At 44.8% G+C, this 57,671-nt stretch carries 56 protein-coding genes (2 of these 56 running past the window's edge); 14 read left to right on the top strand and 42 right to left on the bottom strand.

Going from position 1 to position 57,671, the window contains the following annotated elements; translation table 11 throughout:
- The 14 genes from EGI32_RS05690 to gmk form a co-directional block, all read right to left on the bottom strand.
- Positions 1-50, bottom strand: the 5' end (the start) of a protein-coding gene (locus tag EGI32_RS05690) for a DUF5763 domain-containing protein (RefSeq protein ID WP_255154412.1). Its footprint begins 304 nt before the window's first position; only the first 50 of its 354 coding nucleotides appear in the window; its start codon is at positions 48-50; its stop codon lies off the left edge, out of view.
- A gap of 180 nt (positions 51-230) precedes the next feature.
- On the bottom strand, positions 231-935 hold the full coding sequence (locus tag EGI32_RS05695) for a response regulator transcription factor (RefSeq protein WP_255154413.1): 705 nt from the start codon (positions 933-935) through the stop codon (positions 231-233).
- A 10-nt stretch (positions 936-945) separates the two neighbouring features.
- The gene (locus EGI32_RS05700; RefSeq protein ID WP_255154414.1) at positions 946-1,923 is read right to left on the bottom strand and encodes a sensor histidine kinase KdpD; all 978 of its coding nucleotides are present in this window, start codon (positions 1,921-1,923) and stop codon (positions 946-948) included.
- Positions 1,924-2,045: 122 nt separating this feature from the next.
- Positions 2,046-2,924: an NAD kinase gene (locus EGI32_RS05705; RefSeq protein WP_255154415.1), complete on the bottom strand. Its 879-nt coding sequence runs from the start codon at positions 2,922-2,924 to the stop codon at positions 2,046-2,048.
- 148 nt (positions 2,925-3,072) lie between these two features.
- Positions 3,073-4,509: a POTRA domain-containing protein gene (locus tag EGI32_RS05710; RefSeq protein ID WP_255154416.1), complete on the bottom strand. Its 1,437-nt coding sequence runs from the start codon at positions 4,507-4,509 to the stop codon at positions 3,073-3,075.
- Positions 4,506-5,168, bottom strand: coding sequence for a CBS domain-containing protein (locus EGI32_RS05715; RefSeq protein ID WP_255154417.1), 663 nt, complete (start codon positions 5,166-5,168; stop codon positions 4,506-4,508). Before EGI32_RS05715 ends, EGI32_RS05710 begins: the two co-directional genes overlap by 4 nt.
- Positions 5,169-5,248: 80 nt before the next feature.
- On the bottom strand, positions 5,249-6,025 hold the full coding sequence (locus EGI32_RS05720) for an alpha/beta fold hydrolase (protein ID WP_255154418.1): 777 nt from the start codon (positions 6,023-6,025) through the stop codon (positions 5,249-5,251).
- A gap of 271 nt (positions 6,026-6,296) precedes the next feature.
- Complete coding sequence (locus EGI32_RS05725; protein WP_255154419.1) at positions 6,297-7,517, bottom strand: sterol desaturase family protein; 1,221 nt, start codon at positions 7,515-7,517, stop codon at positions 6,297-6,299.
- 161 nt (positions 7,518-7,678) lie between these two features.
- Entirely contained in the window at positions 7,679-8,215 is a 537-nt protein-coding gene (locus EGI32_RS05730) for a CvpA family protein (protein WP_255154420.1), read from the bottom strand.
- A gap of 85 nt (positions 8,216-8,300) precedes the next feature.
- On the bottom strand, positions 8,301-8,750 hold the full coding sequence (locus EGI32_RS05735; protein WP_255154421.1) for a GatB/YqeY domain-containing protein: 450 nt from the start codon (positions 8,748-8,750) through the stop codon (positions 8,301-8,303).
- Positions 8,751-8,905: 155 nt separating this feature from the next.
- Complete coding sequence (gene gldC / locus EGI32_RS05740) at positions 8,906-9,253, bottom strand: gliding motility protein GldC (RefSeq protein ID WP_255154422.1); 348 nt, start codon at positions 9,251-9,253, stop codon at positions 8,906-8,908.
- Positions 9,254-9,720: 467 nt separating this feature from the next.
- On the bottom strand, positions 9,721-10,815 hold the full coding sequence (locus EGI32_RS05745; RefSeq protein WP_255154423.1) for a hypothetical protein: 1,095 nt from the start codon (positions 10,813-10,815) through the stop codon (positions 9,721-9,723).
- A 117-nt stretch (positions 10,816-10,932) separates the two neighbouring features.
- Positions 10,933-12,225, bottom strand: a complete 1,293-nt coding sequence (locus EGI32_RS05750) for a hemolysin family protein (RefSeq protein ID WP_255154424.1) — start codon at positions 12,223-12,225, stop codon at positions 10,933-10,935.
- Positions 12,226-12,326: 101 nt separating this feature from the next.
- On the bottom strand, positions 12,327-12,929 hold the full coding sequence (gene gmk / locus EGI32_RS05755; protein ID WP_255154425.1) for a guanylate kinase: 603 nt from the start codon (positions 12,927-12,929) through the stop codon (positions 12,327-12,329).
- A gap of 165 nt (positions 12,930-13,094) precedes the next feature.
- On the opposite strand from gmk, the gene EGI32_RS05760 reads away from it, so the two are divergent.
- Entirely contained in the window at positions 13,095-13,850 is a 756-nt protein-coding gene (locus EGI32_RS05760; RefSeq protein ID WP_255154426.1) for an OmpA family protein, read from the top strand.
- A gap of 156 nt (positions 13,851-14,006) precedes the next feature.
- Here the strand turns inward: EGI32_RS05760 and murA are convergent, their stop codons facing one another.
- The 4 genes from murA to gcvH all read right to left on the bottom strand — a co-directional run bounded on the left by murA (position 14,007) and on the right by gcvH (position 17,259).
- Positions 14,007-15,314, bottom strand: coding sequence for a UDP-N-acetylglucosamine 1-carboxyvinyltransferase (murA, locus tag EGI32_RS05765; protein ID WP_255154427.1), 1,308 nt, complete (start codon positions 15,312-15,314; stop codon positions 14,007-14,009).
- Between the two features lie 145 nt (positions 15,315-15,459).
- Positions 15,460-16,239, bottom strand: coding sequence for a DUF4290 domain-containing protein (locus tag EGI32_RS05770; RefSeq protein ID WP_255154428.1), 780 nt, complete (start codon positions 16,237-16,239; stop codon positions 15,460-15,462).
- Positions 16,240-16,443: 204 nt separating this feature from the next.
- A complete protein-coding gene (locus EGI32_RS05775) occupies positions 16,444-16,872 on the bottom strand; it encodes a VanZ family protein (protein ID WP_255154429.1) in 429 nt (142 codons plus the stop codon).
- A 9-nt stretch (positions 16,873-16,881) separates the two neighbouring features.
- Positions 16,882-17,259 (bottom strand): glycine cleavage system protein GcvH, encoded by a 378-nt coding sequence (gcvH, locus tag EGI32_RS05780; protein ID WP_255154430.1) that lies wholly within the window; start codon positions 17,257-17,259, stop codon positions 16,882-16,884.
- 106 nt (positions 17,260-17,365) lie between these two features.
- Here gcvH and EGI32_RS05785 point away from each other — a divergent pair, with 106 nt between their 5' ends.
- Positions 17,366-17,872: a hypothetical protein gene (locus EGI32_RS05785; RefSeq protein WP_255154431.1), complete on the top strand. Its 507-nt coding sequence runs from the start codon at positions 17,366-17,368 to the stop codon at positions 17,870-17,872.
- A gap of 39 nt (positions 17,873-17,911) precedes the next feature.
- Here the strand turns inward: EGI32_RS05785 and EGI32_RS05790 are convergent, their stop codons facing one another.
- Both EGI32_RS05790 and EGI32_RS05795 read right to left on the bottom strand, forming a co-directional pair.
- Positions 17,912-18,652 carry a peptidylprolyl isomerase gene (locus EGI32_RS05790; RefSeq protein ID WP_255154432.1) on the bottom strand — a complete coding sequence of 247 codons (741 nt, stop codon included), beginning with the start codon at positions 18,650-18,652 and terminating at the stop codon, positions 17,912-17,914.
- The gene (locus EGI32_RS05795; RefSeq protein WP_255154433.1) at positions 18,653-19,003 is read right to left on the bottom strand and encodes a hypothetical protein; all 351 of its coding nucleotides are present in this window, start codon (positions 19,001-19,003) and stop codon (positions 18,653-18,655) included.
- 73 nt (positions 19,004-19,076) lie between these two features.
- On the opposite strand from EGI32_RS05795, the gene serS reads away from it, so the two are divergent.
- The gene (gene serS, locus EGI32_RS05800; protein WP_255154434.1) at positions 19,077-20,357 is read left to right on the top strand and encodes a serine--tRNA ligase; all 1,281 of its coding nucleotides are present in this window, start codon (positions 19,077-19,079) and stop codon (positions 20,355-20,357) included.
- 146 nt (positions 20,358-20,503) lie between these two features.
- Here serS and EGI32_RS05805 read toward each other — a convergent pair whose 3' ends face one another.
- Positions 20,504-22,324: a right-handed parallel beta-helix repeat-containing protein gene (locus EGI32_RS05805; RefSeq protein WP_255154435.1), complete on the bottom strand. Its 1,821-nt coding sequence runs from the start codon at positions 22,322-22,324 to the stop codon at positions 20,504-20,506.
- Between the two features lie 295 nt (positions 22,325-22,619).
- Positions 22,620-24,227 carry a Na+/H+ antiporter gene (locus tag EGI32_RS05810; protein ID WP_255154436.1) on the bottom strand — a complete coding sequence of 536 codons (1,608 nt, stop codon included), beginning with the start codon at positions 24,225-24,227 and terminating at the stop codon, positions 22,620-22,622.
- Positions 24,228-24,355: 128 nt separating this feature from the next.
- Here EGI32_RS05810 and EGI32_RS05815 point away from each other — a divergent pair, with 128 nt between their 5' ends.
- The 3 genes from EGI32_RS05815 (at position 24,356) to EGI32_RS05825 (ending at position 27,785) form a co-directional block, all read left to right on the top strand.
- Positions 24,356-24,739 carry a hypothetical protein gene (locus EGI32_RS05815; RefSeq protein ID WP_255154437.1) on the top strand — a complete coding sequence of 128 codons (384 nt, stop codon included), beginning with the start codon at positions 24,356-24,358 and terminating at the stop codon, positions 24,737-24,739.
- Positions 24,740-24,964: 225 nt separating this feature from the next.
- A complete protein-coding gene (locus tag EGI32_RS05820) occupies positions 24,965-26,443 on the top strand; it encodes a DUF1800 family protein (RefSeq protein WP_255154438.1) in 1,479 nt (492 codons plus the stop codon).
- 148 nt (positions 26,444-26,591) lie between these two features.
- Entirely contained in the window at positions 26,592-27,785 is a 1,194-nt protein-coding gene (locus EGI32_RS05825) for a DUF1501 domain-containing protein (RefSeq protein ID WP_255154439.1), read from the top strand.
- Positions 27,786-27,963: 178 nt separating this feature from the next.
- Here EGI32_RS05825 and EGI32_RS05830 read toward each other — a convergent pair whose 3' ends face one another.
- The 13 genes from EGI32_RS05830 to EGI32_RS05890 all read right to left on the bottom strand — a co-directional run bounded on the left by EGI32_RS05830 (position 27,964) and on the right by EGI32_RS05890 (position 42,675).
- A complete protein-coding gene (locus EGI32_RS05830) occupies positions 27,964-29,601 on the bottom strand; it encodes a peptide MFS transporter (RefSeq protein WP_255154440.1) in 1,638 nt (545 codons plus the stop codon).
- A 202-nt stretch (positions 29,602-29,803) separates the two neighbouring features.
- Entirely contained in the window at positions 29,804-30,715 is a 912-nt protein-coding gene (gene moaCB / locus EGI32_RS05835) for a bifunctional molybdenum cofactor biosynthesis protein MoaC/MoaB (protein ID WP_255154441.1), read from the bottom strand.
- A gap of 129 nt (positions 30,716-30,844) precedes the next feature.
- Positions 30,845-31,288, bottom strand: a complete 444-nt coding sequence (locus tag EGI32_RS05840) for a molybdenum cofactor biosynthesis protein MoaE (protein ID WP_255154442.1) — start codon at positions 31,286-31,288, stop codon at positions 30,845-30,847.
- A gap of 9 nt (positions 31,289-31,297) precedes the next feature.
- Complete coding sequence (gene moeB / locus EGI32_RS05845; protein ID WP_255154443.1) at positions 31,298-32,407, bottom strand: HesA/MoeB/ThiF family protein; 1,110 nt, start codon at positions 32,405-32,407, stop codon at positions 31,298-31,300.
- Between the two features lie 2 nt (positions 32,408-32,409).
- A complete protein-coding gene (locus tag EGI32_RS05850) occupies positions 32,410-32,643 on the bottom strand; it encodes a MoaD/ThiS family protein (protein ID WP_255154444.1) in 234 nt (77 codons plus the stop codon).
- A 155-nt stretch (positions 32,644-32,798) separates the two neighbouring features.
- Positions 32,799-33,533, bottom strand: a complete 735-nt coding sequence (locus EGI32_RS05855; RefSeq protein ID WP_255154445.1) for a sulfite exporter TauE/SafE family protein — start codon at positions 33,531-33,533, stop codon at positions 32,799-32,801.
- 15 nt (positions 33,534-33,548) lie between these two features.
- Entirely contained in the window at positions 33,549-34,073 is a 525-nt protein-coding gene (locus EGI32_RS05860; RefSeq protein WP_255154446.1) for a helix-turn-helix transcriptional regulator, read from the bottom strand.
- A gap of 545 nt (positions 34,074-34,618) precedes the next feature.
- Positions 34,619-35,797 carry a gephyrin-like molybdotransferase Glp gene (gene glp, locus EGI32_RS05865; RefSeq protein WP_255154447.1) on the bottom strand — a complete coding sequence of 393 codons (1,179 nt, stop codon included), beginning with the start codon at positions 35,795-35,797 and terminating at the stop codon, positions 34,619-34,621.
- A gap of 10 nt (positions 35,798-35,807) precedes the next feature.
- The gene (moaA, locus tag EGI32_RS05870) at positions 35,808-36,788 is read right to left on the bottom strand and encodes a GTP 3',8-cyclase MoaA (RefSeq protein ID WP_255154448.1); all 981 of its coding nucleotides are present in this window, start codon (positions 36,786-36,788) and stop codon (positions 35,808-35,810) included.
- 22 nt (positions 36,789-36,810) lie between these two features.
- Positions 36,811-37,404, bottom strand: coding sequence for an NTP transferase domain-containing protein (locus tag EGI32_RS05875; protein WP_255154449.1), 594 nt, complete (start codon positions 37,402-37,404; stop codon positions 36,811-36,813).
- Positions 37,401-38,558 (bottom strand): XdhC family protein, encoded by a 1,158-nt coding sequence (locus tag EGI32_RS05880; protein WP_255154450.1) that lies wholly within the window; start codon positions 38,556-38,558, stop codon positions 37,401-37,403. The genes EGI32_RS05875 and EGI32_RS05880 overlap by 4 nt, the downstream gene beginning before the upstream one ends.
- Positions 38,559-38,735: 177 nt before the next feature.
- Positions 38,736-40,778 carry an OPT family oligopeptide transporter gene (locus EGI32_RS05885; RefSeq protein ID WP_255154451.1) on the bottom strand — a complete coding sequence of 681 codons (2,043 nt, stop codon included), beginning with the start codon at positions 40,776-40,778 and terminating at the stop codon, positions 38,736-38,738.
- A 205-nt stretch (positions 40,779-40,983) separates the two neighbouring features.
- The gene (locus tag EGI32_RS05890; RefSeq protein WP_255154452.1) at positions 40,984-42,675 is read right to left on the bottom strand and encodes a peptide MFS transporter; all 1,692 of its coding nucleotides are present in this window, start codon (positions 42,673-42,675) and stop codon (positions 40,984-40,986) included.
- A 259-nt stretch (positions 42,676-42,934) separates the two neighbouring features.
- Here EGI32_RS05890 and purD point away from each other — a divergent pair, with 259 nt between their 5' ends.
- The 7 genes from purD to EGI32_RS05925 all read left to right on the top strand — a co-directional run bounded on the left by purD (position 42,935) and on the right by EGI32_RS05925 (position 51,483).
- Entirely contained in the window at positions 42,935-44,224 is a 1,290-nt protein-coding gene (gene purD / locus EGI32_RS05895; RefSeq protein WP_255154453.1) for a phosphoribosylamine--glycine ligase, read from the top strand.
- Between the two features lie 274 nt (positions 44,225-44,498).
- The gene (locus EGI32_RS05900) at positions 44,499-45,524 is read left to right on the top strand and encodes a rod shape-determining protein (RefSeq protein ID WP_255154454.1); all 1,026 of its coding nucleotides are present in this window, start codon (positions 44,499-44,501) and stop codon (positions 45,522-45,524) included.
- Between the two features lie 141 nt (positions 45,525-45,665).
- Positions 45,666-46,520, top strand: a complete 855-nt coding sequence (mreC, locus tag EGI32_RS05905; protein WP_255154455.1) for a rod shape-determining protein MreC — start codon at positions 45,666-45,668, stop codon at positions 46,518-46,520.
- Positions 46,521-46,528: 8 nt separating this feature from the next.
- Entirely contained in the window at positions 46,529-47,065 is a 537-nt protein-coding gene (locus tag EGI32_RS05910; protein ID WP_255154456.1) for a rod shape-determining protein MreD, read from the top strand.
- A 125-nt stretch (positions 47,066-47,190) separates the two neighbouring features.
- On the top strand, positions 47,191-49,293 hold the full coding sequence (locus EGI32_RS05915) for a penicillin-binding protein 2 (protein ID WP_255154457.1): 2,103 nt from the start codon (positions 47,191-47,193) through the stop codon (positions 49,291-49,293).
- A gap of 6 nt (positions 49,294-49,299) precedes the next feature.
- Positions 49,300-50,655 carry a rod shape-determining protein RodA gene (gene rodA, locus EGI32_RS05920; RefSeq protein ID WP_255154458.1) on the top strand — a complete coding sequence of 452 codons (1,356 nt, stop codon included), beginning with the start codon at positions 49,300-49,302 and terminating at the stop codon, positions 50,653-50,655.
- 84 nt (positions 50,656-50,739) lie between these two features.
- A complete protein-coding gene (locus EGI32_RS05925) occupies positions 50,740-51,483 on the top strand; it encodes an MBL fold metallo-hydrolase (RefSeq protein WP_255154459.1) in 744 nt (247 codons plus the stop codon).
- 212 nt (positions 51,484-51,695) lie between these two features.
- Here EGI32_RS05925 and EGI32_RS05930 read toward each other — a convergent pair whose 3' ends face one another.
- The 4 genes from EGI32_RS05930 to EGI32_RS05945 all read right to left on the bottom strand — a co-directional run bounded on the left by EGI32_RS05930 (position 51,696) and on the right by EGI32_RS05945 (position 54,357).
- Positions 51,696-52,118: a hypothetical protein gene (locus tag EGI32_RS05930; RefSeq protein ID WP_255154460.1), complete on the bottom strand. Its 423-nt coding sequence runs from the start codon at positions 52,116-52,118 to the stop codon at positions 51,696-51,698.
- A 7-nt stretch (positions 52,119-52,125) separates the two neighbouring features.
- Positions 52,126-52,881 carry a hypothetical protein gene (locus EGI32_RS05935; protein WP_255154461.1) on the bottom strand — a complete coding sequence of 252 codons (756 nt, stop codon included), beginning with the start codon at positions 52,879-52,881 and terminating at the stop codon, positions 52,126-52,128.
- A gap of 34 nt (positions 52,882-52,915) precedes the next feature.
- Positions 52,916-53,467, bottom strand: coding sequence for an RNA polymerase sigma factor (locus EGI32_RS05940; protein ID WP_255154462.1), 552 nt, complete (start codon positions 53,465-53,467; stop codon positions 52,916-52,918).
- 149 nt (positions 53,468-53,616) lie between these two features.
- Positions 53,617-54,357 carry a YARHG domain-containing protein gene (locus EGI32_RS05945; protein WP_255154463.1) on the bottom strand — a complete coding sequence of 247 codons (741 nt, stop codon included), beginning with the start codon at positions 54,355-54,357 and terminating at the stop codon, positions 53,617-53,619.
- Positions 54,358-54,387: 30 nt separating this feature from the next.
- On the opposite strand from EGI32_RS05945, the gene EGI32_RS05950 reads away from it, so the two are divergent.
- Positions 54,388-55,050 (top strand): DUF2306 domain-containing protein, encoded by a 663-nt coding sequence (locus tag EGI32_RS05950; RefSeq protein ID WP_255154464.1) that lies wholly within the window; start codon positions 54,388-54,390, stop codon positions 55,048-55,050.
- Positions 55,051-55,086: 36 nt separating this feature from the next.
- Here the strand turns inward: EGI32_RS05950 and EGI32_RS05955 are convergent, their stop codons facing one another.
- The 3 genes from EGI32_RS05955 to galE all read right to left on the bottom strand — a co-directional run.
- Complete coding sequence (locus tag EGI32_RS05955; RefSeq protein ID WP_255154465.1) at positions 55,087-55,548, bottom strand: DinB family protein; 462 nt, start codon at positions 55,546-55,548, stop codon at positions 55,087-55,089.
- Positions 55,549-55,625: 77 nt separating this feature from the next.
- The gene (locus EGI32_RS05960; RefSeq protein ID WP_255154466.1) at positions 55,626-56,582 is read right to left on the bottom strand and encodes a transketolase family protein; all 957 of its coding nucleotides are present in this window, start codon (positions 56,580-56,582) and stop codon (positions 55,626-55,628) included.
- A 104-nt stretch (positions 56,583-56,686) separates the two neighbouring features.
- Positions 56,687-57,671: the 3' portion of a UDP-glucose 4-epimerase GalE gene (galE, locus tag EGI32_RS05965; RefSeq protein WP_255154467.1), read on the bottom strand. 44 nt of this gene lie beyond the right edge of the window; the window shows 985 of its 1,029 coding nt (coding positions 45-1,029); its start codon lies beyond the right edge, outside the window; it ends in the stop codon at positions 56,687-56,689.

Raw genomic sequence — 57,671 nt, forward strand, 5'->3', positions numbered from 1 at the left:
ATATGACAGGACGCAATTACTATTAAAAGTAAAAAATTAAGACATTTCATATTGGGACGATTAAAAACTTCAGCGAGCGCTAGTATGTTTTATCGTAGTAAATGTATTAATTAATGGTTGCTTTGAGAAATTGAAGGTTGAAAGTTAAAGGTTGAAAGTTGATGGTTGAAGGCTCAATCCTGATGAAGGTCATAACCTTCAACCATCAACTTTCAACCTTCAACTCTGAGCTACTCAGTAAATTTATACCCAACTCCTCTCACCGAATGAAAATACTGAGGGTTCCTGCTATCGGATTCAAAATACTTCCTGAAGTTGAGAATGAAGTTGTCGATAGTACGGGTGGTAGGGTACACATTGTATCCCCATACGGACTGCAGTATTTTTTCGCGGGTAACCACTTCATTTTTGTTTTCAATGAGCAGCTTCAGCAGCATGATCTCCTTTTTTGTCAGGAGGATCTTTTCGCCGCTCCTGGTATAACATTCCTGTGCTTTGAAATCGATCTTATTCTTGCCAAATTCGTAATGATTGGGCAACGGTTGTTTGATGGAAAGCTGTTCGCTTTTTTTGATGAGCTTGTCTACCCTCAGCAATAATTCTTCGAGGTTGAATGGTTTGGTGAGGTAATCATCGGCGCCTTTCTTGAGCCCGAGTACCCTGTCGGCGCTGCTGTTGCGGGCGCTGAGGATGAGGATGGGGATGTCGGTATTGGTAAGGCGGATGGTTTCGCATACGGCAATGCCATCCATTTCGGGCAGCATCACATCCAGTATGATCAGGTCGAAGTGTTCCTGGTGTACCACTTTTAGTGCATCGGCGCCATCGTAGCTGCTCGTTACTTCATATCCTTCCAGCTCAAGGTTGAGCTTCAGGGCTTCCTGCAAATTTTCTTCGTCTTCTACGAGTAATATCGAAAAACTTTTTTCTGCCATGTCTGTATGTTTATGCTTCCGCTTTCAGGCTTACCGTTACAATGCTTCCGCCGCCCGGGTTATCGCTGATGTTGATGGTTCCCTTGTGAGTAGTTACAATTTTTTTTGTAAGATATAATCCCAGTCCGGTTCCTTTAGCCCTTTTGGTAGCTTCGTTGCCGATGCGGTAAAATTTCTGAAAAACTTTTTTTCTTTCTTCTCGGGCAATGCCTACACCGCTATCGATCACTTTCAGGACTGCAATATTTGATTTTTTTTCCAATACAACTGTCACGGTACTGTCTTTTGGTGAATATTTCAGGGCGTTTTCCACGAGGTTGTTCACTACTATCTGGAGCAGCAGCTGATCGCCGATCACAAATACGTCTTCGGCGATCTGCTGTTGCAGCTGGCGGTCGGGGTAGCGGGTGGTAAAATCCTGGCAACATTCGGTCACGATATTGGTCCAGCTTGCTTCTTCATCCACGCCGCGATAACCACCAGCCTCTATCTGCGACGAAAGCAACATGTTGTTGCAAAGTGTATTGAGTCGGTTGGCTTCCTGCACGGTGTTGTGAATGAGCCGCTGCTGCTGCGTTTCGTCCAGCTTCCGCCGTTGCAGGGTTTCCAGGTTCAGCTTGGTAACGGCGATGGGTGTTTTAAGCTCATGCGTAATGGCGATCATGAAATTCTGCTGTTCGTGGCTCTGCCGCAACTGCCGCCTTACCGCCCTGAAAATAAAGATAGCACCCGCCAGTATAAGCAACAGGAAAATGCTTCCCTCGCCGATGTATTGCGCCGTTTTGCGCCGCTTCTCATCTTCTATACGCAGGTATTGCTCCGGATAATTCACTTCTTCCGACTTCAGCCGTTGCAGCTTGAAAGTGGTCATCTGCTGATTTTGCTGCATGAGTGCCGTAAACCAGAAGATCAACGCGGCAATGATATATGCCAGGAGGATCCAGTAGATGACGAAGATGAGTTGTATTTTTTTTGGCTTCGAGTTCATAATTACGAATTACGAATTACGAATTACGAATGAATACACAAGCCGTGAATTAATTACAATTCTGGCTTTCTTTACGAACTACAATACGATAGAACGCATTCGTAATTCGTAATTCGTAATTGTTAATTCCTTTTGTCCAACCCCCACGACAATTTGTTGCGCAGCGTTTGCAAAAAATTATTTTCATTGAGCCTGATGAGGTTGATACCAAACTGTTCTTTTTTTACTGCTATCTGTATTTCTTTCGGTACCAGTTCCCGGCGGCTGTCGAGTGTGCAGAGAAACCCATCGGTGCGGCCTTCAAGCTCGAAGGAAACGATGGTGTTATCCGGAACGATGATGGGGCGGATGTTGAGGTTGTGCGGCGATACCGGGGTGATCACAAAGCTGGCGCTGTCCGGGAAAACCACCGGGCCGTTGCAGCTGAGTGAGTAGCCTGTGGAACCCGTTGGCGTAGCCACTATCAATCCATCGGCCCAATAAGTATTCAAAAACTCACCGTTGAGATACGTGTGTATCTTGATCATCGGCGAAGAATCTTTTTTGTGGATCGAAAATTCGTTGAGTGCATAAGGGGTGTCGCCAAACAATGGAACATCGGCATCGAGGTGCAGCAGCGCCCTTTTATCGAGTACATATTTGCGGTTGACCAATGCTTCAAAAGCGGTGTGCAATTCTTCCTTACCAATATTGGCCAGGAAACCAAGGCGGCCGTAGTTGATGCCCAGCACCGGTATGCCGGTATCTTTTACCAGCGTAACGGTATCCAGTAGTGTGCCATCGCCACCAAGGCTGATGAGGCAATCGATGGACAGGTCCATATCGGCGCTGGAATTGAAGGTGGAATATTTCCCTTTTATATTTACGGCGGAATAAAACTGGTTGAAAAAATCCTGGAAGAAAACCGGTTCTACCCCATGTTTCTCCATTTCGGCCAGCAGAAGTTCCATATCCTGCATCTGGTTGTTCTCTATGCCCCGGCTGTATATTGCTATTCTCATTAAAATTAATTACGAATGACTAATTACGAATTACGAATGGATGCAATGGTTGAAGACGAATATCTTTTCCGCCACTTTACGAATTACAAACCGAAAGTACTCATTCGTAATTCGTAATTAGTAATTCGTAATTGTTTTTGAGCTCCGCTCAAAAACCTCCCCTCATCTGCAAAAATACTCCCTTTTCCCCTAACTGGTTCAGGCTATATTCAATCTTAAGATTAATATCGTACAGGGTGAGTATATCGATGCCGAAGCCCCCGCTGTAGAGGAAACGGTTGTTGAGCATGCTTTCGAACTCAGGCTTGCTGTAAACGTAGCCCGCATCGGCGTAGGTTTTGGCAAATATGGTAAACGGGATCCTGGAGGCCAGCCTGTTTTTGAAAGGCACGGGCACGCCAAACGACCATACTTTTTTCTTCAGGGTATATTTTCCCAGAGTGGCCGCCACGCCATCTATTACATAATATTCCAGCCCGCGCAAATTAAGGTCGCCATATCCCAGCGCACGCTGATTGATATATGCCTGTTCAAACGGGGCTTTTATCTTCACATATCCCTGGAAGCTGCTGTACCAGTTGTTGCCATGGGGCAGGTACCGGGCAACATATCCATCCAGCATCAGCATGTTGATACCGCCTTTCCATTCCAGTCCTCTTTTGAGCACCGATGCGCCATATACCAGCCCCCGCAGCGGGTAATTGATGTTGTTGGTATTGGCATACTGAAACGAATAGATCATATCCAGGTATCCTTTGTGCGATTTTGGGGAGCCGTAATAGTTGGGGTTGTAGCGGGGGGAGAGCAGTGAGTCGTTCACATTCTGCAACGTGTAAGAAAGTACATAGGAGTGTTTTTTGAAAAAGCTTTTACGCACGGTATACCCGGCCGAAACGGAAAATACATTGCGTACAAAATCGCCATTGTTGAATTGCTGCAGTTTGTTGAACCGCGTGGTGCGGTAAGGCACTTCGCGGTTTTGGGTAAAGCCTGCGGCAACCGAAAACCCTTCGGTGAGCGCAGAATTACTGTAGGGGGCGCTGTAGGCAAAAGAGATATTGCGGGCATAACCATTGAGCAGGTAAACCCGAAGCTGATCGCGGCGTCCGCTGAAATTGTAATGGGCAAATTTTACTCCGTATATCACCCGGTTAAGGTCCGCATTGTGCAGCTTGATCCATTCGTTCACATTCCTGTCTACCAGCTGAAACTGCGGCGTAGGGTAGATATACCATTTTTCCTTCACTACTACCGCGATGGTTATTTGTGTGGGCGAAATGAAAGTGGGCGTAATGGCCACATCGCTGAAGAGGGTGGTATTGTACACCTGGTCGTGCGCCTGCTGCAGGTTTTGCGCCAGCGCAAATGTAGGGATGCTGTCACCTTCTTTGAACTGCATTTCGCGGAGAATGATGTATCCTTTTGTTTTTTTATTTCCCGAAATGTTGATGGAAGTTACCTGAACAAAAGCCGAAGTGTCTTTTTGCAGGAAGGCGAGGGTGGTGGAATCTTTTATCTGCGCCCGGGCAACAAACCCGTTGGCAAGCAGGCAGCAGATCATTAAAATTTGTAAACCGGGTTTCATATATCCAGGTAATTCATCAGATGCCTGAAGTTGCTGTCGATCTCGTTTTCAAACTTTTCTGTACCGAAGTAGTAGGTCACATCGTATTCATAGCGCTCAAAAGTGGCCACTACGGCGGATATTTCCCTTTTGTTGATATGGATGGTAACGGTAAGTATACCGGTTACCGGGTTCACAGTAGTGTTGAGATGCAGTACATGACAGTCGTTGCTTTCCACGATCCTGCTGATCTCCGAAATGGCGAATTGGGAGCGTTCCATGTCGATCACGATGATACCACCGATCTCGTTGGCTCCGGAGAAATTGCCCAATGTTTTCAGGAGGTCGGCTGTGGTGATCACGCCAACGAATTCGTTTTCGCCAGTTACAATGGGAACTACCGTGGTATCAAACTGGATGCTGCTGCTTACGGCATTTAAAAAATGCACGTTGTTCTTTACGGCGGCATTCACAAAATTATTCTGCAACACTTCTATAGCCAGTTTTTCATCCTCGGCATCCAGCAGGTCTTCTTCGCTGATGAGGCCGAGAAATTTTTCTTCGGCCACTACGGGTAAATGGGAAACGCGGAAATCGTTGATGAGCTGCAGCGCTTTGCCAACAGTATCCTGCAGGCGCAGGCGGGGTATATTATTGTTTATCAGGTCTACTGTTAGCATTTTGCGGGTTTATGTTTTTCTATTTACGATGGGAGTAAATAAAAGGATGCAGCGTTTAACAGTAGTGACAAAAAATAACGTTAAACCGTTGCAGCAGGCGTTGACAATTTAGCCAGGAAACCGTCGAGTATCCTGTTGAATTCTTCCGGCACTTCCATCATGGGGGCATGGCCGCATTTGTCTATGAAATGCAATTCGCTGTTGGGGAGGAGCCGGTTAAACTCCTTTCCTACAAATGGCGGGGTGATGGTATCGTTATTGCCCCATATCAGGCAGGTAGGTTGTTTTATCTGGTTGAGTTCTTCGCCAAGATTGTTGCGGATGGCGCTTTTTGCCAGTGCGATGATCTTGATCACTTTGAGCCTGTTGTTGGTGATCTCAAATACTTCGTTTACCAGGTCGTCTGTTGCCAATGCCGGATCGTAGAAAGTAAGCGCCGTTTTATTGCGGATATATTCTTTATCTCCACGCTTTGGATAGGTATCGCCCATGCCGTTTTCGAAAAGGCCGGAGCTGCCGGTAAGTATGAGGGATCTTATCTTGGAAGGATTTTTCAAGGTATGCACCAACGCTACATGCCCACCCAGGGAATTGCCCATGAGATGGATGTTTTCGTATTTGCGGTGCTCGATGAATTTATTGACAAACTTCTGCAACCCGCCAACGGAGGTATGCAAAAGATCGAGATCAAGTAAAGGGAGGGTAGGTACTACCACCTTATTCGTTTTGCGGAAATGCTCTACCAGGTGAGCGAAGTTGCTGAGCCCACCAAACAAGCCATGCAGGAACATGATAGGTTCCCCTTGTCCTTCTTCTATGAATTTAAATTTTCCGTCTTGTTTTATTTCGTAGGCCATTCGCTGGGTTAATATGGTTGTGCTGATCTATTTTTGCTAAAATACTCGATTTAAAGCAAAAAAAGCGGTTTCGGGCAAAGATAGCAGGAATGAAAAAATATAAAAAGTGTAATTTTTTCAGGATAATTTTTAATAGCCTAATCCTTACGGCCTGTCAGCCTAAGCTTGTTCTTCTGTCAGCCAGAGCTTGTCGAAGGCAGCTTTGGTCACAACAACCGCCTTCGACAAGCTCTGGCTGACAGAAATGGTATGAATAGCTTGGGTTACCTGATCACGAAGTCACCTGTTGGTATAACAATTTTTTATAACGTTTTTCCATCGGCCTGAAATAATACAGGAGGATCACAAAAACGGTTGCCGCCGAAATTCCCATCAGTAAATTGGGGTAATAACAACAGACCCACAGCAACCCCACCGACAGACGGGCATACTCCAGGTAAAAGATCCACGAACGCTGCTCGAGGATGGCGCCGGTATTGATGAGGCTGATGAGTATGAAAATGCTGATAAAACCCGTTTGCAGTGCAGAAAGGCTTCCATAAAAATAGATGACTACAAAAAGCAGGATCAGCGAAATGGTGGTCTGCATGCTGATATACTGCCTGTGGGCCCTTGTAGGCTGAAAAAATTGCCTTTTTTTCAGGAAAAACTTTTCGAGATGGGTGCGTATCCTTGGGTCGATGCCTTCGGGACTGCCGAACAGCACCATCCATTTTGCCTTGAACCCTTTCGCCCTTTTGAAAGCCACATAGAGTTCCAGCGGGTAATGAAAATGCTGCCACAGAAAACTGTGGCTGTTCAATGGCTTTGTAAGCCCGTACACCGGTTGTTCTTTTTCTTCCACAAACGTGCCGAACAATTTATCCCACAGGATGAGTACATCGCCGTAGTTCTTATCCAGGTATTGCGGGTTGGAAGAGTGGTGTACCCTGTGGTGCGAGGGGGTTACAAAAATATATTCTACCCAGCCCAGCTTGCCGATGGTTTGGGTATGAATGAAGAATGGGTAAAGCCCGTGGATGAGCAGCAGCACGGAGATCATGGGAGCCGGGAAGCCTATCAGTGGCAATACCGCCCAGAAACCGCAACGGATAGCTGCCTGGAATACCGTGATCCTGGCAGAAGCCGTGTAATTGAAATCCTCGCTCTGGTGATGCACGATATGTGCCGCCCAGAGTATGTTGATCTCATGCGCCAGGCGATGGTACCAGTACCATACAAGATCCGTGAGCAGAAACAACGCCACCCAGGTAAACGCATTGGCTTCCAGGTCGAAAAAAGCATAATTAGTATGGATGTATTGGAAAAAATAAAAAAACGGGATCATGGTAAATACATCCATCAGCCTTTCGGCGATACCCACGTTGATATTGGCCACCGACTCTGCAAACTGGAAGAAATTTTTTCCTTTTCTTTTTGAATACCAATACTCTAATCCCATGAAAAACAGGAACAAAGGAATGGCAAAAGCCAGGTAAGCAGGATGTGACATGTGTGTACTGTTTAATAGTCTAGTAAATTAGTAGATTTTACAAAAATAGGGGATAATTAATAATTAATAATTAATAATGTATAATTAATAATTCTGCCGGTACGAATGTTTCCATGCTCATACTGGTCTGTGAATAATTATTAATTATACATTATTAATTATTAATTCGTTTTTGCCGGAATATTTCCGAAAAAATCCTGCAGTTGAGTAAACATATCCCTGAACCAGGGAATGACAAATCCCAGCGAGTTGATTACTTTGGGGCCGAGGGGTTGGATGTAGGGGTAAATGACGGACGCCTTCACGGTTTCGTCGTTGATGAATTTAAGCTGGATGGCGTAAAACAGGAATATACTCAGCAGGATGCTGTAGAGCAGCATATAGAGGAGGATGCCGCCGAGCCGGTTGACCCAGCCGAGCATGGCCATTTCGAATGATTTCTGGATGAGTTTTGCCCCGAGGTTGACCAATACGATGACCGCGATGAATACCAGCAGGAAAGAAATGAAAGGCAGCCATTTGGCGGAAACGCTGATAGAAGCAGATAATTTTTCGGCTACCACTGAAGATAATTTGATAGCCGCTGCCAAACCCACGATAAACCCGATGATGGAGAACAAGGCTACGATCAGGCCTTTGGTGTAACCCTTGATGCAGGCCAGCACGAGCAGTACCGCAAAGATGGAATCTATCAGCATATCTGAGATCTATGATGTATGATCTATGATCTATGATGTCGAACTAGTAATAGATCATACATCATAGATCGCAGATCATAGATTTTTAAGCGAGCAACTCTTTTACGATCGCACTAATGGCTTTCCCATCCGCCTTGCCGGCGAGCTGCTTGGTAGCGGCCCCCATCACTTTGCCCATATCGGCAGCGGAGCTGGCACCGGTTTCTTTGATGATGGCTGCCACGGCTTCTTTTATTTCAGCCGCGTCCATTTGTTTTGGCAGGAATTTTTCGATCACCGCTATTTCTTCACGTTCTTTCACCGCAAGGTCTTCGCGGCCCTGTTTTTCAAATATCTCCAGGGAATCCCTGCGCTGCTTCATCATTTTCTGCAGAAATTTCTGCTCGGTAGCTTCATCTATTTCGCCGCCGGCACCGGGTTCTGTTTTAGCTTTGATGATCTCTGCCTTGATAGCCCTCAATCCGCGGAGCACCGCTTCGTTCTTGGCTTTCATGGCTTCTTTCATTTCGGTCATGATCTGTTGTTCTAAGGCCATATTGTTTGATTTAATTGAATTTTTAATCTGTTTGTTGAATGGATAACGGGTTAATGGATAATGGATAATGCTTTCATTTGAAAAGCGTTCCCTTTTTCAAAATTATTTCAAGCCGAAAGTAAATTATCCATTATCCATTATAAAATTATCCATTCTTAAGCTCCGTTTTCCGTGATCTGCGCCTGCCTGAATTTTTCATAAAATTGCTTGGCAAAGGCTTTCATCTCTTCCGAAAGTTCCCCGTTCTTGGTGGCTCTTTTGAAGGTATCGGCCATGGTCATCATCATCTGGTAAAAGAAATCGCCCATTTCGTCTACCATCATGTCTTTGGTCCAGAGGTCGATGCGCAAGGCTGTTTTATCTGCTCCATCCCAGAATGCCAGGCAAAGGGCTTTGGCTTTCTGATCCATATTGGCGGTACTGTCTGAAGCATTCCAATGAATGGCTTCGGGAACTTTATTGGGGTCTAAAAGTATATCTATAGTAATAGATGATTTTTGCATGTGAATGTAATTTTGCGCAAAGTTAGGAAAAACGCAACGCAGATGGTTATGATGGTTAAGATTAGTGAAGATCATCGCCTGCGACGAAAATGTGCCACGAATACACGAATGAATGCAAAATGAAAATTGTCTTTTATTCGTTCATTCGTGGCTTTTTTCTTCGCACTTATCTAACGCATCGCCTGCGACGAAAATGTGCCACGAATACACGAATGAATGCAAAACGCAAAATGTCTTTTATTCGTTCATTCGTGGCTTTTTTCTTCGCACTTATCTAACGCATCGCCTGCGGCGAAAATGTGCCACGAATACACGAATGAATGCAAAACGAAAAATGTCTTTTATTCGTTCATTCGTGGCGTTTTCTTCGCACTTATCTAACGCATCGCCTGCGGCGAACGTGTTGCCACGAATACACGAATGAATGCAAAACGAAAATTGTCTTTTATTCGTGCATTCGTGGCGTTTTATGCCTTTGGGTTTGTAATGATATTCCACGTTTCCGAAGCACTTTTTTCGAGGTCGTAATTCAAGAGGAGGTTGTTGCCGCTTTCCAGGAGGGTTTTTCGGAGGGTTTCATCTTTGTACAGCAGCAGCATTTTTTCGGCGATGGATGTTTCATCAGAACCGGCATACAATGCGGCGTTGCCGAAACTCATTTTCGCCTCCTCTGTTTCAGGCATGATCAACGGCACATTACATTGCAGCGCATTCAACCCGAAATTTTCGCCTTTGATATATTTTGGCAGGTACAAAGCCGCCAATGCAGCCGCCAGCAAAGGCGATCTGTTTTCCGCGGCAGCGGGGATGAACAATACTTCATCGCGGTACTTGTACGAACCTATATCGGCCACCAGCCCTTCAGATTGTACATTATCTACCAGGAAAACCATCTTCATGCTGGATTTCTGCCATTTTTTAAAGATAGAAAATGCCTTGAGCGCCATTCTTACCGAATGCTGGGTATTGGCAGAAAGGTAATGTACAAAGTAATCGTTGCCGGAGGTAAAAGCTGCTGTCACCGCTTCTTTTTCCTCCCAGCTGATGGGCTGGTATATTTCCGGCAGGCCATGATACGGGGTGAAAATGGGTGGTGTTACCTGCGGAAATCTTTTTTGCAATGCCGCAGTGATATATTTTTCGGTGGTGAAAATAGTGGCGGCCTTTTCCGCGAAGCGGGGGAAATATTTGAGGAGCAATTTTTTGTACCGGTTTTTGTCGTGCGACTGGAAAAAACTTTCTTTCAGAAAAAGGTATTGTGGAACGGTTGTGCGAAAGCTGATAGCGCCGGATTCGCTGATGAACGCATGGGCATCATATCTTTTGAGCAGGGCCGGCAGCTTAAAATTGTACCAGTAATAAAAAGAAAGATTGTTTTTGATCGCGGGTTTTATCAGCACCGGGGTGATGTTGCCGGCAGGCAATGCACCGGCAAAAGAAATAGCATCGGCAAAAAGTATGAAGTGGCCTTCGGGAAAGTTTTTTGCCCAAAGGATGATATTGTCGAGTAAATAATTCTGATCGCTTTTTGGAGAGAGGATGATATGCGCTGCGATGGTCATGCGGATGAAAAAGATTAAAATTTGAACGCTGTCAGCCTGAGCTTGTCGAAGGCAGGAGCATTGATAATACTGAAACCGCCTTCGACAAGCTCAGGCTGACAGGGAAGAAATTATTTACTATTTCAACACTTTTAGTTTGACCGTTTCTATCCTGGTGCCGCTTACGCTCAAAATATCAAATTCGTATTTGCCTACAATGATGCGTTGTTTCTGCTGCGGAATATCTTCATTATTCTGTATGATATAGCCCGACAAGGTTTCGGCGCCTTCTACCTCCGTGAAGTGCAGGTCGTATTTTTCGGCGATGTAATCCAACTCCAGCCTGCCGCTGAAAATATATTCGTTTTCTGCCAGTTGTTTTTCTACAAATTCATCCACGTCGTCGTACTCGTCTTTTATCTCCCCGAATATCTCTTCCAGCAGATCTTCCATGGTAACGATACCGGCAGTGCCGCCAAATTCGTCGATCACCCAGGCGATGCTTTTCCTGTCTTTGCTGAATTTGTTCATCAGGTCGGTGGCGCTCATACTTTCCGGAACGGTAGGGATGGGCAGCAATATTTCGGAGATCGTTGCAGGGTTTTTAAACAGGTCGAGCTGGTGTATATATCCTGAAATGGAATCGATGTTGTTTTCGCATACCACCAGTTTGCTCAGCCTGGTCTCGATGAACTTCTGCTTCACTTCTTCCATCGGTGTATTGATGTCGATGCTGATCACTTCCTTGCGTGGCACTAGGCATTCGCGGAGCTTGGTTTCGCTGAGGGACAGGGCATTTTCAAAAAGCTCTTTGTTGAGTTCGGAAGCATCGTCTTCGTGGTGGCCTTTGTTCTGCTGGTAATAATGTTCCAGGTCGCCTTTGCTGAACAACTCTTTTTTATCCTTGATGCTTACATTGAGGATGATCTTGAGGATCCATTCGGCTACGCTTACAAAAAAAGCGGCGATGGACGCGAATAGCCAGTAGAAAACCTGCACGAGATACGTGATGAGCCCGTTGGAAAGGATGCTGTTGTTTTTTGCCCTGAACAGTGCCTTGCTGATGGATTCTATGAGCAACAGGAAGAAAACGCCTACTACAGTACCGATGAGCAGTTCGAGGTAAACCAATCCGTTTTCGGATACATTGGGGAAGCGTTTGTGGATCTGGTGCCCGAAATAAGCCAGTTTGGTACCGATGATGAGGCTGTAGGAAACGAGTGCGATATTGTAACAGATGAGTACGGTACCGATGAAGCGGGTAGGGTGCTCGGCGAGGTTGCCCCACACTTTTCCGCTGCGGGTGCCTTGTTTTTTATTGAGCTCTATCGCCAGTTTGTTAACAGAAATGAATGCGATCTCGATACCGGAAAAAAATCCGATCAGGATGAGAAGGCCAAGCATTGTTATCACTGCGGTGATTATATCCATAGTATAAAAATAAGCAATCCAAACTACACTGTCAGCCTGAGCTTGTCGAAGGCGGTTTCCGTTCCTATTTACGCCTTCGACAAGCTCAGGCTGACAGCCTTTCAATCAGCTTTTTTACCCTGAAAAACTTCGGCTGCCAGGAAATTCTGTACCAGTTCGCGGGCATCGGCACAGGCCCTGTCGAGGTTGTCATTTACGATCACTTCGTCAAAATGTGTTTTGAAGGAAATCTCGTAAGAAGCCTTATTGATGCGGGCTGCCAGCGTTTCTTCGGTTTCGGTACCCCTGCTTTCGAGCCTGCTCCTCAGTTCATCCACCGAAGGGGGCTCTATGAAAATACTGAGCGTATTGATGGGGTATTGCTGCTGTACGTGTATGGCGCCTTTAACGTCGATATCCAGCACGGGAACCTGGTTGTTGGCCCAGATACGCTCCAGTTCGGATTTCAACGTACCGTAATATTTACCTTCGTATACCATTTCCCATTCGGCAAAATCCTTGTTTTTTATCTTTTCCTTGAATTCTTCCGGCGAAAGGAAGTAATAATCCACCCCATGGCGCTCATTGGCCCGGGCCTGGCGGGTGGCCGCCGATACCGAAAATGCCAGCTGAGGAAAATGCTGCATGAGGTTGTGCGTGATGGAAGTCTTGCCGGCACCGGAGGGTGCGGTAATGATCAATATCTTGTGATAAGGTGATGCCATGCGCAAAAGTAAAAAACAATTAACAATTACGAATTACGAATTAAAAATTAAGAAAGGCGAACGGAGGTAGTATCCAAATGTGGCAGACTTCCTTATTTCCTTGTTTCTTATTCCTTATTTCTTATTTTTGCGCAGCATAACACTTTCAAACTAAAACAACGAAATATGTCAGTTCATCACGACGAAGCAACACCAGTACAACAACAAGACAGCATGAGCGGGGGATTGAAGATCTTGCTGCCGGTATTGTTATTATGCCTGATTGCTGCCGGTATTTTTTATATGACAAGAGGTAGTGGCGATGCCGGGCATGATGCTCACGGAGGCCACGATTCTACCGCTACTCATGAAAACCATGATCAACATGGTGCTGCAACTGCACACGAAGGCGCTGCTACTCACGTAACAGGTAAACTTGATACACTGACAGGTGATTTTATTTATGATCTGGGCGAAAATGTAGAGATCGAACTGCCCAACAACGGGGGCAAACTGACTGTAGGAAAAAACAGTACAGAGTACCAGCTGGTTCAATTTCTGAATAATAAATCAGCGGCACTGGATACCGTGAAAGGTAATTGGTTTGAGTTTACCAATGTGCGTTTCAAATCCGGCGGGGCCGAACTTACAGAAGGTTCTGAAGCGCAGTTGAAAAACCTGGTAGCGATCGCGAAAGCATATCCTGCTGCGCAATTCAAGATCGGTGGTTATACAGATAACTCCGGTGATAAGGCTAAAAACCTGGCATTGTCGCAGAAAAGGGCGGATGCTGTAGCTGCAAAAGCTAAAGGATTGGGCGCTGCCGCAACTTCTATCATCAGTGCAGAAGGATATGGCATCGAGCATCCGATCGCTGATAACGCAACAGCCGAAGGGCGTGCACAAAACCGCAGGGTAGCGGTGAATGTAAAAGCGAAATAATTCCGAAAGTATATTATTGAGTAAGCCCCGTGTGTTCTACGCGGGGCTTGTTTTATTTGGGAGATGCTGGATGCTGGTTGCTGGCAATTTGTGCTGGTTGATATTCGCTAAATTCTTCGCTACGATATCCATTATCCATTATCCAGCCTCCAGCATCTAGTTCTTCCTCACTATATCAGCTCCCAGGGCTCTCAGCCTTCCGTCGATATCCTGGTAGCCACGGTCTATCTGGTCGATATTCTGAATAGTGCTTTTTCCTTCGGCGCTCAACGCTGCTATCAGCAAAGCCACCCCGGCCCTGATATCCGGGCTGCTCATGGTGATGCCGCGTAATTGTTTTTCTCTTTCGAGGCCTATCACTACGGCCCTGTGCGGATCGCAAAGGATGATCTGTGCGCCCATCTCGATCAGTTTATCTACAAAGAACAAACGGCTTTCAAACATTTTCTGATGGATGAGCACGCTGCCCCTCGCCTGTATGGCCGTTACCAGCACAATGCTCAGCAGATCGGGCGTGAAGCCAGGCCATGGATGATCGTAAATGCTCAATACACCTCCATCTAGAAAGCGCTGCACTTCGTAATATTCCTGGGCCGGTACATGGATATCATCGCCGTTGAAGGTCATCCTGATGCCCAGCTGCTGAAATTTTTCTGGGATGATACCCAGCTCTTTCAGTCCTACATTTTTGATCACGATATCGCTTTGTGTCATGGCGGCGAGGCCGATGAAACTGCCTATTTCGATCATATCGGGCAGCATGGTATGTTCTGTGCCTTTCAGTTTTTCCACCCCGTGAATGATCAGCATATTGCTGCCGATACCTTCAATGCTGGCCCCCATGCGGGTAAGCATTTTCGAAAGCTGCTGGATGTAAGGTTCGCAGGCGGCATTGTAAATGGTAGTAGTGCCTTCGGCTAATACCGCGGCCATGAGAATATTAGCGGTACCGGTCACGCTTGGTTCGTCGAGCAGCATAAAGGTTCCTTTCAGCCCTTCGGTTTCCAGCTTGAAGAAACCGGTATTGTTATCGTAATTGAACGAAGCGCCGAGTTTTTCAAACCCGATGATATGCGTATCCAGCCTGCGGCGGCCTATCTTGTCGCCACCGGGTTTTGGCAGGTATGCTTTTTTGAAACGGGCGAGTAGTGGCCCCGCGAGCATTACAGAACCACGGAGTTTGCCGCTTTTTTTATGGTAATCGTCGCTCTGCAGGTATTCTACATTCACATCATCCGCTTTGAAGCTGCAGGTATGCGCATCAATGCGGTTGATCTTCACGTTCATTTCGCCGAGCAATTCTATCAGCAGGTTCACATCAATGATGTCCGGGATGTTTTTTATCATCACTTCTTCATCGGTGAGTAATACTGCGCTGATGATCTGTAATGCTTCGTTTTTTGCGCCTTGGGGCGTGATCTCTCCTGAAAGTTTTTTTCCGCCGGTAACTTCAAAAATGCCCATGATGAGTTTAGTGTTTAGTGTTTAGAGAGGTTTAGAAGTTTAGGGGTTTAAAAAGTTTAGAAGGTTTAATCAATAGCCCCCGACTTAAGTCGGGGGCTATTGATTAAACCTTCTAAACCCTAATCCCTCATCTCTAATCTGAAATCTAGTATCGTTTTTTAAAATTTCTGTTGTTGTTATTATTCCTGTTGTCTCTTCCGCCGCCACCATTATTATCCCTTCCGCCACTGGAGTTACCATTGCGGTTGTTGTTGTTATTACGGTTGCCGTTTCCGCCACCGTTGTTGTTACGGTTATCGCGGCCACCGAAATTTTTGCGGTACTGGTTCCTGCCGGGGGTAGCATACTCGTCGAGCGGCCTGTTGTCGGCACGATGTTTTACAAATGGCCTGTTGTTGAATTCGAGTTCGCCTTTGGTGATAGAACTCAGTTCCTGCTGGATGGCATCATCATGCATCAGTTCTTTATGCCAGTTGCTGTAGGTAAGTTTCATGTAATAAGCGATGGCATTGGCAAACCCTTGTTTTTTCTCAGGGTTCTCTTCTTTCAGTGCCTTGTCGATCACTACTTCTATATTCTTGCCAAGATGATTGAAGCGGGGGTATTTTTTCGGATATGCCAGCCTTTCAGGCTTAGCCTTCAGTGTTTCCCTGGTTGGGATCGGGTAAGGGCTGTCTACATCCAGCGTAAAATCGCTGATGAGAAAAAGATGGTCCCATAATTTATGACGGAAATCTTCTACATTTTTTAAGTGTGGATTGAGGAAACCCATCAACTCGATCACCGCATAAGCATTTCTCTGACGCTCCTGCCTGTCCTGTATTGTGAGTAAATACTCCACCATCTTCTGGATATGGCGGCCGTATTCCTTCATGATCAGGTGGTTTCTCGTCGTGTTGTACTCCATGTTCTCTACGTTCTTCATATCAGCAAATGTAAGTTGTAAATGTCGTTGAAACAAGCAGCCAGCCTGTTTAGTGGGCTCATTTTGGTAAAATTTAATTCTTTCCCGCTGCCAGCCTGAGCTTGTCGAAGGCGATTTTGAAACCGAAGCCGCCTTCGACAAGCTCAGGCTGACAGTGGCGAAATATGATCAGGCGCTAATATTTCCGGATGATTTGATCCCGGCTTAATAGGCTTTTTTCGCTTTTCTTTTAAAAAAGTACCAGTAAGTTACGGCGAAAGCGCCAAATCCGCCAACAATATCGGCGAGGCAATCCAGCAGGCTGAAACTGCGCCCTTCGATGAAGTATTTCTGTATCAGTTCGGTCATGAGGCCAAATACTGCTGTAGCCAGTGCCACTTTGAGAAACCATTGCGTGCAGCGTGGTTGATCGATGCCGGCTTTGGCCACGGGCCACATGAACAGCAGTGCCAGCAGGCCGAATATTCCGCAGTGGACCACCTTATCGAAACTGATCTGCCCGAACCAGTCGCCCACCTCAGGAAGATCGGGGCCGGGGGTACAGATGAGGATAAGTACCACAAAAAACCAGGCAATGCCTGGTATGAATTTTTTGATGCTCACCCCCATGAACAGGGAAGTATTTTTTTGCATAATATCTTATTAACTTACCAGCGCCGTGTAGGCTGCCGCATCCATCAGGCCATCAATATCTGCCGGGTTGTCCACGGTCATTTTTATCATCCAGCCTTGTCCGTAAGGATCGCTGTTTACCAGCTCCGGATTAGCTTCCAGCGCAGGGTTTACTTCGGTGATGGTTCCCGCCGCCGGCAGAAAAAGATCACTCACTGTCTTTACCGCTTCTACTGTACCAAATACGTCTTCGGCAGCCAGCGCTTTTCCGTTTGAACTGATATCCACATAAACGATATCACCCAGCTCATGCTGTGCAAATTCTGTAATGCCGATGGTGGCTACATTTCCTTCCAAAGAAATCCATTCGTGGTCTTTGGTGTACTTTAAGTTTTCTGGAAAATTCATTGTGATGTTTTTTGTGGTTGCAAGTTAGGATTTATTCTAAATGATAGCGTTAGCCCGTAAAATTTATTGTATATTAGTTTTTCTTACACCTATAAAACTAAAAACAATGAAAACGAAATTCGTATTCGCACTTCTTTTCTCCTCTCTCATTTTTACTCAGTGCTCAAAAAAAGAAAATGAAAAAGAATCCTCTACTGAAGCAAAGTTAACATCGAGCCTCAAAGCTAAGAATGGATTTACTATTGCTTCGGATGTTAGTGAGCTTAAAAAAAGTATAATTGAAAATTTGCCTGATTCAGGTTTTGTTTTCAAGTCGTTGGAGATTACCGATATCAAATGGAATGAGTTTGAAGATGGGCGAGCTTTTGCAGAGGTAAAGATGGTTCTTAATAATATCCCGACAAATACTATGATTGCAAACTTTGATACCAGAAAGGATCAGGGACCTGTCACAGAAATTAATCCACCCGCAGATCACTATACATGTAGCGGAGTATGCATTGGTTGTCAAGTAAAAGCTACTTGGTCAGGAAATGGACCTATAACATATAGTTGTACCTGCGAACCAGGCTGTATCGTTTTCATTAATGGCGATCCTCAATGGCCTTATTAAATTTATTTAAAGTGCCGGGAATTACCCGGCACTTTTTGATTATTTAAGAATTTCCATTTTCATTCTTATATCTCCTATAGGTCTATCACCCCTACCGGTTGGCACTCGAGAAATTTTAGATATAATATCAAGACCTTCAATAACTTCACCGAAAACAGTATATTTCATATCAAGATGGGGAGTGCCCCCAATCTTTTTATAAATTTCCCGTTGTTCCGGGGTGTATTTAAAACCTCCTTGCAATTCAATCATATTCAACTCTTCATCACTTCTTATTTTACCTTCTACTAAATAAAACTGGCAGGCGCTGCTTTTCTTTTCCGGATTGCCATCCCTTGCGGCAGCCAGTACGCCACGCTTGTGAAAATATTGCGGTTTTATTTCCGCCGTAAGGCGCTCCATGTTATCGCCGCCATTGCCCAGTAATGCAGCAGGTTCGGCATATTTGCTCGTAGGGTCGCCGCCCTGGATCATGAACTGCGGAATGACGCGGTGAAACATCAGGCTGTCGTAGAAACCTTCTTTCACCAGCTTTACAAAATTGTCGCGGTGAATAGGAGTGCTGTCGTATAGTTTTACGATGATGATGCCGGAGTCGGTCGTGATCTTAATACGCACGCTCTTGTCGATTGCTTTTGTTGTTCGGAGGGTAGAGGGCCTTGGGGCCGGCGCTGCTTTTTTAACTGATGTTTTTTTGGCCGGCGCTTTTTTTGTCTGTGCTTCCAGCGAAAAAAGACTGATCGTACATGCGCATAATAACAGCGTAAATTTTCCCTTCATCTATATAAAGTTTTGTGATTGAAAATACAATAGTACATGGTCTTTGAGGAAGTTTTCCTGCTCGAACGTATTGTTTTCGGGCAATGCTTTCAGTTGTTTGAAATGCGGCCAGCCTTCATCATCGAGCCCTTCGTTGATATAATAACCGCTGGCAGACAGGATAGTACAGATGGCGATGTGCATCAGGTCCTGCTTCTGTTCCTTGCTGAATTGCTGTGGCCCCTGGCCCAGTTCCTGCACGCCGATGAGCAGCAGCACACCGTTCATATCCGGCTTGATACCAAATCTTTCCTTCAGCTTTATCCTCAGTTTGAGCCAGCGTACCTGCAGATCTTCCTGTACATGTTGCATATGCAAATGTATGAATTATGCTTTTCCTTTTATCTTTGCCGCTCTTAAAGGATTTTTAAAAAACAAAACCACCATGTTACAGATCAATTTTATCAAGCAGAATGCAGACCTGGTAAAGGAAAGACTGGCAGTGCGCAACTTCGCCCATATCGGCCTGGTTGACGAACTGATCAGCCTCGATGAAGAACTTCGTAAACAAAAACTCGTTTCGGAAAACCTGCAGGCTTCGGTAAATACCACTTCCAAAGAGATCGGTGCATTGATGGCCAAAGGCGAAAAGGAAGCGGCTGAAGAAAAGAAAGCAGCCGTAACCGCGTGGAAAGAGGAACAGGCAACGGTGAAAACATCACTACAGGCGCTGGAAGAAGAGTTTACCGGTAAATTATTATTGCTCCCGAACCTTCCACACACTTCTGTTCCAAAAGGCAAAACTCCTGAAGATAATGAAGTGGTGCTCGAAGGTGGCACTGTGCCGCAATTATTTGCCGGCGCAAAACCGCATTGGGATATCATCAAAGAATACGACCTGGTAGATTTTGAAACCGGCGCAAAGCTGGCTGGTAGCGGCTTCGCGTTGTTCAAAGGAAAAGGTGCAAAGCTACAACGCTCACTGATACAGTATTTCCTGGATTACAATACGGCTGCCGGCTACACAGAATTTGCCCCGCCATTGATGGTAAATGAAGCTACTGCTTATGGTACGGGACAACTGCCGGATAAGGAAGGACAGATGTATCATATCACTGAAGATAAATTGTACCTGATACCCACCGCCGAAGTGCCGGTAACGAATGTATATGCGCAGCAGATCGTAAAAGAAAGCGACCTGCCGATCAAGATGACCGCCTATTCTTCCTGCTTTCGCAGGGAAGCGGGTAGCTTTGGCAGCGATGTACGCGGACTGAACCGCCTGCACCAGTTTGAAAAAGTGGAAGTGATCCAATTGGTAAAACCTCAACACAGCTATGAAGTGCTGGAAGAAATGGTGAACCATGTGGAAAGGCTGCTGCAGTTCCTGGAGTTGCCTTACAGGATCCTTCGTCTTTGCGGCGGGGATATGGGCTTCACTTCTGCGCTCACCTACGATTTTGAAGTGTTCAGTGCAGCGCAGCAAAAATGGCTGGAAGTGAGCTCTGTCAGCAATTTCGAAACCTTTCAGACAAACAGGATGAAGATCCGGTATAAAAATGAAGAGGGTAAAACCGAACTGGTGCACTCCCTCAACGGTTCATCACTGGCATTGCCACGCATTATCGCAGCTTTGCTGGAAAACAACCAGAGTGAGAACGGGATACATATTCCGAAGGCGCTGCAGGCATATTTTGGGGCAGCGTTGATCGAAAAGAACGGATAATTGAACAATGTATAATGGATAATGCTTCAGGCTAAAACGTTTCCCGCAAATGGTGATGACTTCAATCCTGAAACATTATCCATTGTCCATTATAAAATTATCAATTTAGGTAAACCGCTTCTATTCGCCTGTTTTTATTTTTCATTTTATCTTTTATAGAAAGTTTCTGTAATCACTTTGCCGGGGCTCTGTATATAGAGATGATAAGTGCCATTCATCAAACCGGATACATCAATAGTATTTTGATAACCTTTCAATTGTTTTGTGAGTACCAGCTGTCCATTCGATGTATAAATGCTGATTTTTAATTCGGAACCATTGATTATTTTGTAATTAAGCTGCAGGCGGTTTTTGACCGGGTTGGGGAAAATGACAGCTTGTGATAAACTATTGTTTGCAGCGCTTACAAACCCTGGTTTTTCATCCACAGGCTTCCGGCTCAATGCCGAACAATCTTGCGGGGTAAATTGCGGTGTGCTAACCATGCCAGACCCCAGGTCTATATTGCCATATAACCCCAGACCACAACCTGTACCAATATAAAAAGGGGCTCCTGACATATAAGTAAACCGATTATTCTGCCATTTGGTATCCCACGCGGCACATATATACGCCACCGTAGTACTTACATTAGAAGTAAATTCTGAATTGCTTACCAATGGTTGGTTAGTCGCTACGCTACAATCGGGAACGTTGGGTTTGATGTAAAAAGACGGCTTATAATAGTTGGATAACTTGCAGGAGTCAAGCCATGTGTAATTACCCCCGAATTCAATATTCAATAATTTGGTCCCAAACATTTCTGTGCCTAACCGGCAATCAGTAAATGTGCAGTTTAAAAATTTTACCCGGTCTGCCGCCGAAGTTGATCCTCCTCTGCAGTTGGCTTCGCCAAAGAACTTACAGTTTTTAAACAAGGTTTTATTTGACTCCCACCATAAAGAATAATACTGGGACCCTACCATGGTGCAACTGTCGAATACCATATTGTAAGAGCTGGTCGATGCAGTCACTACGGCATTGGCATAATTGTCTTCAAAACTGCAGTTTATAAAATTACCGTTGGTATTGGTAGGGTAGGTGCCGAAATCGGGTTCCAGGTCGAAGCCTGCACCCGGAAGGGTTTTTACCAGGCCAGTACCATTATATTTTGAATGCGTGCCTCTTATCATTACACTGTCGCCACCGATCCAACTGATGCCATTTCTGCCACTGGTTAAAATATCTACAGAACTGATGTTAATATTTTTGGTTTTCAGCGTAGTGCTCATGTTTTTAATGCAGATACCATCTAACCCAACATCAGTGATTACCGTGTTTTTGACTGTTACGTTTTTAGAATCATCGATAAATATCCCGAAGGCAGCTAACTCTATAGGCCTTGATCCGCAACCGTAATTGCCTCCGAGTTGAAGATTATTAATATTTCCATCAATCTTTATTTTATCAACTGTTATGCCGTTGCAGTTAGTGAAAGAGAAAAAAGTGCCGATACGGGCAATGTTATAGGCATATGCAGAGGCCAGAGTAGGATTGTAAACACAGCTAGTTCCGAACGGATTGTAATCATTCAGGTTAGCCGGGGGGGCCAACGTGCTGGTATCGAATGTGCCGAATTTAAGGCCGGGTTTCATCATGATCACAGGGTATTTGTTGCCAACCTTGGGCACTCCTGTTATTTTTACATTTACACATCCATTAAGAGACAATACGTCATCGGCGGTATACAGGCCTGCAGCTGTGCGGGTATAATTTTGATTACCAACAATGTAAGTGCCGGAAGGAATCAATAATTCGACATTTCCCCCCATTAAGTTAATGTAAGCCGCAGCTGCTGCGAAAGCGGCATGATCATCTGTAACTCCATCACCTACAGCGCCGAAATCTGTTTTGATGTTTTTAACCTGGGAGAATGTGGCAAATGGAGCCAGCAATAAAATTAAAAAAAGAGGTGCAATAGTTTTCATAAATTGTGTGTTTTTGGGGTTTATGTTAATAGTTATTAAAAACAAATTGACTACGGGTTAAATAAGATGATGATATGCTGTTATATTAATTTAGCAAGTTTTAAAAAAAATAAAGCTAAAACTAATTTAGATAAATTTTACCAGAAATGCAAGTGGTTCTTGGCGATAATGTTGCTAATTAAGAGAGGTAATTATCGGTTGCGAAAATCTTCTGTTATGGCTGATCTTGGGGATGATTTCTTTTGCCCGATGCCGTAAGCCCTGGAGTAGTATATCCGGAGAATTTTCATTACTATTATGTAAACCGCTTCAACCTTATCTCCTCGATGTCCAGCTGCGACTGGTGCTTCCTGATCTCTTCATCGTGGTAGATCTTTTCCTTTCTTAACAGCACAAGCTCTCTTCGTTGCGCCTCGAGTATGTGCGTATATACGCGTTTGTATACGGCTCTTTCGGCTTTATCTGTTTCTTCATATTCCATGGAGTTGAGGCGTTCGATGATGTGGATGATATTCGTTTCCATCACGGTGCGGAGATTGCCCACCAGTTTATTTTCATCAGCTTCCTTGCGGTAATTTTCATTGATGACCACCAGTGCCGCATTGATCAGCCGGATGCGGATGGCCGAATCCTGCTCTTCATCGGGGATATCTTCCTTCGGCGATTGCAGCTTCATTCTTTTTATGATAGAAGGCAGCGTAAGCCCTTGCAGCACCAGGGTTACCAGTATCACTATAAATGTGATGAATAAAATAAGGTTGCGGTGGGGAAATGGTGTGCCATCATCCAGCAACAGTGGAATATTAAGCGCAGCAGCCAGTGATACCACCCCACGCATGCCCGCCCAGCCAATGACGAAGGGCCCGGCAAAACCGGGATTGGGTTCCGATTCGCGGACACTTTTAAAAAGGTACCTTGGTATATAAGCCGCGGGGAATACCCATAATATCCGGATAATGATGGCTGCCACACTGATCATCAGGCCATAAAGAATGGCCTCCACAAGGGAGTAACCATTGAGCCCCGAAATGATAACCGGCAGTTGCAGCCCGATGAGGATGAACACCAGCCCGTTGAGGATGAATACAATGGTGCTCCACACACTGGTGGTCTGCAACCTCGACTGGTGATTGAATATTTCATGCGAACGATAAGAAAGGAAAAGTCCGCCGGTAACCACCGCCATCACGCCCGAAAAATGAAAATGCTCCGCTGCCAGGTACATGATATAGGGTGCCATGATGGATAGTGCCGTATCAATATCCGGCGTGGTGGGCATGAACCGGTGAATGAGGTAGAGGATGAATGCGATGGCGATACCGATGATGATGCCCATGAAAGTAACCAGCAGGAAATCGCCGACGGCGCTGTTGAAAGTGAATTGCCCGGTGATGATGGCCGCGAGCGCAAAACGGAAAACGATCAGACTCGAGGCATCGTTGATAAGGCTTTCGCCTTCGAGTATGGTGACGATCCTTTTGGGTAGCTTGATGCCTTTCAATACCGAAGTAGCGGCAACCGCATCCGGGGGCGAAATGATACCGCCCAGCAAAAACCCGAGTGCCATGGTAAAGCCAGGGATCACCGACGAAGATATGCAGGCGATGATGACGGAAGTGAAAAATACCAGTCCGAATGCCAGCAGCAGAATCGGCCGTTTGGCTCTCCAGAAATCGTTCCACGAAGTATACCAGGCCGCTTCATATAATAAAGGGGGCAAAAAAACGAGGAACACGATATCGGGGCTGAGCGAAATGTTAGGAATGCCGGGGATCAGGCTGATCAGCAAGCCGCCTACTACCAATAAAATGGGATAGGAGATCTTTAGTTTTTGCCCCAGCATGGCCAGTACAAAAACAAGAAATAGTAAAAATAATATCAATAAAAGGCTTTCGTGCAGCATGAAATGGTATTGATGAATGAGTTTTGTAAGCTAATAAATGTTAGCGAAGTCAAAATTATTAAATTTACTGACAACGTATTTTGAAAAACATTACTTTAGCATGACAATCAACGTTTAAACAATAGAAAATGAAATATCTATCTTTCGTGTGCATCGCAGCCGTAATCGTGTTTAGCTGTTCTCCTAAAACAACCCCGACTTCTACAGCAGGTACTACAACTACTACTTCAACCACCACTACTACGGCTCCTGTTGTCGTAGAAGAAACGAAAACGGTTACAACTGTAACCACCACCACTATTGCTGACCCTAAAAACAGTACTGAAGCGTTGGCGGGTGCAAAAACCTATGAAGCCAAATGCGGCCGTTGTCATGGGTTGAAAAAAGTAGATGATTTTACCGCACAGGAATGGGTGCCGATCATGAACAGCATGGCGCCTAAAGCAAGGCTGGATTCTACCGAAAAAGCACATGTGCTGCTGTATGTGCAGTCGAATGCAAAAAAAGGATAATGCAGATCTATGATGTGAGATCTATGATCTATGATATGAGTTCTCAAATTGAAAGCTATTATTTATCTGAGATATCGTTCATTTTGAAAGTAATAGATCATACATCTTAAATTATAGATTTGGGACGGTTTTTGCTGGATTTGTTGCTGAATTAAATTTTTTACCCCCGGTTAAACGTTTCGTTAACGGAAGGGTCTTAGCCCGGCACATTCCTAATTTAATAGTATGGCAGCAACTACCAGGTTAAAAAATCAACATCTTCTTTGGCGTGCAGCTTTTGGCCCGATGGCCGAAAATGCTGCACAGCTGGAAACCTTCTCTACAAAAAAACTCTGGGAACTTTTACTCAAGACTTCCGCAAAATCTCCGGAAAAGCTGGAAGTCGCCCAAAACCTTGTCGACGGATTGTACAATGGCGTAAAAAGCCTGGGTGATCTGTCGAATGCCGCCAAAATGCAGGACCAGGAGAATAAGGCCCAAATGGCAAAAAGGCGCCGCGAAACTTCCCGCGATGAGATCAGGAACCTCAACATTCTCTGGCTCGGCGAAATGATCAACAGCGAAGCACAGCTGAGGGAAAAAATGAGCCTTTTCTGGCATGGGCACTTTGCCTGCCGCGTCGTTAACAGTTTTTTTCAACAGGAATTATTACATACGATCCGCACCAATGCCATCGGCAATTTTGGTGATCTGTTGAAGGAAGTGAGCAAATCGCCTTCTATGCTGCAGTTTCTCAACAACCAGCAAAACAAGAAGGGAAAACCCAACGAGAATTTTGCCCGTGAGGTGATGGAATTATTTACCATGGGCCGCGGCAATTATACCGAAAAAGATATCAAAGAAGCAGCGCGTGCCTTTACCGGCTGGGGTTTCAATGCACAAGGCGAATTCGTATTCAGGCAACAGCAGCATGATACGGGCACAAAAACTTTCCTCGGCGAAACGGGAAATTTCAATGGTGATGATATCCTGGATATCTTATTGCAAAAACAACAAACAGCCGACTACATCACCCGAAAGATCTACATCTATTTTGTGAATGAAAATGTGGATGAAGCCAGGGTACAGTCGTTGAGTAAACGTTTTTATGCGAATAAATACGATATCAAAAAACTGCTGGAAGACATCTACACCAGTGATTGGTTTTATGATGAAAAGAATATCGGCTCGAAGATAAAATCGCCGGTAGAGCTCATTGCCGGCATCAGGCGTTTCCTGCCGCTCGAAATGGATAATGATGCAGCGCAATTACTCTTTCAAAAAGTACTCGGACAAATTTTATTTTATCCGCCCAATGTGGCGGGATGGCCCGGCGGCAGAAGCTGGATCGATAGCAGCACGCTGATGGTAAGGCTACAGATGCCGCAGGTATTTGCTGCAAAAGAAAGCATCGTACTGAGCCCGAAAACAGATGATGATGTGAGTATGGGGCAAATGATGGAAGAGAATGTGCGCATCAAGCGCAATAAGATGTACGCTGATAAAGGGGGCTCTGCAGAAATTGACTGGAGCCTGGTAACAAAAATTTTTGAAAAGACCCCAAGAGAAGATCTGGCGCAAAAAATTTCAGATACCTTATTGCAGACAAACAGCAGATTGAACAGTGCCCTGCTCACAAAATACCTGAACGCGGAAAGCAGGGAGAATTATATAAAAAGTGCAGTCATTAACCTGATGAGCACACCGGAATATCAAATGGCATAAAATCTATGATCTATGATGTGCGATCTATGATCTGTTCTTTCGGTTTGAACAATGTTGGAAACCTGATAAGACTTCATATGGAAAGAGATCATAGATCGTACATCATAGATCATAGATAGATCATACATCATCCATCATACATTGTTTTATGGTTATCAAACGCAGAGAATTTTTACAGATCGGTTCCTTGGCCAGTGCATCGCTGATGATGCCGAAATTTTTGAAGGCTTTTGAACAGCGCCACCTTGTTCCGCAGGGAAATAAAGTAGTAGTGGTGATACAATTCAGCGGGGGAAACGACGGATTGAATACGGTGATTCCCGTAACGAATGATATTTACTATAAAAGCCGTCCAAAGATCGGTATTGCCAAAGACAAAGCACTTAGCCTTACCGGCGATGTGGGCCTCAATCCGGCGCTTGAAGCCTTCAAGGGATTGTATGATGATGGCAGCCTTTCTATCCTCAACAGTGTTGGTTATCCCAATCCCGATCGTTCGCATTTCCGCAGCATGGATATCTGGCAGAGTGCCAGCGACAGCGATAAATATGTAAATACCGGCTGGCTTGGCCGCTACCTCGATGCACAATGTAAAGGCTGCGACAAACCCACCCAGGCTTTGGAAATAGATGATATGCTGAGCCTGGCGCTGAAAGGTGATATACAAAAAGGGCTCGCTTTCAAAGATCCGCGGAGGTTGTACAGCAGCAGCAACGAGAAGTTTTATAAAGACATCAATTCAGCGCATCAGCAAAGTGAAGAGACCGTGGATTATCTCTACAAAACCATGAGTGCCACGTTGAGCAGCGCCGATTATATTTTTCAGCAAAGCAAACTGCATCCCACTTCGCAATCCTATCCCAATACCGAAATGGGAAAAAATCTGAAGACAATCGCTTCGCTGATCATGTCGGATATCAACACCAAAGTGTATTATGTTTCGCTGGGAAGTTTTGATACGCATGTAAACCAGGAAGCGCAGCAAAAGAGGTTGTTTACAGAACTGAACGGAGCAGTAAAAGCTTTTACGGATGATCTGAAAAAGAACAATCGGTTTGATGATGTGCTTTTGATGACCTTCTCCGAATTTGGCAGAAGGGTAGGGCAGAACTTCAGCAACGGTACCGATCATGGTACTGCCAACAATATGTTTTTTATCAGCGGCGGATTAAAAGAAAAAGGGATCCTCAACGAGTTGCCGGATCTCTCTAACCTCAACGATGGAGATCTGAAGCATACGGTCGATTTTAAAAATGTGTACGCAACTGTTTTGAATAAATGGTTGGGCAGCGATGACAGGATGATCCTGGGGAAGCAGTATGAGCATTTGAAATTCATTTAGTGAATAGTGAATAGTGAATAGTCAAACCTTCGGAGTTTTTATATAATTTGAAACAGTTGCTATTAGAAGTACAAAGTAAAAAGCAGTTCAATGGAACTGCTTTTTACTTTTCTGATATCTTAAACTAGTAATAATTATGTAACCTTCAAAGATTTGACTATTGACTATTTCCTATTGCCTAATTCAGGCCTTTCTCCCTCATCACCTTATTCAGCCATTTCAACAGGATAAATAAAAATATCGCTGCGCCGAATAACAACGAAAAATTCAGCCAGAAATAGCTGGCTTTATCATCGTATTGATCCCACTTGCTGGCGAGGATGCCGCTGAGTTTATTGCCAATGGATGTAGAGAGGAACCAGCCGCCCATCATCAACGATGTGATGCGTACGGGACTTAGTTTGGAAACCAGCGACAATCCCATGGGGCTTAAAAATAATTCCCCGATGGTGATCACTCCATAACTGGCGATCAGGAACCACACGCTTACTTTTTCCGCACCATTGTTGCCTGCCTTTACCGCCGCTATCATAACGAGTACGGATAACGCTGAAACCAATAACCCCAGGGCGATCTTTGTAGGAGTGGATGGCTCTTTGCCTTTCCGGCGGAGCCAGGTAAAAAATGCTACCACCAGTGGCGTCAACGCGATCACCCAAAACGGATTGATCGACTGGCTGAGACTGGGTACCCAGGTCTTCACACTGCCCCCATCGGCAGGTGTTTCTTCAGGCTTTATATTTTTAAAATACATCGGGTAACCAAATTCCTTCACTTCTTTTCCATCCACTTTTATCTTCCTGAACTGCGCATCCGTTTTGGTGATGGAATCCATTTTATAATTTACCGTTTCGGTTTGCTTCAGCGAGGTCAGTATTTTTTCGGGTGTACCATCCACATGGCGCTCTGTATAACGGCTGGCCCATGTATTGAGCGCCGAGCCGTTTTGCTTGAAGATGGCCCAGAATAAGATCACCACGGCGAATATCGCCAACATGGCGCCCATCGCGGGACGTTCGTCTTTATTACTTTTTATCAGCAACACTACATAGAATACCAATACGGGAATGCAGGCAAAAATGAACGCGTCTGTTGAATTGGAATCGAAAATATAAGCATCGCCTTTGATGAACCACCCGATCACTCCGAACACGATGCAGGGAAGTATCACTGTTGCCATGATCTTCCAGAGCGGCATATCCCCTGGTTGCAGAGGCTTGCGGGTATCATATTCTTTATAATGTTTTGTGCCGATGATGAACGTGATCACGCCAATGAACATACCTACACCGGCAGCTATGAACGCGGCGCCCCAGCCAATAGTGGTATAGAGAGCTGCACCAAAAAAATTGCAGATGAACGCACCGATGTTGATGCCCATGTAAAAGATATTATATCCTTCATCCTTCTGCGATTTATGTTGCGGTGTGGAATATACATTGCCAAGCAGTGTAGAAATATTCGGCTTGAAAAAACCATTGCCGATAATTACGAGTGCCATGGAAAAATACAACATCGAAATGCTGTGGATGCTCATCAGGCAGTAACCAACACCCATCATTAAACCGCCAAGGATAATGGAGCGGCGATATCCTAAAGATCGATCCGCAATTAACCCACCGAGAAAAGGGGTAAAAAATACGAGTGCGATGAAAGTGCCATAGAGACTGGCAGAATCCTTTTCATCCATATTGAAACCATGTGCGGCATCTTTGAGATAAAAAGTAAAAATGCCGATCATCAGGTAGTAACCGAACCTTTCCCACATTTCGCTGAAGAATAGAAAGGGGAGTGCTTTAGGATGTTTTTTCCACATAGAACTTAGTTAATGGATAATGTAATAATGGACAATGAATAATCAGCTTCATTCGAAATGCAAATGCAATCATTAAATGAACGCCCAATATAAGGCATTATCCATTATCAATTGTTCCATTACCCCTTCAACTTATTTATCAGGAACTACGGCAATCTTACTGCCGTTCGGCATATTGATACCGGCGATGTTGGCAGCGGTTTTAATCATGCCGTTTGCCTTCGGCGACTTTGAACACGTGTAACACCTGAGGAAACAACGCATCCATTGTTTCTATCACTCCTTTTACAGAGCCGGGCATGGTGATCACAAGTGTGTTTTTGATAAACCCTGCAACGCCGCGGCTCAGCATGGCATAAGGCATGCGTTGTTGTCCGTAGTTTCGGGCTGTTTCGCTGATGCCGGGTATTTCACGGTCTATGAGTGGCCTGATAGCTTCGGGAGTTACATCGGTAGGGGAAAGTCCGGTGCCGCCGGTGATCAGCAGCAGGTCATGATCTGCACTGCAGAATTTCAACGTTGTCTGCTGTATCAGCGCTGCATTGTCGGGAATGATCTCGTAAGTCTCTGTCGGCAGGTTCATCTTCCCGAGTTTTTCAATGATCATTTTGCCTGAGCGGTCTTCGTTTTTGCCGGCGGCAATACTGTCTGAACAAACGATCACGCCGATCTTTAATCCGGCAGGGATATTTTTCAGGCGGTCACTTTTTCCCCCGGTTTTACTTTCAAGTTTTATGCTGCCGATGATGATGTTTTTGTCTAACGGTTTGAGCATATCGTACATGGTAAGTGCTGTGATAGCCGCGCCATGCATAGCTTCTACCTCTACGCCTGTTTTGTAAATGGTATGCACTTCCACAGATATGGTGATATCGAGCCCGCTGATACTATGCCTGATGGCCGCGAACTCTACCGGAAGCGGATGGCAATCGGGGATCACATCACTGGTTTTTTTTATTGCCAGCAAACCAGCGGCACGCGAAAATTCAAACACATCGCCTTTGGGCACCAGCCTGTTCTGGATCAGTGCAATGGTGTCGGCAGATGACACGGTTACAGTTGCTGTAGCAATAGCTTCACGGAGTGAATTCGATTTGTGGGTAATGTTTACCATATTTAAGATAGAGATTTAAATTTTATTTGAGGCATCCTGTTGTTCCTGACTCCTGCTGTCATCCTGAGCCTGTCGAAGGATTTAAAGACCGTGATGTACCCTTCGATAAGCTCAGGGTGACAACCACTATTAACTATTCACTTTCCATTGATGGCTATCATCTTCAAAGATCTCTTTTCCCCAGATCGGTAAAGAAGATTTGATGAGTTCTACCGTTTCTTCACAGGCATCTATCGCGGCTTTGCGGTGGGCAGACGATGTGAAAACAAACAGGCAAATTTCACCCGCCTTCACTTTGCCCAGGCTGTGATGCACATGCATGCAGGTAAGCGGGTATTTTGCAAAAATGGCTTCACGGATCCCGGTCATTTGTGTCAGCGCCATTTCTTCATTACTGCTGTATTCGATGCCGGTTACGGTTTTGTCATTTATCACATCAGCTCTTACCTGTCCGAGGAAAATACTGTGTGCGCCAATTGAATTTTTAGTATTGTGTTTTTGAATGCTGGATGCTACGAAAGCCGGGTCAACAGCACCGTTCACAAAAATGTTCCTGATCTTTTTTTCAGTCATGCTGGTTGATTAATAAACGGGCCCCGTGATATCGGTTACGCCATTTTGTAAACTGAATATTTTTTTCTTGCTGCCAAATTTTTCTGTGAGCAATGCCGCTGCCTGGAGGCTTCTTTTTCCCGATTGGCAAAAGAGTATGATCGTCTCTTTTTCAAACAGGTCAAAATTTTGATGCAAAACAGAAAGCGGGATTTGTATCAACGGCAATTGTGCCACCACAGGTGTTTCATGAAGTTCCCGCACATCTACCAATAATGTTTGCGGATCTTCGAGTAACTCGAATAGCCGTTCTCTTCCGATATTGAATACCGAAGGTGGATTGCACGCGGCAACATAATCTTTGTGTAAAAATGCCTGCTCATCCGGAGGTAAGTTAGCGGCCCCTTGAGTACTATGCGGAATATTGATGATCGATTGCTGATAGTTCAACAGGTTGAGCAATAAAATTTTATTGATCAGCGGCTCGCCAATGCCTGTGATAAGCTTGATGGTTTCAGTGGCCATCATGGTGCCGACCACTCCCGGCAAAACCCCCAGCACACCTGCTTCGGCACAATTCATCACTTCGTTGTCGGAAGGCGGAACGGGAAAAAGATCGCGATAGTTGGATGGCCGGATATTTTCCTCCTGGTTATGATTGAATACGGCTACTTGTCCTTCAAACCGGTTGATAGCGCCGAAGACCAGCGTTTTTTTCAGCAGCGCACAGGCATCATTGATAAGGTATCGCGTGGCGAAATTATCCGTGCAATCCAACACCAGGTCATACAGCGGAAATAATTTCAATGCCTGTGCATTGGTGAGGCGTGTGTTGTAAGTATGGATAGTGGTGGCAGGATTGAGCGCTTCAATTTTTTTTGAAGCGATGGTTGCTTTGGATAAACCGATCTCTTCGCTGCTGTATAATAATTGCCGGTGCAGATTATTCAATGATATGATGTCATCGTCCATGATGCCGAGCATGCCAACACCGGCTCCTGCCAGGTATTGCAGTGCGGGGCAACCAAGCCCACCGGCTCCTACTACGAGTACTTTGGCAGAAAACAATTTTTTCTGCCCTGCTTCGCCTAATTGCGGTAATGCGATCTGGCGCTCATATCGTTCGTGCAAATTATCCATAATTATCCCCCGGAAAATGGCGGCATTAGTGCGATGATAGTATTGTCTTTGAGGCGGGTATTGTTTTGAACCAAAGAATTATCGACGGCGATGCTGAATTTCGCCTGGCTTAATCCCGGGAATTTTTCCAGTAGATCTTTAATCATGCTGTCTGTGTCGGCAATGCCTTCCAGTTCAAGCACGGGAGTCTGGGTGATGTCTGTAAGCTGCCCGTAAAAATGAACGGTCGTTTTCATGTCTTCAAGTTTTATGGCACCCTGTTTACTATTTTTTTTCAAATCAAATACCAACCTTCTGCCAGTGGTTTCATCAGCCGCGGATAAGATCACCATTCCATCATTGCCGTCCTGCAGGGCTTTTTCATCTGAACAGATATCTCATTCCGTTTGGACTAAGTGAATAACAATTTGATGGCAGCCAGCAACAGCACACATCCGAGGATATTTTTCAGCACCGACTGGTTGAATTTCAATGCGCCGTAATAAGCGCCCAGGCAGCCGGCTATAACGGCCACTCCTACAAAGCTATACATCTGTGTGCTGAAACTTACACCTTTGATGAGTTGCCCGGCCAACCCCGACAACGAATTTACAAAAATAAACAAGGCGCTGATGGCCGCTGTCTGTTTTTGATCGGTCCATTTCAGTAAAAGCAAAATCGGGGATAATAATATTCCTCCGCCAAAACCAATAAGGCCGGAAAGAAAACCGATGGTGCCCCCAATCAGCAGCGAGAGATAAAGATTGGAAGGCTTGAATTCTGTAACAGTAATATTGGGGAAAAATAAAAAACGGATGACCGGAACAAGTAATAATACACCCAGTATTTTTTTGTACAGCAACGGATCGATGTTGTGTATGCTGCCGCCGAGAAATGCCATCGGTACAGAAGCGACAGCCAGGGGTAAAAATATTTTCCACAAAAAATGTTTACCCCTGTAAAACTGGTAAAAAGAAATGCCGGAAACAAAAAGATTTAACAGCAGGGCGGTGGGTTTCATCACTTCTGCGTTGAAGCTGAACAACGCCATCAATGCCAGGTAGCCGCTTGCACCGCCATGCCCTACAGAGGCATAAAGAAAGGCGACGATGAAGAGTAACAGGTAAAAATGATAAATATAATCCATGCGGGATACTTAAGATTAGTATGCTTTTTTTGTAACAAATTTTTGTTGTTCGGCTCTCAATGTTGCATTCTTATCAAGCGCATGAATGTTTTCTTTTTCCATTAAACGATACCAGCTTACTGCGGGGATTTTTTTATTGCTATGAATTTCGAGTCGAATGAAAATATCCGGCGGCGGCTCCCTGTGATTATTGATATATTGGCTCAGCACGGTTGGTTTTATGTTTATTTCAAGAGCAAACTCCTGCCTTTTTTTATTCAGACTACTTATATAATCTTTCAAAAAATATCCGAAGGTCTTGGTTTTGTCGAAATGTGAATCTTTGATATACTCCTCCATTCTGAAGCGTATCTGGAGTAACCTTGTCCGTAATATTTCTTTATCACTTTTTGATGCCCTGCGTTTGGCCAGGATCTTTTTTAGTTCAGCATCTGTGTTTTTTTTATCTTCAGGACTTAGTTCTGCAGGGAATACAAAATTACTTGCAAGTTCTTTCGCCCTCAATTTACTGGTTGTTTTTTTATTTTTTTTAGTACTCATGATTGATATCTTTTTAAAAGCTTTTGCAACCCTTCGCCTTCCATGAACAAACTTTTTCCTGCCTGTTCAAATCCGTATTCATCCATGTAATACTGTCCTGATTCCGTTTTTGGAATAAGCGAAATAGCTGCATTTTCACCATAATATTTTATTGCAAGGATTGAGGCAAAAGCAAATAAATTACCGCCTGTCCGATCAAAACTTTATTATGCCCAACATTTTCTTGCGATACAGCCATTAGTCGTATATGTATTCTGTATTCGGAATCTATAATTTCTAATGACATAATACCTTTAATATCTTCCTGGCCGGCAATACATACTTTATATAGATTGAATGCTTTTTCCTGCTTCCAGTCAAACGAGTATCTTTTCTTAGTGAGTTTACCTTGATCCTAGCTGGTAATCAACTCAATCAAAACAGGATGTCTTTTTTGGTTGGAAACTTCAAGAAGGTACATATGTAAATATACAAAAAAAAGTTTACGGATTATGTAAACTTCTATCACTTCTTTATTTAAATATTAATCAGTTTCGATGATAGAATTAAATAAGATATACATTAGTTAATTCTCCTTTATTCAATCCCGTAGAATCGCCCTCAATCTCCACCAGGCAATTCGCTTTTGCAAACGAACGCATGCGAAAACTTTCCTGGGCAGATAAAACTTCAACGGTATCTCCATTGTAATAACCTTTTAAAAAATGGGTAAACCCCGCGGGTTTGCTGATATCTGAAGAAACCGGTGCAGCTAATTTTACCGGTGCAGTTTTTATATTTTTCATTTGCTGCAAAGCCAATAAAACATATTGATAAAAACAGGTGAGCACAGAAGATGGGTTTCCGGGTAAACCAAAAACTATATTGTTGTTTGTCTTGCCAAAATATAAAGGCTTGCCAGGCTTCTGCCTGATCTTATGAAATATTTTTTCTACTCCGCATTCTTTTGCAGCCTTGGTCACAAAATCATAATCGCCTACACTTACCCCGCCGGTCAGCAGGATGATGTCGCTTTGTGTAAGTGCTTTTTTCAATACGAATGTCAACTCAGCCAGGTTATCTTTTGCGTGCAAAACATCCACTGATGTTATTCCTGCGGCAACCAGTGCGGCTTTCAGCGAAAATGAATTCGCTTCGTATACTTGTCCGTAACCCAGTGGCTGGCCGGGTTGCAACAGTTCATTTCCGGTGATGATGATCGTTGCGGAAGCGGTAGGATAAATTTTTACTGCTGTAATCCCGATACCTGCCAGAAAGCCTAGGGCGGCGGGAGTGAGCAGGCTTTCTTTTTCCAGCGCAAGTTCCCCGGTTTTTATTTCGGCACCACGGGCACGTACACTTGCACCGATGGTGATCCCGGTTTCCTGTAAGATGAGTGTGTGATCTTCTACGGTTGTTTTTTCCTGCATCACCACCGTGTCGGCTCCGGGTGGCACAGGTGCGCCGGTAAATATACGGACGGCCTGGTGCGGTTCTATTGCAAGCGGTGTGTTTTCTCCTGCTGCCATCTCGCCGGTTATTTCAAGTCTTTTATGGAGTAAGTAACCGGCATGGTTAAACGCATATCCGTCATGCGATGATTGCGGATAGTTCGGGATATCCGTTTTGCTGAAAATATCTTCGGCTAATATTCTCCCGCATGCTTCCTGCAATTGTAAAACAACAGGCGTGCCGGGTTGGCAATGTTGCTGTATGAGTTGTTTTGCTTCAGTTACCGTGATCATGAAAAATAGTTTATCCGCCAATGGTGATCATACTCCTGTTCTTAATTTCATTGGCATGAAGATGTTCAAAATCGGTATTCATTTGTCCGCCGAGTGCGGCATATTTCGCGTTGATGCTTTCCAGTATCAAAGCGCCAATATCCTTGCCCGCCCTGAATGCGGTCAGCAGATCTGTTTCTTCTTTGGAGAAAAGGCAGTTCTTCATTTTGCCATCGGCTGTCAGTCGTATGCGGTTGCACCCGCTACAAAACGGGGCAGACATGGTGCTGATCACCGCAAATGTTCCGGCATGGCCGGGTACGGTAAATGCTTTGGCTGTGTCGTGTTCGTCATTTGTTAATGCTTCTGTCGGGTATCGCTTGTTGATGACACTCAGCATTTCCTGCAGGGTGAAAACTTTATTGCTCGTCCATTTATTGCCGCTGAAAGGCATGAATTCTATGAAACGGATATGAACAGGTGTGTCTTTGGTCCATGCTACAAAATCGTTGATCTCCGCGTCATTGAGGCCTTTCATTACCACAACATTCACTTTTACATGAAACCCTTTTTGAATGGCAAGGTCAATGTTGTTTTTAACCAGGGTAAACTGATCGCGTCTTGTCATGAACAGGAATCTTTCCGGTTGTAATGTATCAAGACTGATGTTGATGGAGCGTATACCCGCTTCCGTTAGTTGTGAAAAAAAATCATGCAGCCTTGTCGCGTTAGTGGTGAGTGTTAACTGAACAGGAAGTGTGGAAAGTTTTTGGATGATCTCGCCGGCATCCTTTCTTACCAGCGGTTCGCCGCCCGTGAGCCTGATCTTATTTACACCCAGTATTGAAAATTTTTGCGCAATGGAAAATATTTCATCCGGTTGCATGAGCCTTGAGGCGGGAGTGAATTCATAGGCTTCATCGGGCATGCAATAAAAGCAGCGGAGGTTGCAATTATCCGTGAGGGAAATGCGCAGATAATTATGTACCCGTTGAAATTTATCTATGATCATCGTTCTGTAATGTATCACAAATCTACTGCATAATCCCCAGGTTTTTCAGGTCTTCAGGAGTGTCGATATCCATTTCGCCTTGTGGAAAATCTACATAGGCCATATCAAAAATATGTTCTTTCATGATTGGCCTGGCGCCGGTATCACCCTTCAGGCAAAGGAGTTGATCGAAGTAATGATGCTGAAACAACGCCGGAGTGCCAAACGTTCCGGCATAACGGGCGGCAACAATTCCTTTGCCTGTTGATTTATGTTGCGCCAGCAATTCATTTAGAATAGCGGTAGTCACAAACGGTTGATCACAGGGCATAAGAATGACTGCATCCATATCCGGCAATTTTTCCTGTGCAGACAAAATGCCTTTCCTGATCGAAGATGACAATCCGCTCACAGCATCTTCATTAACAAGGATAGTGGCTTTTTGGGCAGGCAACAGGTCTTTTAAAGTTTCGTTTATCACTATAAAAACTTCGGCAACATTTGCCCCAAGGGCAATATTCACCATATGTTCCAGTAAGGAGCTTTCTTTAAAATGCAGTTGCTGTTTTGGTTGTCCCAGTCTCGAAGAAGAGCCTGCCGCGAGAATGATGAGGCCATATTTTTTCGGACTGTTCAACGCACTGATTTTTGGTGGATAGAAGTGTCTTCCTGCACGTGAATGGGCAGTGGCCTGTCTTTCAGCTGCACTACAGTTCGTTTTGAAAGTGCTGCTTTTATTTCCGGAAGGATGGAAAGGGCGATCTCTTCCGGTGTTTCAGCGCCGATATCAAGTCCTGCCGGGCTATGTATAGCCTCAAGATCATCAACCGATAAAACAATTCCTTTTTCTTTCAATTCCTGTACTATGCGTTCCCATTTTTTCTTTGGTCCAAGTATGCCGATGTAAGAAATATTTTGCGACAGCAGTGATGTCAGCAATTCGAGATCGTAATTGTAATTGTGTGTCATCAGTAAAAAAACGGTCTGTTCATCTACCGGGATATTCTGCAGGATCTCCGCGGCATTCAGTACCATCACATTGCAGGCGCTGGTGAAGCGTTCTGCTTTTGCATAAGCCGGCCGCCCATCGATCACGGTTGTCTGCCAGCCGAGGATATGAGCCATATTTACCAAAGGCACAACATCGTTTCCGGCACCGGCAATGATAAGCGAAACAGGCGGTGGCACAAATTCTATAAAAGCGGTAAGGTTAAAATCGGGAGAGACATAGGTTTTAAAAGAAGAAGACCTTGTTTCAAAAGCAATGCGGATATCATCCTGCAAATAATCCTTCAAAAGATGAGGTTGTTTTTTTTCGATAAGCACACCCTCTTTTTTTTGAAGCAGGAAGGTGCCTGGCTGTGGGTTCTTTTTATCTGCGATTGAAAAAACTGTTACAAGTATTGCCGGCACCCTATCGGCTGCAAGCAATTGCAGCATACGCACAGGATGAAGTTCTTCTTCAGAAAGTATCGGTTCTATCAGCACTTGTATGATACCGTTGCAGCCCAGTCCCACACCAAATTTAGCATCGTCTTCATCCATCGTATCATAAGTGACCAGCATCGCACGCCGCTGATGCATTACCAGCAAAGCCTTTCGCAAGGCATCGCCTTCGAGGCAGCCGCCACTGATAGCACCGGTAAGCCGGCCATTTTCTTCAATAAGCATTCTTGCCCCAGGCCGGCGGTACGACGAGCCTTCTACATGCACTACCGTTGCAAGGGCTGTCTGTAAGCCTTGCTGCTGCGCAGTTTTGTATGCCCTGATGATATCGTTGATCTCCTTCAAGTGTGTTTAGAGAGTAGGGATTAGGTTAATGGATAATGTTATAATGGATAATGGATAATTTTTTAGACTGAAATGTTTCTATTGACTGAAAAAAGTTTGGTTGAAAAAAATCAAATATTATCCATTATCCATTATCCATTATAACATTATCCATTATAACATTATCCATTGTAAAGATTATTTCCTTTGGGCAACCCTGTACAATATCCAGCCCATTGCTGCAAAAAATACTACGCCGAGTATGGCATATCCGCCGGCACCCATACTATTGGTAAGCCCATGCTCCATGCTTACTGCATTCAGAAATTTATTGCCGGATTCGCTACCGGAAACAAATGCGACCAATACACCTGCTACGGCTCCGCCAGCCACCAGCCCGGTTGCAAACAAACTGCCTTTGCCCAATTCATCTTCTTCTGGCGTTGTTTCGATGTGCTCTTTTTTCTTTTTCCTGTCTACCAAACCTTTGATGGCACCACCGATCGCGATCGGCAAAGTTGTGGACAGTGGCAGGTATGCGCCTACGGCAAAACTGAGTGATTTGATACCACACAATTCCATAGTGATGGCAAGAAATACGCCAACAAAAACGTATTGCCAGTCGAGGTTGAACGACAGGATACCTTTAATGAGCGTAGCCATCAGGGTCGCCTGGGGAGCCGGAAAAGTTTCTGTACCGATTGTGTGGTGAATATTTTGCGCCAGCAATTCAGCGCTGGGCTTGTCGAGGAATTTTATGGTGAAACCAATTACTATCGAAGAAACAATGGCGCCTATAAATAAGGATATCTGCTGATTGCGGGGTGTTGCACCAACGATATAACCACTCTTAAGATCCTGCGAGGTAGCACCTGCATTAGCGGCAGCGATACAGATCATTCCTCCTACCACCAATACCAACGGCTCGTATGCCTGGCCGGTCCAGCCAACCGCCATGAAGATAAGGCTGGTGCCCATTACGGTAGCAATCGTCATTCCGCTCACCGGGTTATTGGAAGAGCCAATGAGGCCAACGATCCTGGAAGAAACAGTTACGAACAATGCACCAAATATGAGTACAAGAAAACCGATGAGTATTTTCTGAATAATATTGTCGCCAGGCACCTGCGGCAATACCGCGATGAGCACTACTAAGGCAAGACTGCCGATACCTACTATCTTTAGGCTTAGGTCGCGTTCGGTCCTGAGCGTAGTAGTATTGGCTTCTGCAGAATTACTTTTGATGGAGCTGAAACTTCCTTTCACAGATTTTACAATCGTAGGGATCGTTTTTATCAAGGTGATGATACCACCCGCTGCTACCGCACCCGCGCCGATCTGGCGGATGTAGGCATAATAAATAGCAGCAGAATAATCTGCAAATGTTTTGGTAGCAGCGTTCCAGCCGCCCTTACCGCCATCTTTGGTGATGTCTGCGAGATAACCCAATTTGTGTAGTTGCGTAGCAATGATCTCACCAGGTATCAACGTGGCCAGCAGCGGAATAAAAACGAGCCAGCTCAATACGCCACCTGCCACCAATACGCCTGCAATGCGTGGGCCGATGATATAACCTACACCAAGATATTCGGGCGTGATCTCGCCGCTTACTTTTGCCGAAGGGAAAAATTTATTCTTTTGTTCGGTCATGAATTCCGGGGCTTCCGATACGATGCGGAATATTTTTTGAAGGATAGCATAAAGAAAAGCTACCCCCAGCCCCCAGAAAGCTGTCTTGGCAAAATCGCCGCCTTTTTCACCAGCTTTCAATACATCGCCGCAGGCGGTACCTTCGGGGTAAGGTAATGTTTCATGTTCGTTTACAATGAGCGCTTTGCGCAAAGGCACCATCAGCAGGGTTCCCAGCATACCACCCACGATAGCGAGAATAAGTATGGTGAGGTAATTGAAATATTCAGCGCTGCTGGGTGAAGTCAGAAAGAGGAACCCCGGCAGTGTGAATGCCACACCTGATGCGATACTTTCGCCGGCGCTGCCGGTGGTTTGTATGATGTTGTTTTCGAGAATAGTTGTTTTAAAAAATCTTCTTCCCAGGGTGATGGCGATCACCGCGATAGGAATTGAGGCCGATACGGTCAACCCGGCTTTCAAAGCGAGGTATACATTGGCTGCGCCAAAAATGACACCGAAGAAACATCCCAGCAGGACGGATTTGATGGTCAGTTCTTTCATGATGGTTCCCGGGGAAACGAAAGGCTGAAACAGTTTTTTCTCAGACATGAACAGTTGTTTTAGAAAAGGAAGATAATAAAAAAGGCGATACCGATGGGTGTCGCCTTTTTAAACAGTATATTATTTTGGATAGGTCAATCTATTCGGGATGCTGGATGCTGGATGCGGGATACTGGATATTCGTAACAATTGACTTTCGTTAATATCTTCGCTACGATAACCAGCAACCAGTAACCAGCATCCAGTAACTATTCTACGCAGCCCCCGTTTTATCTTTTACGATCTGGTTCAGAGATTTCAATCTTGAATAGATCAGGATACCGCCAATGAATGCGGCCACAACAAGAATAAGGAAGAATATTTTTTTGTCGGTAAAGTCATCCCAGAAACTGGTCATCACACCCGCAACTTTTCCACCAATGGATGTGGAAAGGAACCAGCCTCCCATCATCAATGCGGTCAGCCTTGCAGGAGATAATTTGGATACGAGCGAAAGTCCGATCGGGCTCAGGAAGATCTCACTGATGGTAAATACGAAATAAGTGCCCCAAAGCCACGCCGGGGCTGTTTTGTAACCATAGATAGATGGTACCGACATGATGGCGAATACCATCACCAAAGCCGATAATCCGGAAATGAACATCGCCATCGCAAATTTGGAAGCTGTGGTAGGCTCTTTGCCTTTCTTTCGGAGGTAATCAAAGAATGGTACAAAGAATAATGTGAGCAATACAATGAAGAGCGGATTGATGGATTGGAACAATTCCGTGTTTATAAGCTTCACCTCCTTGCCATTCGGCCATTGGTCTTTTGGAACATTGTTGAAATATGGATCAGGGCCCATTGTTTGCACCACATGTCCGCTATCGTCTTTTACATCTACAAAAAATTCATTCACTTTATTTACCAGCCTTGGTGTATCAGTCACCTGCTGCAGGGGAAATATAGAGCCTGTGATCTTACCGGTAGTTTCAGAAGCCACACGATCCGTATGTTTTTCTGCCCAGATGGTAAGGCCGGTAGAATTCTGATTGTAAATGGTCCAGAATACGATACTTACAGAGAAAATAAAAAGCAGTGCACCGATCCCTTTTTTGTCCTGCCCCTTTGCTTTTACCCAAAGGGAAATATAAAATGCGATGATTGGCAGACAGGCAAAAATGAACGCATCATTTGCCTGGCTTCCCATAATGGTGTTGCCGAAGATCATTGTAGGAACGATCCAGCCTATTGCTGCTGCAATGAGCGCCGGCAAAAAAACATATCCGAAGATCTGTCCGAGCGACATATCTTCTTTTTCCACAGGCTTCTTGATATCGCCTTCTTTCACATGCTTCAGGTTGGCGGCGAGGATGATCATGCCGATCACCAGGCCTACACCTGCAGCGGCAAAGGCATAACCCCAGCCGTATGCATTGCGGAGATAGGCAGCTACGAAGTTGCACACAAATGCACCGATATTGATACCCATATAAAAGATATTGTACGCATTATCTTTTAATGGTTTAAGGTCTTCACGGTTGTAGATATTCCCTAATACGGTAGAGATATTCGGTTTGAAAAAACCATTACCTACGATGATCAATCCAAGAGAAATGTACATCGCTGTATTGCCCGGAAGGGAAAGGCCGAAATAGCCAAGGGCCATCAGGCTTCCGCCAAGAAAGATGGATTTGATATAACCGAGGTACCGATCGGCCACCAGGCCGCCGATGAAAGGCGTCAGGTAAACTAATGCGATGAAACTCCCTACAACATCTGCCCCGATATGCTGCGAAAAGCCTTTTCCACCGGTGGTCGTATCGATCAGATACAAAAACAGGATTCCCACCATCAGGTAGTAGGCAAACCTCTCCCACATTTCTGTGAGAAACAATACAAACAGCGCCCGCGGGTGTTTACCGGCTCTTACAGGAACATTCAGCGTGTCATTTCCATTACTCATATTAAATAATTTAATGCTTGATGGTTGATTTATAATGGCTCAAAGTAATAAAAATCTCCTAGCTTATTCAAATTAGCCTTCATTTTTAAGAAAATCGAAAAACAGGTATCAGCTACCCCGGAATTCTTCGCCTGGATCATTGTCAGTTATCTACTATCGGTTGTCAACCATTTACCGCTTGTAAAAAAAACAGGATTGTTGCCATAACTGAATTAAATTCGCAGCGGCAAACTTGAAACTACATACAATATCTCCTTTCATGAAAATTCTACTTGTCGGTTCCGGCGGGCGTGAACATACGCTGGCCTGGAAACTGAAGCAAAGCAACAAATGCGAAGCCTTGTTCATAGCGCCTGGAAATGCAGGTACAGCACTTACCGGCACGAACCTGGATGTACAGATCAATGATTTTGAAGGCTTGTCGGCTGCCTGTCTCCAGCATTCAATCGAAATGGTGATCGTAGGGCCCGAAGAACCACTGGTGAAAGGCATTACCGACTTTTTCAAAAATGATCCCAACACTGCACATATTCATATCATCGGCCCTTCAGGCGAAGCTGCACAGCTGGAAGGAAGCAAGGCATTTGCCAAAGCTTTCATGAAAAAATATGATATCCCTACGGCGGCGTATGAAAAATTCAACGAAGAAAATTATACCGAAGGGGTAGAATATATACGCAGCCACAGCCTGCCGATCGTATTGAAAGCGGATGGCCTCGCGGCAGGAAAAGGGGTGGTGATCTGTAACAGTCACCTGGAAGCTCTTGCTGAATTTGAATTGATGGTATTACGCTCCAAATTCGGCGAAGCCGGAAGAAGAGTGATCGTGGAAGAATTCCTGCAGGGGATCGAAATGAGTGTATTTGTATTGACCGACGGCAAGGATTATGTGTTGCTGCCGGAGGCAAAAGATTATAAAAAGATCGGGGAAGGCGACAAAGGCCTCAACACCGGCGGAATGGGAGCGGTAAGCCCGGTGCCATTCTTTGATGAAGAGTTGAAGAAAAAGATCACGGAAAAAATAATCAAACCTACCATTGCCGGCCTGCAAAAAGAACAGCTGGATTATAAAGGATTCGTGTTTATCGGCCTTATTGTTGAAAACAATGAAGCCAAAGTGATCGAGTACAATTGCCGCCTCGGCGATCCCGAAACGGAAGTGGTGATACCACGTTTGCAAAACGACCTGGTTGACCTTTTACTCGCTACCTCACAGGGACGCATAAACGAAATTGAGATCGACACCGATCCAAGCACAGCAGTAGCTGTAGTGGCTGTCAGTGGCGGTTATCCCGGAAATTACGAAAAAGGAAAAGTGATTGAAGGGCTGGATTCTGTAGAGATCCCCGGGAGTTTTGTTTTCCATTCAGGAACTAAAAAAAATAAGGAGGAAATCGTTACGAATGGAGGCCGGGTGCTGGTAGTGACTTCTTATGGTGAAAACATCCAGGAAGCTGCCGAGCAATCGACTTACCTGCTGGAGCAACTTTACTTCGAAGACATTTATTTCAGGTCGGATATCGGGTTTGAATTCACAAATAATGGATAATGAAATAATGGATAATGTATAATAATACTTCCCGATTGAAGCACTTAAAATTTCAGCGAAAACTCTCTGGCCGAAAACATTATCCATTATCCATTTTACTATTATCCATCCCGAATAAAAGCTAAAATAATTAGCAAACCGGGACTGGCTGTTATTCTTCCAAAAAATACATTCCTGCGGTTGTACTAAAAATATTTTTTTACCGTTGTAAATCCAATATTTTACAGCAACTTTGCCACATTCTTTTTATTACACGATCGTTACTTAAACATATATGGGCATCTTCAACTTTTTTACGCAGGAAATTGCGATAGATCTGGGTACTGCAAATACCCTCATAATCCATAACGATGAAGTGGTGGTGAACGAACCATCTATCGTGGCCCTGGACAGGAACAATCCTAAAAATCTGCTGGCTGTGGGAAAGAAGGCATTGATGATGCACGAAAAGACCCACGAAAGCATCCGCACCGTACGCCCGTTGAGGGATGGTGTAATAGCCGACTTTAACGCCGCGGAGTTGATGATCCGCGAACTGATCAAGCAGGTGTACTCAAAAAAGCCTTTGTTTGCGCCCAGCTGGCGTATGATGGTTTGTATACCAAGCAGCATTACGGAAGTAGAAAAGAGAGCTGTTCGGGACAGTTGTGAGCAAGCCGGGGCAAAAGAAGTGTACCTCATTCATGAGCCGATGGCAGCAGCCCTTGGTATCGGGATCGATGTGGAAGAACCGGTTGGTAACATGATCATCGACATCGGTGGTGGTACAACGGGCATTACTGTGATAGCCCTTGCGGGAATCGTATGCGACCAGAGTATCCGTATCGCGGGAGATGAATTTACCGCGGATATCATGGAAGCGCTTCGCCGTTACCATAGCCTTTTGATTGGTGAGCGTACTGCCGAACAGATCAAGATCCAGGTAGGTGCGGCAATGAAAGACCTCGACAATCCACCGGACGACATCCCTGTAAATGGCCGCGATCTGGTAACGGGTATCCCTAAGCAGGTAATGGTGAGCTTCCAGGAAGTTGCCGAAGCATTGGATAAAAGCATTTTCAAAATCGAAGAAGCGATCCTGAAAGCGTTGGAAACAACCCCTCCGGAACTTGCTGCAGATATTTATCGCCGTGGCCTGTACATCACAGGTGGTGGCGCTTTGCTGCGTGGTCTTGATAAAAGGATCGCCGCAAAAATTAAATTGCCGGTTCACGTGGCAGACGATCCGCTGAAAAGCGTGGTACGTGGTACAGGAATAGCGCTGAAGAATTATGATCGCTATCCTTTCGTGATGAGATAATATTTTAATACCTGATCGAATTATAATTTAAATAACTGTTGGAACGTGCCTATGGCGCGTTCTTTCAAATCCGAAACAGCCGAAGGCACATTCCGACAGTAAATGAAAATAATTCATCACTCATAATTCATAACTCCCCCGGTGCGTAATATTTTCCTTTTCATCCGCCGCTATTTCAACTTTTTACTTTTCCTGCTCCTGCAGGTGCTCAGCATCTATTTCATTGTTCATTACAGCAAATACCACCAGGCGATGTTTGGCAGTACCGCCAATCGCATTACCGGTAAAGTGAATTCCGAATACAACAAAATAGAATATTATTTTCAACTGAAGCGCACCAACGATTCGCTTGTAAAAGCCAATGAGGCGTTGTACAACAAGCTCAAGGCCGATTTCAACCTGCCGGATACGGTTTCCAAAACTGTGGTAGACACGATGAAGATCGACTCCATCACGCAATACCGCACATTGAATTACCTGAACGCGAAAGTGGTGTCCAATTCGGTGAATTTCAAAAATAATTATATCGTGATCGCCGGGGCGAATGTAAAAAAATTCAAGCCTTCGATGGGGATCATCGACGTGAATAATAATGCGGTAGGCGTGATCACCGAAGTGAGCGGCGATTATGCGGTGGTGATGAGCATGCTGCACAAAGACAGCAAGATCAATGGCAAACTGATGAAAACGGGGGAGACGGGAACGGTTACCTGGGATGGTACATCGCCCAACATCCTTACACTGAGCGGCATTCCGAAGAGCGCCAAAATCGTAAAAGGCGACAGCGTCATCACCAGCGGGTTCAGTACTTATTTTCCAAAAGGAATTTTGATCGGCCGTATTGACGAAATAAACAGCGAAAAATCAACCAGCAATTATACGATCAAACTAAGATCATCCGCAGATTTTTACAACCTGCAATATGTATACGCGATCATTAATTACCAGCAGGAAGAGATCAATAAGTTGTTAGACAAACAAACAAAACAGAATTAAGCGGCGAAATGAGTTTACTCGTAAAGACCATAGTAAGATTTATTTTATTTATCCTGTTGCAGTTTTATGTATTGGATAAGATCCATCTGCAGCAGATGATGGTTACGCCATACCTGTATTTCCTCTTCATCCTCTGGTTGCCTTTCAAAATGCAGCGTGCCTGGGTAATGCTGCTCGGCTTTGCACTGGGTTTCACGCTCGACAGTTTCCGTCATCACCCCGGTTTCCATGCGGCAGCCTGTGTGTTGATCGCTTACGTAAGGCCTTTCCTTATCAATTTCATGATACCGCAGGAAGGCGCCGAAACCAACTATGAAGCGCCTTCGGTGAAAAGCATGGGTGGCCTGCTGCCTTACATGATCTTCGCCGGCACACTTTGCCTGCTGCACAATGCCTGGCTGTTTTTGCTGGAAGCATGGCAGTTTGGAAACGTATGGTACTTCCTGGTAAAAACCCTTCTTTCAACCGCAATAAGCCTGGTGCTGATCGTGATCACCGAATTGATATTTGTACGGAAGCAGAAGTTTAAAACGAATACTATTTAAGAGTTATGAGTTATAAGTTGTTTGTGCGACCTTTATAATTCATAATTTATCACTTATCACTTATCACTCAAAACTTATAACTTTCATCAGTGTCTGTCTTTAACCAATCAAGAAAAAATGTGATCATGCTGGTTTTTATCGGCATGTTTCTCGTCATCCTGTTGCAGCTGGCGCACCTGCAGCTTTTCTCTTCCGAATACAAGGACATTGCATTGGTGCAGGGTACATTCCGAAAAGTTATTTATCCCGACAGGGGGATCGTATACGATCGTCATCGCAACGCGATCCTGCAGAATACTACCATCTACGATCTGATGGTGACACCCAACAAACTCAAGGGCATCGATACTATGGCCATCTGCGGCATCCTCGGCATCGATACGGCACAGTTTCATAAAAAAATCGTAGAAGTGATCATCAAGAACGGCAGGGCCAGGCCTTCTGTTTTTGAAGCGTTGCTTACAGAAAATAAGATGGCAAGGCTCAATGAAAGCATGTACAAATTTGAGCCGGCGTTTTATTTACAGGAACGTTCCGTGAGAAGTTATCCTTATGATGCTGCCGCAAACGTACTCGGCTACACCGCGGAAGTGGATACCAATTTTTTGAAAAAACATAAGGATGAAGGATATGTTTCCGGCGATTATGCCGGTATGACGGGCATTGAGCGCACCTATGAAAAAGTGCTCATGGGCGAACGCGGGATCGAATACTGGAAACGTGATAACAAAAACAGGTTGACTGAAAAACTGGAAAAAGGGAAATTCGACACTTCTGCTGTTGCCGGGCAGAATGTGCATACTTCACTCGATATAGAATTGCAGGAGCTCGGCGAAAAACTGATGCAGAACAAACTTGGTGCGATTGTAGCGATCGATCCCAAAACCGGCGGTGTGCTGGCTATGGTTAGCGCCCCTACATATCAGCCCAAATATCTTACCGGTGCCGAAAGGCGAAAACACTTTTCTGAATTGTTCCTCAACCCTGCACTGCCATTGCTCAACCGTACGGTGAGTGCGACCTATTCTCCGGGTTCTACTTTTAAAACATTGCAGGCGCTCGTAGGTTTGCATGAAGGGGTAATTTCCACGCAGACAACCGTTTCCTGTGGTGGTGCATTTTACGGATGTGGGTCCGGAAGGCCGATGGGTTGCCTCGATCGCGGAACATTCAATATGCAAAGCGCCATCACAGTATCGGATAATACTTATTTCGCTACGGTCATGCAGCGTGTGATCAACAATCCGAAATATCCCAACATCGACAGCAGCCTTGCCAACTGGGACAGGTATATGTACGCATTCGGCCTTGGCCATAAACTGGGTGTGGATGTGCCTTCGGAAAAAAGAGGAAACATTCCCACCCCGGCATATTACGACAAATCATTCGGTAAAGGCAAATGGGGCTTTTGCAACTTCCGCTCGGTGAGTATCGGGCAGGGTGAAGTGGATGTGACGCCGATACAGGTGGCGAACGAAATGGCCTATATCGCCAACCGGGGCTGGTACATCACGCCGCATGTAGTGGATTCGATAGAAGGGGGCGATAAATTTGAAATACTCGAACAGTATCGCCAGCGCCACAGCGCCATCGATATCCCGGATAGTATTTTTGAAGTGGTGCACAATGGTATGCAGGGTGTGATAGAACGTGGAACGGGTGGCGGAGCAAGGGTTCCGGGCATTGTGGTTTGTGGTAAAACGGGTACGGTAGAGAACTATTACCGTGGTGTGAAACAACAAAACCACTCTTTCTTTTGTGCATTTGCCCCAAGAGATAATCCGCAGATCGCTATCATGTGTGTGGTGGAAAACAGCGGGCGTTTTGGCGGTACATATGCAGCACCGATCGTAGGGCTGATGATTGAAAAATACCTGAAAGATTCCATTACTGATAAAGCTAGGCTGGCGAGGATAGACCAGCTTTCGAACCTCAACCTGATGCCACCGAGGATCTTTGCGGAAATACGCCGCCAGGATTCCATGCGGCACTCGAAAGACTCTGCTTATCTTTTTGCAAAAGGATACATCAAAGTAGTGAAGGATACTACCGAAATTGAAGATGATGACGACGCGATCAATAAGATGATCAAAGAGAAAGAAACGACGAAAAAAGAAAAAGAGAAAAAAGACAGCAGCAACCAGGCAACCATCATAAAAAACGAAGCTGTGCTGCCGGATAATAAACGCAAACCTTCCAACGATTCACTGACAAAAAATAACCGCTAAGTTTTTATGTATCAAAAAAATCCTTCCATATCGAAAGGGGTAGACTGGCTGATGGTATGGTTATATGCGCTCATCGTGATCATAGGATTGGTATGCATATTTTCTGTGGAATACAAAAGCGGGGAGAGTGTGGTGCAGACTTTACTGGGGTTCAAAAAAAATTACAGCAAGCAGCTTTTTTATTTTGGAGCCTGCATTGTAATAGCAACATTTATTTTGCTCACGGACAGTAAACTGTTTACTGCCATGGCAAACCTTTCTTACCTGGTAGGAATTGTATTGATACTAGCCACATTTATTCCCGGTATCGGTAAAGAGATCAAAGGCTCACGAAGCTGGATCCCATTGGGTTTCATGAATCTGCAACCGGTAGAATTATGTAAAATATTTACTTCACTGGCATTGGCTAAATACCTGTCGATGCAGGAAACAGATTTTCAAAAACCCAGGTCGCAACTTATTGCGGCAGCCATTGCCTTCACCCCCGCAGTATTTTCCATCCTACAGGGTGAAACCGGGTTGGCATTGGTATATTTTTCTTTTCTTATCGCTATGTACCGCGAAGGCCTCCCTCCGGGATACCTGATCGCCGGCGTAGCCATGGCGGTATTGCTGGTAGTGTCTTTACTGTTTCATACCAAAACATTGCTGATCGCTTTTGCCGCATTGGCGGCGATATTCCTGTTTTTCAACAGAAGGCAGATACGCAGAAACAAACAATTGCTTTTCATTGTGCTAGGCGCATGGCTCGTGTGTTCGCTTTTTGTGGGAGTTGCGGTTCCTTTTGTTTTCAATAAAGTTTTTAAAAAATACCAGGCCGACAGGATATTCAGCATGGTAGGGGTGGAAAATCCTTTTACGGATAACAAAACCGGGTCACTTTCTCCCGAAGAAGAAAAGCTCAAACAAAAGAAAAGTGAGCAACAGGATTACAATGTAAAACAATCCAAGATCGCGATAGGCTCAGGCGGGCTTGCAGGTAAAGGCTTTTTGAAAGGCACGCAGACGCAGGGCGATTTCGTACCCGAGCAGCACACCGATTTTATCTTTACTTCCGTAGGGGAAAACTTCGGCTTCTGGGGATGTGCCGGTTTACTGATGCTCTACCTCATCATGTTGCTGCGCATTGTAAAGATCGCGGAGCGACAACGAAGTACCTTCAGCCGCGTTTATGCATACTCGGTAGCCGGGATCATATTCTTTCACGTGGCGGTGAATATTTGTGTCACCATCGGCCTTGCGCCGGTAATCGGTATCACATTACCTTTGATGAGTTATGGCGGTTCGTCGCTGATAACTTTCACCATATTATTATTCATCCTCATAAAACTGGATGCCGACAGGCAGATGGTCTTGAGATAGATGTTAGTTGTTAAATGTTAGTTGCCAGCCACTCTAATCTGGCTCCTTCTAACATCTACATCTAACAACTAACAACTGTTTCTTATGCAAATCATTCCCCTCAGCGAAGGCGCTTTCACCATAGACAAAACAAAAGTTTTTGTTCCTTTTGATAAAGACAAAGACGATCTCCAGGAACGTGCACTCGGCAGCCTGCTGGTAGAAGTACAGCCTTTTGCGATCGTTACAAAAAAAGATATACTGCTGATAGATGCCGGGCTTGGCTTTAGTAACCGCGATGGTGTGCTGCAGATCCATCAGAACCTGCTCGACAATGGCATTAACCCCATGGAGGTGACGAAAGTGCTGATGAGCCATCTGCACAAGGATCACTCCGGCGGCGTGAGCAAGGAAGACAAGATATTGGGCGCCAGTTTCCTGAGTTTTCCCAATGCTCAGTATTATGTAAATAAGGATGAATTTGACTACGCGATCGAAAAAGGCAGCCCGTCTTATACTCCCGAAGAATTCAGGATATTAGGTAATGCCGGCAACGTGGTATTCACTACCGGCGATGGAATGATCGATGATTATATACGTTACGAAGTATCCGGCGCACATAGCCCTTTTCACCAGGTTTTCTGGATAGAAGAAGATGGGCAGAAAGTATTTTTTGGCGGTGATGTTGCCCCGCAACTGCAACAGATGAAAAGCCGCTTCATTGCAAAATACGATTATGATGGAAAAAAATGTATGGAACTCAGGCAGGAGTGGTGGGAGAAAGGGCAGGCAGAACACTGGACATTCCTGTTTTATCACGATATAAAAACTCCCATGATTGCCCTGTAAAAAAGGAGGCCTGCCCTAAAAAGAGCTGGCCGTTGCTAACCTATGAAAAACACCTATCACAAAAATATATTAAAAAAATTGACATGCAAGCATAAATCTTATTTTTTTCTAAGGTATTATGTAATTGATTGATAAATGTTTAAGGAATAAACTTATAGGCACAAAAAATCCCTTTAGAAATAAAGGGATTTTTTTATCGTAATAAACTCATGTTATTCCTGCATCATCATCTTCTGCCTGAGATAGCCGTTTCCTTTACCTTGCTGGCGGCGCTTGCGCAACACTTCCAGCATTTTATCCCTGAAACCTGCGTCTATCTTGAAGAAATTATTGGTACGGTCAACGCCTAATACCTTGATGAACCTGTCCTGGTATTTCTTTTTGATGTTCAAAGCCTGCTGCTGCCTTTCGAGTTCGTTCTCATTCATATTGGCAGTTTTGATCTCTGCATCAAACTGGGAATGTACCGGCCAGAAGCTTTTGGCCTCATCTTCCGTCAGATTAAGTTCACGGGTGATGTAAGCGATATACAACGCCTGGGCCTTCTGACCTTTCTGGTTATTATTGCCCGGCTGGGCAAAAGCCATCGATATGCTGCTGATGAAAATGCTGATATATAGTATAAATTGTTTCATAACGGTATTAATTATTCAGGTTTACTTTTTTTAAAAAATTGTCCAGTGTATTGTCATCAATGATATATTCCTCAGCACTGGGCAGGTTGGTGTCATCCACCACAGTTGATGCTACCAGTGCGGCATCCACATTTTCGCCATTATCTGTGAGGTATTGCTCGATGTCTTTATCAGACAGAGAATTCAATTCCTTGTCAAAGGTCTTGTTTTTCAAAATTGTATTCGCTTCCGCCATCAGTTCAGCCTCGTAGCCGTTGACTTTCCCCTGTGATTTATTACCCGCAAGGTTGAAAATGCTTAGGCCGATCACCCCTGCTACCACTGCGGCGGCCATATACCTGATGATACGATTGTTTGCCTTCAGTTGCACCACTTTGGCTTGCGGAGCTATATTTTTGAGTGCTTCGCTGCTGATACCGTCAAAATATCCTTCCGGTACGGTGAAGACATTCCTTTTACCGATCGCGGCGATAGCCGGCGACAGGGAAGATATTTCTTCCACAACGGTCTCTTCGGCCTGTGATTTTATCTTATTTAAAATAGAGGAAGCCAATCCGTCGAAATAGCCTTCGGGAACCGACATCGCCGGTGTTGCAGCTTTGCTGAAAGAAAGGGGCTGGTCGGGTTGTAAAAGTTGTAAAACGTTCGCAGGCAATTCATTAAAATAGTTATCCGGCACGCTGAACACATTTGTATTCGGGATGGCGGCCAATGTAGGGCTGAGTGATAATAATTCCGCTGATATTTCTTTATTGCTGGTCATGCTGCGCTTGTAGACTGTTATATATGCTCAAAGTTTAATGATTTAGGATAAAATCTTCGATCTTTTTTACCGCGTGGTGATAGCTGGCCTTTAATGCCCCTTCGCTGGTTTCGAGCACACGGCTCATCTCTTCGTAAGGCATTTCGTCAAAATAACGGAGATTGAACACGATCTTCTGCTTTTCCGGAAGCCGCTGAATGGCCATCTGTAGTTTCCATTCGAGTTTTTTACCATCAAAATGTTTATCCGCTACCAGTTTATTACTCATATAACTATCATCGTCGCTGATAGAGATAGCGGAACGTTTTTTCTGCTGTTCCAGGAAAGTAAGGCTTTCATTCGTGGCAATCCTGTACATCCAGGTATATAACTGGCTGTCTTCCCGGAAATTATCGAGATTCTTCCACACTTTGATAAACATATTCTGCAGCACATCATTGGCGTCCTCATGGTCTACTACCATACGACGGATATGCCAATATAATTTTTCCTGGTATTTTTTTATGATAGCCGTATAGGCCCGTTCCTTGGTTGCTTCATTTTTAAATTCGAGCAACAATTCTTTATCATCCTGATAGTCGGCCATAATAATGTTGAAATATGCAAATATAATCAATGGATAATGGTATAATGGATAATTGATAATTCTTCCTGTCTGAAAATATTTCAAAAATCGGAAAACGGTGTAAGCTAAAAGTATTATCCATTTTACCGCTATCAATTATCCATTCATTATTATCTCCCAAAATCATCCCCGTATTCTTCCGCATATTTTTCATAACGTTTGATAAGGGCGATATTCTTTTTTTCTATATCAGTCAGTTCATTTTTAATGTCGATGGTATTAGGTACATACCAGTCTTTATTTTCAAATTCTTCGCGGAGCGCTTTTTTCCGGAAGCAAAAACCATGACGGGCAAATATCTCGTTGCGCATCATCTCCAGTTCAGGTTTCATCAGGTTTTCAACGTCTTCTTCTTTCAGCAATCTTTTGGAAGCCTGTGGATATTGTCCTACGTCCTGCAGGTAACTGAATGCTTTTCTTTGCAGGCTGTATTCTTTTTCTTTGAGTGTGGCTGTAGGTTTGTTGGGCTTCCATGAACCTTTTACCACATCGGGTTGTGTGGCGTCGATCGTGAAATCAAACGCGCCATCGTATTGATCATCGCCGGGCTCTTTGGCCACGATATTATATTTTCCGTTCAGCTCTTTTACCGTTCCTTTAAAAGGGCGGTCGTTGCCGCCCACCACAGTGCGTCCTTCTATGCTGTCGGCAGTAGCTTTGATGATGAGCAATGTGATCTTGTTATCACCAAAAGAACCCACATATGAGCCCAGCAGGTTAATAGCAGCCACCACCGGATTTGCAGCAACTGTATCTTTATTTGTATTTTTATCGCCGTCAGGGGTTTTGCTGCTGTTGTTGCAGCTGAAAAGAGCCGCCAGCAAAGTGCAGGCGAGAAAATATTTTTTCATAAAGTGTTGTTTCATGTAAAATACAAATTTTTGACAGCAACTAAAAAAAACATCGTTAACATTTTCTTATTATCTGCGCTGGCATTTTTCTCTTTCCTGATGCTGCGGATCATGGTGTTGTATATACCTGTGCAGACGGATGTGGCTTTTCTGCAACTGAAACAGCCATACATTCACATCACCGAATGGAGGATAGCTTTCTTCATTCATGTGTTCAGCAGCATACTCGCATTGCTGGCCGGGTTTACACAATTTTCTAAAGACTTTCTCAAAAAATATCCGAAGCTGCACCGGAAACTCGGTTATGTATATGTCGTTAATATCCTCATGGTGACGGGGCCGGCGGGTTTGCTGATGAGTTTTTATGCCAACGGGGGGATCACTTCCAGGATTGGTTTTGTATTGTTATCTGTGCTCTGGATCAGCACTACCGCGATTGCTTTGTATAAGGCGGTAAAAAAACAATTCACTGCTCATCGCATTTTCATGATACGCAGTTTTGCACTCACGCTTTCTGCCATTACGTTGCGGATATGGAAAGTTGTATTGGCGAATTATACGGATATTCCGCCGATGGATCGTTACCGGATGATCGCGTGGTTGGGGTGGACCTTGAATTTATTGGTGGCGGAATGGATTATCTGGAGAACTATTACACGAATTAATGCGGATTATACGAATCAGCGGAGATGACTACTGCTATAAGGATAAGGAATTCGTGTAATAAATTCAGGTGAAATGTTTTGCCAGCAGCGCGATCTGCCCCAAATGATAGGCATCGTGTTGTATGATCCCGTGAATATGTTCGTAATGAGTATAATGATTGGCCGGGTAATGATTTTGGAGATCGTCGTCTTCCATTTTTTGTAAAAAATCTTCCCATTGCTGTTGTGTTTCTTCCAATATTTTCAACGTTTCTTGCCAGGCTTTTGCGGAATTGTCTTCTACCGGTAAAAAATAATTGTGATCCGGTGATGGGATAACGGTGCCGTGTACCCGCTGCAGTACAGTTTTGCGCCAGTTGATAAGATGGTTGGTAATTTCCCAGATAGAATTCATGCCTGGAGCGGCTCTTTTAGCAGCTTGTTCGGAAGTGATATTTTCAAGGGTTCCCAGCAAGGTGATAGCGAGCCATGGATCGCCGTTGTAAAGGTTTTTAAACAGGGCTTTGATGCGTGTAGTTTCTTTCATAGACGGCTGCATTATTTCCTGTAAAAATAAAAAACCATCCTTCAACGGGATGGTTTTTGTATGAGTTATTGATAAATTTATTTTTTTCTGGCCAGCACCTTATCAGCCGCTGCTACGATATTATCCGTATCCAGTCCGTATTTCACCAGCAGGTCAGTAGGTTTGCCGCTTTCACCGAATGTATCGTTGGTGCCCACGTATTCGATCGGAACAGGGAAATGTGTTGCTGCCACTTGTGCAATGCTATCGCCCAATCCGCCGATGATATTATGTTCTTCGCAGGTAACGGCGCATCCTGTTTTTTCGATAGACGCCCTTACTGCTTCCACATCCAGTGGTTTGATGGTATGTATGTTGATGAGGTCTACGCTTATTCCTTTAGCTTCCAGTATTCTTGCTGCTTCTACGGCTTTCCATACAAGATGGCCGCAGGCGAAAATGGAAATATCTTTTCCTTCGTTCAGTTGCTGTGCTTTACCGATCACAAAATCTTCTTCTTTGGTGAAGATTGGCCATACCGGGCGCCCGAAACGCAGGTAAACAGGCCCTTCGTATTTAGCAATGGCTTTGGTAGCGGCTTTTGTCTGGTTGTAATCCGCAGGTACGATCACGGTCATGCCCGGTAACATTTTCATCAGGCCGATATCTTCCAGGATCTGGTGTGTAGCGCCATCTTCACCGAGTGTAAGCCCGGCGTGGGAAGCGCATATTTTTACGTTTTTATTGCTGTAAGCAACACTCTGGCGTATCTGGTCGTATACACGGCCGGTGCTGAAGTTGGCGAACGTTGTAGTGTAGGGGATCTTACCGCCGATGGTAAGGCCTGCGCCGATGCCGATCATATTGGCTTCCGCGATACCGCACTGTATAAACCTTTCGGGAAATTCTTTGATGAATCCCTGCAGCTTGAGTGAGCCGGCAAGATCAGCCGTGAGGGCTACTATATTTTCATTTTCACGGGCGGCTTCCAGGATGCCATCACCAAACCCGCTACGGGTATCTTTATTTCCGGTTACTTCTATTTTATCCAGCATGCGTATGAATTTTTATGTATCGCAAGGTACTAATGAATTACGAATTAATAATTACGAATTACGAATGAGATTTCCGGTTTGGAAGAATTGGTAATTCGTAATTATTAATTCGTAATTGAATTCTGTTTCTTTTCCCAATCCCAGGCGGTCTGCATCATTGCTTCCAGGTCGTATTGCGGATCCCAGTGTAGTAATGTTTTGGCTTTATCGTTGTTGGCGTAAATGGCTATCACATCGCCCGGGCGCCTGTCGGCCAGCACATAGTTCAATGCCTGGCCGCTTACTTTTTCAAACATCCTGATCACTTCCAGCACGGTATACCCATTGCCGGTACCGAGGTTGAATACGTCACAGCTTGTTTCATTCCTTCCTTCGATCAGGTAATCCAGCGCCAGCGTATGCGCATGCGCAATGTCGGATACATGGATATAATCCCTCAGGCAACTGCCGTCTTTTGTAGGGTAATCCGTGCCGTATACCTGCATCTGGGGCAGTTTGCCGATGGCGGTCTGTGTGATACCAGGAACCAGGTTGGCCGGCCTTCCCAATGGAATTTCGCCGATAAACCCGCTCGGGTGGGCCCCTACAGGATTGAAATACCGCAACAGGATGGCATTCATATCAGGATAACTGTTGATCGTTTGTTTTACGATATCTTCTCCCATCTGCTTGGTACTGCCATACGGCGATTCGGCCGGCTTGAACGCGGTATTTTCCGTTACCGGGATCTCGTCGGGATTACCATACACCGTACAGGATGAAGAGAACACGACATGCGGCACATGAAATTCTTCGGCGCAGCGTAATATGTTGATGAGTGAGTTGAGATTATTATCAAAATACATCAGCGGGTTTTCCACCGATTCGCCTACTGCTTTGTAGGCGGCAAAATGTATGATGCCGGTAATGTCTTCATTTTCCTGGAAGATGGCGAATGTGTCATCGAAATTGCAAAGATCAACCGTATAATTTTTTACTTTTTTACCAATGATCTTTTCAACGCCGTTTAATATATTGATGCTGCTGCGGCTGTTATTATCTACCGAAATCACTTCATATCCATTTTGAACCAGATCAACGATCGTATGC

It is taken from the genome of Ferruginibacter sp. HRS2-29 (genome assembly GCF_024343615.1).
Taxonomy (GTDB): Bacteria; Bacteroidota; Bacteroidia; order Chitinophagales; family Chitinophagaceae; genus Ferruginibacter.

What these genes read in the sequence shown, in the direction of transcription:
- EGI32_RS05695 (WP_255154413.1), bottom strand. Translation starts at nt 935, where the DNA reads ATGGCAGAAAAAAGTTTTTCGATATTACTCGTAGAAGACGAAGAAAAT.
- EGI32_RS05700 (WP_255154414.1), bottom strand. Translation starts at nt 1,923, where the DNA reads ATGAACTCGAAGCCAAAAAAAATACAACTCATCTTCGTCATCTACTGG.
- EGI32_RS05705 (WP_255154415.1), bottom strand. Translation starts at nt 2,924, where the DNA reads ATGAGAATAGCAATATACAGCCGGGGCATAGAGAACAACCAGATGCAG.
- EGI32_RS05710 (WP_255154416.1), bottom strand. Translation starts at nt 4,509, where the DNA reads ATGAAACCCGGTTTACAAATTTTAATGATCTGCTGCCTGCTTGCCAAC.
- EGI32_RS05715 (WP_255154417.1), bottom strand. Translation starts at nt 5,168, where the DNA reads ATGCTAACAGTAGACCTGATAAACAATAATATACCCCGCCTGCGCCTG.
- EGI32_RS05720 (WP_255154418.1), bottom strand. Translation starts at nt 6,025, where the DNA reads ATGGCCTACGAAATAAAACAAGACGGAAAATTTAAATTCATAGAAGAA.
- EGI32_RS05725 (WP_255154419.1), bottom strand. Translation starts at nt 7,517, where the DNA reads ATGTCACATCCTGCTTACCTGGCTTTTGCCATTCCTTTGTTCCTGTTT.
- EGI32_RS05730 (WP_255154420.1), bottom strand. Translation starts at nt 8,215, where the DNA reads ATGCTGATAGATTCCATCTTTGCGGTACTGCTCGTGCTGGCCTGCATC.
- EGI32_RS05735 (WP_255154421.1), bottom strand. Translation starts at nt 8,750, where the DNA reads ATGGCCTTAGAACAACAGATCATGACCGAAATGAAAGAAGCCATGAAA.
- gldC (WP_255154422.1), bottom strand. Translation starts at nt 9,253, where the DNA reads ATGCAAAAATCATCTATTACTATAGATATACTTTTAGACCCCAATAAA.
- EGI32_RS05745 (WP_255154423.1), bottom strand. Translation starts at nt 10,815, where the DNA reads ATGACCATCGCAGCGCATATCATCCTCTCTCCAAAAAGCGATCAGAAT.
- EGI32_RS05750 (WP_255154424.1), bottom strand. Translation starts at nt 12,225, where the DNA reads ATGGATATAATCACCGCAGTGATAACAATGCTTGGCCTTCTCATCCTG.
- gmk (WP_255154425.1), bottom strand. Translation starts at nt 12,929, where the DNA reads ATGGCATCACCTTATCACAAGATATTGATCATTACCGCACCCTCCGGT.
- EGI32_RS05760 (WP_255154426.1), top strand. Translation starts at nt 13,095, where the DNA reads ATGTCAGTTCATCACGACGAAGCAACACCAGTACAACAACAAGACAGC.
- murA (WP_255154427.1), bottom strand. Translation starts at nt 15,314, where the DNA reads ATGGGCATTTTTGAAGTTACCGGCGGAAAAAAACTTTCAGGAGAGATC.
- EGI32_RS05770 (WP_255154428.1), bottom strand. Translation starts at nt 16,239, where the DNA reads ATGAAGAACGTAGAGAACATGGAGTACAACACGACGAGAAACCACCTG.
- EGI32_RS05775 (WP_255154429.1), bottom strand. Translation starts at nt 16,872, where the DNA reads ATGCAAAAAAATACTTCCCTGTTCATGGGGGTGAGCATCAAAAAATTC.
- gcvH (WP_255154430.1), bottom strand. Translation starts at nt 17,259, where the DNA reads ATGAATTTTCCAGAAAACTTAAAGTACACCAAAGACCACGAATGGATT.
- EGI32_RS05785 (WP_255154431.1), top strand. Translation starts at nt 17,366, where the DNA reads ATGAAAACGAAATTCGTATTCGCACTTCTTTTCTCCTCTCTCATTTTT.
- EGI32_RS05790 (WP_255154432.1), bottom strand. Translation starts at nt 18,652, where the DNA reads ATGAAGGGAAAATTTACGCTGTTATTATGCGCATGTACGATCAGTCTT.
- EGI32_RS05795 (WP_255154433.1), bottom strand. Translation starts at nt 19,003, where the DNA reads ATGCAACATGTACAGGAAGATCTGCAGGTACGCTGGCTCAAACTGAGG.
- serS (WP_255154434.1), top strand. Translation starts at nt 19,077, where the DNA reads ATGTTACAGATCAATTTTATCAAGCAGAATGCAGACCTGGTAAAGGAA.
- EGI32_RS05805 (WP_255154435.1), bottom strand. Translation starts at nt 22,324, where the DNA reads ATGAAAACTATTGCACCTCTTTTTTTAATTTTATTGCTGGCTCCATTT.
- EGI32_RS05810 (WP_255154436.1), bottom strand. Translation starts at nt 24,227, where the DNA reads ATGCTGCACGAAAGCCTTTTATTGATATTATTTTTACTATTTCTTGTT.
- EGI32_RS05815 (WP_255154437.1), top strand. Translation starts at nt 24,356, where the DNA reads ATGAAATATCTATCTTTCGTGTGCATCGCAGCCGTAATCGTGTTTAGC.
- EGI32_RS05820 (WP_255154438.1), top strand. Translation starts at nt 24,965, where the DNA reads ATGGCAGCAACTACCAGGTTAAAAAATCAACATCTTCTTTGGCGTGCA.
- EGI32_RS05825 (WP_255154439.1), top strand. Translation starts at nt 26,592, where the DNA reads ATGGTTATCAAACGCAGAGAATTTTTACAGATCGGTTCCTTGGCCAGT.
- EGI32_RS05830 (WP_255154440.1), bottom strand. Translation starts at nt 29,601, where the DNA reads ATGTGGAAAAAACATCCTAAAGCACTCCCCTTTCTATTCTTCAGCGAA.
- moaCB (WP_255154441.1), bottom strand. Translation starts at nt 30,715, where the DNA reads ATGGTAAACATTACCCACAAATCGAATTCACTCCGTGAAGCTATTGCT.
- EGI32_RS05840 (WP_255154442.1), bottom strand. Translation starts at nt 31,288, where the DNA reads ATGACTGAAAAAAAGATCAGGAACATTTTTGTGAACGGTGCTGTTGAC.
- moeB (WP_255154443.1), bottom strand. Translation starts at nt 32,407, where the DNA reads ATGGATAATTTGCACGAACGATATGAGCGCCAGATCGCATTACCGCAA.
- EGI32_RS05850 (WP_255154444.1), bottom strand. Translation starts at nt 32,643, where the DNA reads ATGAAAACGACCGTTCATTTTTACGGGCAGCTTACAGACATCACCCAG.
- EGI32_RS05855 (WP_255154445.1), bottom strand. Translation starts at nt 33,533, where the DNA reads ATGGATTATATTTATCATTTTTACCTGTTACTCTTCATCGTCGCCTTT.
- EGI32_RS05860 (WP_255154446.1), bottom strand. Translation starts at nt 34,073, where the DNA reads ATGAGTACTAAAAAAAATAAAAAAACAACCAGTAAATTGAGGGCGAAA.
- glp (WP_255154447.1), bottom strand. Translation starts at nt 35,797, where the DNA reads ATGATCACGGTAACTGAAGCAAAACAACTCATACAGCAACATTGCCAA.
- moaA (WP_255154448.1), bottom strand. Translation starts at nt 36,788, where the DNA reads ATGATCATAGATAAATTTCAACGGGTACATAATTATCTGCGCATTTCC.
- EGI32_RS05885 (WP_255154451.1), bottom strand. Translation starts at nt 40,778, where the DNA reads ATGTCTGAGAAAAAACTGTTTCAGCCTTTCGTTTCCCCGGGAACCATC.
- EGI32_RS05890 (WP_255154452.1), bottom strand. Translation starts at nt 42,675, where the DNA reads ATGAGTAATGGAAATGACACGCTGAATGTTCCTGTAAGAGCCGGTAAA.
- purD (WP_255154453.1), top strand. Translation starts at nt 42,935, where the DNA reads ATGAAAATTCTACTTGTCGGTTCCGGCGGGCGTGAACATACGCTGGCC.
- EGI32_RS05900 (WP_255154454.1), top strand. Translation starts at nt 44,499, where the DNA reads ATGGGCATCTTCAACTTTTTTACGCAGGAAATTGCGATAGATCTGGGT.
- EGI32_RS05910 (WP_255154456.1), top strand. Translation starts at nt 46,529, where the DNA reads ATGAGTTTACTCGTAAAGACCATAGTAAGATTTATTTTATTTATCCTG.
- EGI32_RS05915 (WP_255154457.1), top strand. Translation starts at nt 47,191, where the DNA reads ATGCTGGTTTTTATCGGCATGTTTCTCGTCATCCTGTTGCAGCTGGCG.
- rodA (WP_255154458.1), top strand. Translation starts at nt 49,300, where the DNA reads ATGTATCAAAAAAATCCTTCCATATCGAAAGGGGTAGACTGGCTGATG.
- EGI32_RS05925 (WP_255154459.1), top strand. Translation starts at nt 50,740, where the DNA reads ATGCAAATCATTCCCCTCAGCGAAGGCGCTTTCACCATAGACAAAACA.
- EGI32_RS05930 (WP_255154460.1), bottom strand. Translation starts at nt 52,118, where the DNA reads ATGAAACAATTTATACTATATATCAGCATTTTCATCAGCAGCATATCG.
- EGI32_RS05935 (WP_255154461.1), bottom strand. Translation starts at nt 52,881, where the DNA reads ATGACCAGCAATAAAGAAATATCAGCGGAATTATTATCACTCAGCCCT.
- EGI32_RS05940 (WP_255154462.1), bottom strand. Translation starts at nt 53,467, where the DNA reads ATGGCCGACTATCAGGATGATAAAGAATTGTTGCTCGAATTTAAAAAT.
- EGI32_RS05945 (WP_255154463.1), bottom strand. Translation starts at nt 54,357, where the DNA reads ATGAAAAAATATTTTCTCGCCTGCACTTTGCTGGCGGCTCTTTTCAGC.
- EGI32_RS05955 (WP_255154465.1), bottom strand. Translation starts at nt 55,548, where the DNA reads ATGAAAGAAACTACACGCATCAAAGCCCTGTTTAAAAACCTTTACAAC.
- EGI32_RS05960 (WP_255154466.1), bottom strand. Translation starts at nt 56,582, where the DNA reads ATGCTGGATAAAATAGAAGTAACCGGAAATAAAGATACCCGTAGCGGG.